We start from the raw sequence: 57671 nt of genomic DNA on the forward strand, positions 1-57671 counted from the left end.
CCTTGAATCCGGTTCCAACGGCGCCAACATAAACCCAGTCATGGCCACGTCTCGCCGCTAGCAGCAAACTGCCAATCCCGCCGCGCGCCACCGCCGACTGCTCGTAGCCGACAATCATGAAGCTCTCGCTTTGAACACACTTGATCTTCAGCCAGTCTCCGGTCCGGCCCGAGCGATAAGGGCTGTCACGATGTTTTGCGATGATGCCTTCCATGCCGAGGGAGCACGCGCTCGCCAATAATTCAGCGCCGTCCGCTTCTATTTCTTCGGACAGCTGGATTGCGCCGGTCGCGTCTTCCAGCAGGTCCCCCAGCAAGTGCCGGCGGACCGACAGCTCGGTACGAGTGAGATCGTGACCATCGAAATACATAAGATCGAAGGCGAAGAGTACGGCTTCTGTCGACGCCCGTTTGCCGCCTCGCCCACCGAGCGAGCGTTGCAGAGCGCCAAAATCGGAGCGGCCTTCGCCGTTCAGCACCACCGCTTCGCCATCAAGGATGGCTGTTGCAACTCCAAGGTCCCTGGCCGCTGCGGCGATAGCGGGAAACCGGTGCGTCCAGTCGTGGCCGCCCCGGGTAATGATACGCACACCCTTCGGCTCGATATGGACCGCGAGCCGATAGCCGTCCCACTTCATTTCATAGACCCACTCGGGGCCGGACGGCGGGGCCGTCTTCAGGAGCGCCAGACACGGCTCGACGCGATCTGGCATCGGGTCGAACGGCAGATTGGGCTGAGCCGGATCGCGCCTGCGGCGCGGCTGCGATTTTGCCGTCAGGCTGTCATTCTGCAGGAGCGGCTTGGCGGGGCGTTTCATTTACCCGCCCGGTTCTCGGCCGCAACCGACTTCTTCAGCGCGTCCATGATATTAATGACATTGCTGGGTGCCGACTTCGTCGGTGTGGATGTCCTGGGTTTTGCAGACTTTTTCAGCGCTTTCTTTTTGGCGGCAATGATGTCAAGCAACCGGTCCTGAACCGGATCGATGACCATCTTGGGGTCCCAGTGCTGCGTTTGCTTTTTGATCAGTTGCTGCACGAGACGCATCATCTCGCTATCGGCCGTTTCATCTTCTTCGATCCCGCCAAAGTAAGTATCCTCGTCACGGACTTCATCCCCATAGCGCAGCGTCCACAGAACGATACCCTTGCCGCGTGGCTCAAGCATGACGGCGCGCTCGCGGCGGGTAATTACCAGACGTGAAATCCCCACCATGTTCTGCGCTTCCATCGCATCCCTGATGACCGAGAATGCTTCCTGGCCGACGGCATCGTTGGGCGAAAGATAATAGGGCGTGTCGAGCCATATCCACTCAATGCTGTCGCGGGGCGTAAATGTCGAGATGTCGATGGTTTTTGTGCTGTCGAGCGCAACGTTCTCCAGTTCTTCGTCTTCGAGGATGATGTAATCGTTCTCGCCACGCTCATAGCCCTTGACCTCATCCTCCTCCCTCACCTCTTTTCCGGTAACGCTATCGACGTAGTGGCTGACGACCCGGTTTTCGGTATCGCGGTTGAGGGTGTGGAAGCGGACCTTCTCACTTTCGGACGTTGCCGGCATCATCTGCACGGGACAGGTGACGAGCGAGAGTTTCAGATAACCTTTCCAATAGGGACGGACAGCCATGATTTCCTCCGTCAGCCAGCGCGGCGGGTCTGTGACGAGACCGCATTTGATTTGGCAGCAGCACCCGGTTTCGAAGCTTTCTGACGGCCGGCACTCTTGTTGGCGTTAGAAGCGGCGCGTTTCTGGCTGGATTTGGTGCCCATGCCAGCACTCTCACGCAGCGCCTGCAAAAGGTCGTTTTGCCTGGGGACGGCTGCGGCCTTCTTCTTCGGCAGGGCCCTGCCCTCGATCTTGGCCTTCACCAGCTCGGCAACGGCGGCTTCATAACGGTCGTCGAACGTGCTGGCATCGAAGGTCCCCTTCTTTGTGCCGATAATGTGCTCGGCAAGCTCAAGCATCTCGCCTTCAATCTTCAGGTCCGGCAACTCCTCGAAGGCCTCCGCCGACGAGCGGACTTCATAGTCAAAGTTGAGCGTCGTGGCGATCAGGCCCTTCCCGTGTGGCCTGATCAGCACCGTACGCAGGCGTCGGAAGAGCACGGTGCGGGCGATCGCAGCAACCTTGGCTCTTTTCATGCCATCGCGCAACAGAACGAAAGCGTCCGTCCCCATCCTGTCGGGCGCCAGATAATACGGCTTGTCGAAATAGACGCTGTCGATCTCGCTGCAGGGGATGAAGGCGTCGATCTTCAGCGTCTTGTCGCTGTGAGGCACGGCGGCAGCCACCTCATCCGGCTCGAGAACGATGTACTGGCCGTTCTCGATCTCATAGCCCTTGACCTGGGCGTCCCGTTCCACAGGATCGCCGGTCTCGCTGTCGATGAATTCGCGTTTCACCCGGTTGCCGGTTCGGCGATTGAGGGTGTTGAAAGCGATCCGCTCCGATGATGATGCTGCAGTGTAGAGAGCCACAGGACACGCGACCTCTCCGAATTTGATAAAGCCCTTCCAGTTCGCTCGCGGGGCAACCATGACGCAAAACTCCTGCCACAACCAATGCGATTCAAGCGAATCAGCATGCATTTGTTCCGAGTCAAAACGAATCATTTTTCAAGGACTTAAGGCCACGATCACCACTCGTTATGCGAGTCTGCGCTAGACGCTTGATTCGGATGCATCTTTTTGCGGCGACGAACGTTTCCCGTCACGAAACCTAAAAGAGGAGGCCTGCCATGAGCAAGCGTGAACTGATTGATACCGGGACCGACAAGCGTTATGTCCGCCGCGATAAGGACGGCAGGTTTAAGGAAAGCGTCGACGTCTCGCGATCGCTTTCTGCCGACGCGCGCCACGATGCGAAGCATGATGCGAAACCGGGCCAGGGCGACCGGGGTGATCGCAAGCACTGACGAACCCGGTGAAGCTCGCCACTTACAACGTCAACGGCATCAACGGCCGGCTCGAAGTCCTGCTCCGCTGGCTCGATCAGGCAAAACCCGATGTCGTCTGCCTGCAGGAGTTGAAGGCACCGGACGAGAAGTTTCCGCGCCGCCAAATCGAGCGCGCAGGCTACGGCGCCATCTGGCATGGTCAGAAATCATGGAATGGCGTCGCAATTCTCGCCCGGGGTCAGGAACCTCTTGAGACGGGCCGGGGGCTTCCCGGAGACCCTGACGACAGCCACAGCCGGTATATCGAGGCAGCCATCGACGGCATGATCATCGGCTGCCTTTACCTGCCGAACGGCAACCCGGCACCCGGCCCGAAATTTGACTACAAGCTGCGCTGGTTTGAGCGGCTGCATTCCTACGCGGCTCAACTGCTTGAGCTGGACGTGCCATGCGCCCTTGTCGGAGACTTCAACGTCATGCCGACCGATCTCGATGTCTATAAGCCTGAGCGCTGGCGAGACGATGCCCTGTTTCGTCCCGAGGTTCGCGCAGCCTATGCCGACCTTATCGCCATGGGCTGGACGGACGCCATCAGGCTGCTGCATCCGGATGATCAAATCTATACCTTCTGGAAGTATTTCCGAAATGCGTTTGCTCGTAACGCGGGTCTGCGCATCGATCATTTTTTGCTGAGTTCGTCACTAGTCGAACGACTGCAGGCTTGTGGCGTCGATAAGTTTGCGCGTGCGTGGGAGCACACCAGTGATCACGCCCCCGCCTGGATTGAGCTGGACGACCGATAGAGAAAGAATCAGGATGCTTCGCACGCCTCCCTGCTGGCGGCGATTGGCGGACCAACATTTCGCATGAGCGCTGTCATCGCGGCCGGGCTGGAAAGATCTTGTCCATAGTCGAGCACGTGTCGACGCCTTTGGACTATCGTAACGCGCCCGAAAAGCCGGCGTCCATCTTGCTTGTAGAGAGGCAATCAAGTCGACGATTCAGGGGTCGCAACCGCTCTCAGATCTTAGCGGCTATCAAGGCTGCAAAAAGCCATGCGACTGTCTTCCTGAGGAGATCGGCCGATGACGGCGGCAGAACATTGGGCAGCCGCCTAACCTTCATCTTCGGCGCGCGTTCAAGTTGAAAAGACGCGAGCAGCATCAACGCGTTTTTGTCTCAACATACGGCACGTTCTTGCTTTGATACGCTCTTATACCCAGTTCTCGGTATGCCTGAACAAGTTCGACCGTGGCAGCTCTTGAGCGAGAACCCGCCATTGATATCTTGCCCGCATTAGAGCGGCAGCACGTGTATTGAGGAGTACGCGGCCGCTTTCTGGGGAGGATCTCATGAGATTTTTGTTGGCCGTTTCGCGCGCCATTGATGCAGCCAATTCCGCGATCGGCAAAGGTATTTCGTGGCTGCTTCTGGTGGCTATTTTCATCAGCGCCATCAATGCGGTCATGCGCAAGGCGTTCTCCATGAGCTCAAATGCATGGCTTGAATCGCAGTGGTACCTGTTTTCTGCCGTATTCCTGATCGCCGCCGCCTACACGCTCCTCAACAATGAGCATGTGAAGGTCGACCTCGTTTACGGGAATCTTCCGCGCAAAGGGCAGTTATGGGTCGATATTCTCGGCACCATCTTCTTTCTCATGCCCTTCTGCATCATCGCGGTCTATCTCTCCTGGCCAGTGTTCCTGCAGAAATTCGCTTCCGGTGAAGTTTCGAACAACACGGGCGGCCTCATCCAGTGGCCGGTCTGGGCGCTGATCCCGATCGGTTTCAGCCTCCTTGCCCTGCAGGGTGTTTCGGAGCTCATCAAGCGCGTCGCTATCCTGCGCGGCGTTATTCCTGATCCGGTTGCAGAGGCAGACGCCGAAGCGGCGATGCTCTGATCGAAGGAAAACAATAATGGCATTCATTGCGGAAAATCTCGCGCCAATCATGTTCGCGGCGCTCATCATCGTGCTGCTGCTCGGCTACCCGGTAGCCTTCGCCCTGGCTTTCGTCGGCTTCTTTTTTGGTTTCATCGGGATCGAACTCGGGCTGCTGCCGGCAACCCTGTTTCAGGCCATTCCCGATCGCATATTCGGCCAGATGTCGAACGAAACATTGCTTGCCATACCTTTCTTCACCTTCATGGGGCTGATCCTCGAAAAGAGCGGTATGGCGGAAGATCTGCTGGACACAATCGGCCAGCTGTTCGGACCCGTCCGCGGTGGCATTGCCTTCGCGGTGATTTTCGTAGGAGCGATTTTGGCGGCTACCACAGGCGTTGTTGCAGCCTCTGTCATCTCGATGGGTCTTATCTCGCTGCCGATCATGCTGCGTTATGGTTATGACCGCAAAATCGCCGCCGGCACGATCGCAGCGTCGGGCACGCTGGCGCAGATCATACCGCCAAGCCTCGTCCTGATCGTACTCGCCGACCAGCTCGGACGCTCGGTTGGTGACATGTACAAGGGCGCACTTGTTCCGGGCCTGATGCTCGTAGGGGCTTATACGCTCTTTATCATCATCACCTCGATCATCAGCCCGGCGAAGGTCCCGGCCCTGCCATTGGAAGCGCGGACTCTGCGTGGCGGCAAGCTGCTGCTGAAGGTCATCACCTCCCTGGTGCCACCTCTCGTGCTGATATTCCTTGTGCTGGGCACGATCTTCCTCGGCATCGCAACGCCTACGGAAGGCGGCGCGATGGGAGCGGTGGGCGCGCTTGCGCTTGCGCTCGCCAACCGCAAACTCAATTTCGGTCTCATACAGCAGTCGCTTTACGCCACCGCGAAGCTGTCGTCCTTCGTGCTGCTTATCCTGCTCGGCGCACGGGTCTTTTCGCTGACGTTTTACGGTGTGAACGGGCATGTCTGGGTCGAACATCTCATGACGTCGGTCCCGGGCGGAGAAATCGGCTTCCTGATTGTCGCGAACCTGCTGGTCTTTTTCCTGGCCTTCTTCCTCGACTATTTCGAGTTGGCCTTCATTATCATCCCGCTCCTGGCACCTGTCGCAGATGCTCTCGGCATCGACCTGATCTGGTTCGGCGTCATGCTGGCGGTCAATATGCAGACATCGTTCATGCATCCGCCCTTCGGTTTCTCGCTGTTCTTCCTGCGATCCGTGGCGCCGACACGCGCTTACAGGGATCGCATTACCGGGCAGACGATCCAGCCGGTGACGTCAACCCAGATTTACCTGGGTGCAATCCCCTATCTCTTTATTCAACTTGCCATGGTCGTCATCATCATCGCCTTCCCAGGCATCGTGATGCACTACAAGTCTGGCGCCAAACAGGTCGATCCATCTGCCGTCCATATCAATGTCCCGATGCCCAGCGCAGGCACGGACGCCGATCCTTTCGCGAATCCTTTCCTGGCGCCCGGCAACAGCGCGCCGAGCTTTGGAAAGCCCTCGACACCCTGAAATATGTCGGGCACCGAGGCGCCCGTCACAGCCTGCCGGCGCGCCAAACGCCGGAAACATCCAAAGAAGGAGGAGGTAATTCATGAAGGTCAACCCAGGTCGCCGGCAACTATTGTCGGGCGGCGTGCTGGCAGGGGCGGCTGCGGCCGTTTCCACACTGGCAACGCCGGCCATAGCCCAATCTTTGCCCAACATTCGTTGGCGTCTCACGTCAGGCTTCCCGAATAATCTGGATACGATCTACGGCGGTGCCGTAGTCATGTCCAACGCCCTGAAGGCGATAACGGGAGGCAAGTTCGAAATCCAGGTTTTCCAGGCAGGCGAGATCGTCCCCGGCGCTCAGGCGATCGACGCGGTAAGAGCGAATACCGTCGAAATCTCCCATACCTGCGGATATTATTTCACCGGCAAGGATCCGACGTTCGCCATCGGCTCGACCATTCCGTTCGGGTTGAACGCCCGCCAGCAAAATGCCTGGCTTTATCACGGCGGCGGAAACGAAGCTTACAACGAGTTCCTGTCCGACTATGGCGTCATCGGCATTCCCGGTGGTGCGACGGGTGCCCAGATGGGCGGCTGGTATCGCAAGGAAATCAAGGGTCTCGAGGATATCAAGGGCCTCAAGATGCGCATTGCCGGCGTTGCTGGACAGGTGCTAGCCAAGCTCGGTGCCGTGCCCCAGCAGCTTCCGGGCGGCGACATTTATCCCGCGCTGGAGCGTGGAACCATTGACGCTGCTGAGTGGGTTGGGCCCTACGACGACGAAAAGCTCGGCTTCTACCAGATCGCGCCCTATTATTATTACCCCGCGTTCTGGGAGGGTGGACTGACGATCCACTTCTTCGTCAACAAGGATCAATATGCGGCCCTGCCCGATGAATACAAGGCAGCGCTGGACACCGCTTGCAAAGCCGCCAATATCAACATGCAGGCGCTCTACGACGTCAAGAACAAGGACGCGATCCGCTCGCTGGTGTCCAAGGGCACGCAGCTTCGACCGCTGCCCCGGGATGTACTCGACGCCGCCTACAAGGCGACCTTCGAACTCTACGACGAATACACCCAGAAGCACCCGGCATGGGCCAAGATCTATCCTGGCTGGAAGAAGTTTCGAGATGAGAGCTTTGAGTGGTTCCGCGTTGCCGAATATACCTATGACAGCTACGGCTATGCGATGCAGACGACAGGCAAATAAGCCCGCATAAACGCGTATCGGGCCCCGGGATGGCGACATTTTCGGGGACCCGATTTTCAGCCTCGTCTTATTCTTTGATGAGGCCGTTATCTACCGCATATCGAATAAGGCCGGCGGTCGTCGCGATATCAAGCTTCCGCTTGATGTTCTTGCGATGGGTTTCCATCGTACGCTCGGAGATATCGAGCGCCAGAGCAGCATCGCGATTACTTTTCCCGCGTGCGATCAGAAGCAGAACGTCCTGCTCACGTGTCGTCAGCTCCTTCAGTCTCCCGGATGATCCCTCCATAAGAACATCGCGGACACCTGAGGAAAAATAGGTTCCGCCGGCGGCCACGGTTTCGATTGCCACCACAATTTCTTCGATCGCCACGTCTTTGAGGATATAACCGGCAGCACCATACATGACCGACGTCGATATATATTCCCGGCTGTCATGCATGGACAGCATCAGCACCCGAGAGGAAAGCTGCTTCTCCCTGAAGAGCTCAAGAGCATCGATGCCATTAATCTGTGGCATGTTAATATCCATCAGTACGACATGGGGTTGCGTGGCGACAGCCGTATCAATACCCGCCGTGGCAGAGGCCGCGGTCCCAACGACCTCAATATGCTCATACGTCTCAAGCACAGCCTTCAACCCGTCCAGAACCAGAGGGTGATTATCGACGAGAAGGACACGGATCGAATGACGATTCACTCTGCAGCCTCCTGCAGACGTTGGCCTCGATCCTTCATGGCGGTAATTGGCAGGACCGCGCGCAGAACAGTGCCTTTTGCGGAGCTTTCGACTTCAAGCCTGCCCCCGAAATGGGTCATGCGTTCCTGCATGTTTCTCAAGCCAAGGCCTTTGCTGGCCGGCATCTCCTTCTCTGTCCGGGCGGCTGGAAATCCGCGGCCATTATCGCTGACGACCATCTGCACCCTTTCATCCCGACTGGAGAACCTGATGGTCACCTGCGTTGCATCGGAATGGCGCTCGATATTGGTGAGCGCTTCCTGCGCAACACGATAAAGGGCGACGCGTGCTTCAGGAAGCAGCATGTGCTTGAAAGCCACGGACTCAAGCGTGGCCGCGATGCCGGTTCGTTCTGAAAAGCTTGAAATCAGTGCTTCCAGCGCCGCAGATAACCCCAGATCGTCGAGAACGCGGGGTCGCAAATCATGAGAGATACGACGGACCTCCTTGATCGCCTCGGTCAATGCCGACGCACCCTTGCCAATCGCTTCGACAGCGCCCGTGTTTTCCGGCGTCACCTTGCGCCGCGCAAGATCGATTGCGAACCGGACGCCGACCAGATTTTGAGAGATGCCGTCGTGCAACTCGCGAGCGATGCGCAGGCGCTCCTCTTCTTGAGTATCTATCACCCTCTGCATCAATGCTTTGAGACGCCCGTCTGCCAGTCTTTGCTGGCGCAGATTGAGCACCATACATGTGGCAAACACCAGCAGCACCGCAGGGACCGAAAACAATGCAACAATCAGGAAATTCCATGTGATGGAGTGACGTAGTTCTTCCTTGGCCGCCGCCGTCGCCGCGAAAACATCATCCAGATAGACCCCTGTGCCGATCATCCAGCGCCATTTGTCGAGGCCGGCGGCGAAAGAAAGCTTGTCAGCCATCTTGCGTGTGGAGGGTTTCTCCCATTTGTACTGGACGAGGCCACCCCCCTCCTTGGCTTTCTGAATCAGGTCGTAGATAACCCTGTTGCCGTCAGGATCATAGAGATCGAGCCAGTTATTGCCGGGGCGGAAATTCTGCCGCGGATGAACGACATTTATCCCATCATAGTCATAAACGAAGAAATAACCGTCCCTGCCATAATCGAGGTCTGTCAGAATACGCTTGACCTCTTCCTTGGCGGTTTCGTCATCCGGTCCCGCTTTATCGTAGACCGAACGGATCGCGGAAAGGGCGAGATTGGTGAGGTTGAGAAGTTCAGCCTCTTTTGCCGCAAGCATGTTTCGCTCGAAGGCATCGATACTGGTGCGTGCCAGCGTCATGGACTGCCAGGTGATGAGCGCCGTAATAACGATAATGGCAAGAACAAGGGGCCCTATTGCCAGTGCAAGGATCTGGTTCCTGAGTCTCATGCGGCCCCTCCGACACATTCGCTCCGACGCATCTTCACCTAACAACAGTTCGCGCTGCAAGTCGAGCATCCCCGGGCCCGTGACCAGGATGCCGTAACAAGCCTTTTTGACCGACGCTTAGTCTTTGGCTCGACCCGGAAGATCGGTTAGGCTCTGCGCCCATGGCAAAGCCGAAGAGCACCAGATCTGCGAACGGGGCCTCAGTTCCTGACGCTGGTTCACCGTTCCCAGTCTGATCCCAATCTGCTCTGCATCCTCGTGCTCTCCGGTCGTGTAGACGGGCGATCCGCAGTCGGCACAGAAGAACTGGAGGCGCCGGCGGCCATTGTCGGCGGTTTTTACGTAAAGTCTGGGCGTACCGGACGTGATCTCGAAGCGGTTGCGGTGTGTGCTGACGGTCACTCTATACGCGGAGCCGGTCAACCTCTGGCAGTCGGTACAGTGGCAGATTGCGACGTCCTGCGGGTCAATCTCGGCTTCATACGTGATCTTTCGGCATTGGCATGCGCCATCGATGTGCATGTGAGGCTCCTTTCATTGTTGCTATTGAAACGTCGAGGATGCCTCCCCAGTTCGACATTAAATCTGCCCCGCCCGCGCCGCGTCGTGGGCGTGGCCGTCCTTGCGCCTGCGTCGTTCGCGCATTTTCGCCTGCCGTCTCGCATCCCGCAATTCGTCCAGTGTCGGCTGCCACCAACCGCGGTTCCTATCAAACTGGATCGGCTCGTGTTGTGCCGGCCAGGTGTGAATCAGCTCTTCCAGTGTGGGCAATCGCCACAGTACCCACACATGTTCATCGCTGACGCCAGGATGGTGCTCTGCGACCTCTGCCGGATCGACAAGTTCTCCGGTAACTTCGGTGGCGACAACTACGCCATAGGCAGGCGTAGCCACCGGTCGTCCTAGGGGCGGCATTTCGTCACTTGCAACAGGAAGCCTTTTCTTCCTGCGTTCCGCCGCGCGCCGCTTTGTCCTGGCTTCTTCCTCCGTGCCTCTTCTGGCTTGGGCTCTCTTGCGTCTTTCCTCTGGTTCTGCCCGTTTTGCAGCATCTTCAATAGCTTCCCATCGCTGCTGTAGTTCCTCATAGAATGCAAAGGGCACTTCCCAAGCTTTGGCTTCACCGTTCCAGCGGGCGAAGGAAATCTGTCGTAGTTCGTCAACGACCTCACGGGAATAGGGCGTTCGGACGCGGAAACCGCCGTCGTGGACCTCCAGGTATGGGCTCAGTATAGGCTCAAACTCGAAGAGGTCGCGTCCCCTCTCCTCCTCGAAGGGAGCCTTGCGGTCGGCTTCCGACGCCAGCCACCGGTCAATCCGGCGCCGCGCGGTGCTGCCGGGAACCGTCCACGCCTGTAGGCGGTCACTCCATCGCGCCTTGGGAAAAGTCTCTCGGAACCGTGCGACAGTCATGCGGTCGAACGGAAACGACACCGTTTCCAAAACCGGGTTGTTAGGGTGATGCTCTTGTTCGTCGTCCATTTCAGAAAACGATCCGCCGCGGGCCCGGTTGCGTCCAGTGCACGAATTTTAAAAAACTAAACGCGCCGCTAACCCGTCCGCGAGACAATCCCCGACAGAAGCTGACCGACGAATGCCAGGGAACCCATGATGATGGTGATCGGTCTTGCAACGGCTGACTTCGCGCGCCGACTTGCCGTCAACAACACAGACGGCGGCGACACGAAGACATGGAGTGCATTCGTCCCCGGCACCCCGGCATCAGGGCCGAGAGCCGTGCGAAAGCTGTCGTTTTTGATGCTGCCGTTTTTGATAAGTAGTAGCGTCGCCAAGGGCGTTCGCGGACGAGACGTATCTTCGGCGGTCGCTGCGCCGGTTTCGCGGGCTCTCGTCAGGAAGCGCCAGCTCGGCCAGATCGTGCAATAGTCTGTCACGGCCTGGAATCTTGCTCTCATGTATTGGGCGGCCGAGGCAATGCAGGCAATAGTGAAAACATAAGTTTGGATAGATGACCGCAACGCGTTTTTAGACAGGCCGCGGCGACCAGCAATTTACGCGACAGGTTGTAGCCGTTTCAGCGTCACGGCCTCAACGGCAGATGATCCCCTTGAGGGTCGATCAACCCTTATCTCTGGACGTAGCGCGAGAATCATGTTGTATCTTTGGCGGGATTTAGTCGGCAAACCGAACTTTGCCCGCCAAGGGGACGATATGGCGATAGCGAATAAGATCGAAGCGGCGATTGTGCAGAAGGAAGATGCGGGCGGCAAGATAGCACGTCACGCAAGCCTTTTGTCGCAGCAATTGCAGGAACTGCGAACACGCATGTATCCGCCTAAGTCAGAAAAAAGCCTGCGCCCCTTCCTGACCAACGAAGTATCCAAACTGACGTCAATTCCTGATTCCACCCTGAAACTTCTCTCGAGTGAGGGGCGTGGTCCGATTCCCGGGCGGCTGGAAAACAATCATCGCGTCTACACCCTGGCCCAGATCAACGAATTGCGGGAGCTTTTCGCAAGCCAGAAGCCTGCAGATGCATTGAGATTCTTGCCCCGGCGCCGCGAGGGTGAACACCTTCAGGTGGTGGCAATCGCCAACTTCAAGGGCGGCAGTGCCAAGACCACGACCTGCGTCCACCTTGCGCACTATCTCGCCTTGCAGGGCTATCGTGTCCTTGCACTGGACCTCGATCCGCAGGCGTCACTCTCCGCTCTCTTCGGCGCCCAGCCTGAATTTGACGTAGGCGCCAATGAGACGATCTATGCGGCGTTGCGCTATGACGATGCAGAGCGTCGGCCGATCCGCGACATCATTCGCAAAACATATTTCGACGGCATCGACCTGATACCGGGCAACCTCGAGGTCATGGAATATGAGCACGAGACGCCCAGGGTTCTGGCGCAGAAATCCGGCTCAGGGGCAATTTTCTTCGAGCGCTTGAAACTGGCATTGGCCGAGGTGGATCAGGACTACGACGTCGTGATTCTCGATACCCCTCCTTCCCTTGGGTTCCTCACCCTCAGCGCGATCTACGCCGCCACCAGCATGATCATCACCGTCCATCCGGCAATGCTTGACGTGGCTTCGATGAGCCAGTTCCTGTTGATGATGGGAGACCTGATCAGCGTGCTGAACGAAAGCGGCGCACAACTCGATCAGGATTTCATTCGCTATCTGGTTACCCGCCACGATCCGAACGACGCGCCGCAGTCGCAGGTAGTCGCGATGATGCGTCATCTGTTTGGCACGGATGTCCTCCTGCCGACCTTGATCGAGAGCACGGCTGTGGAAGCAGCGGGGCTTGCGAAGCGCTCCATCTATGAACTCGAAATGGGCCAAATCGGTCGTGACACGCATAAACGTGCTCGCGAGGCGGTTGACGCCGTGAACGAAGCGATCGTGAAACTCATCAACACAAGTTGGGGGCGTACATGACGAGCAAGTCGCGCAAATCGATTGTGGCAAACTTCGGTTTGCTTTCTGCCGAGTTGGAAAACCGGCTCTCGACCGAGAACCCGACCCCCGCTCCCCAGCCCGTGCCAACTGCGCGAGTGGGCGCAGGCGTGATCGGTGCGGCGCATCGGGCGATCGACGACATCAAATCTGAACGCGACCGCCTGAAGGCTCTGGTCGAAGCCGGCGGAGGCACGATCCGCGAACTCGATCCCTTAAGTATCGACCCCTCGCCCTTTCCTGATCGTCTTCCTGACGATGATGCGGCCGATTTCGAGGCGTTCCGGAACTCGATACGGTCCGAAGGCCAGAAGGTTCCCATACAGGTCCGCAAATCACCTTCGTCTCCTGACCGCTATCAGGTGATCTACGGCCACCGCCGGCTCCAGGCAGCCAGAGACCTTGGAATTCCGGTCAAGGCGATCGAGGTCGAGATTTCCGACGTCGAACTTGCTATCGCACAGGGTATTGAAAATGCTGATCGCCAGGATCTGACCTGGATCGAGCGCGCCCTCTTCGCCCGCCGCATGGATGATGCTGGTGTAAAGCCTCGGGATATCAAGGCTGCGCTGTCTATCGATGACCCCGAGCTCGCTCGCATGCGGTCCGTCTACCGTGTCGTCCCGACCGAAATCATCGAAGCAATCGGGCGGGCGGGCAAGGTCGGTCGCCCGAGGTGGGCCGACTTTGCAAAGAACTATTCCGAAAGGCCGGATCTCCACGATGCATTGAGGAATGTTTTATCCGGCAGCGCCGAAAAGCGCCTGGGATCGGACCAGAAGTTTCTTGCAGCATTCAATGCTCTCAAACCTGAGGCCCCCCAGAAGGACACTGGAAAGTCCATTGCTGGACCCGCAGGCGAGCAACTGGGCAGGCTTGTTCGTACCGCGAACGAGGTTCGTATTTCAGCGCACACAGCGTCAGCGAAGGAATTCCTGAGCTTTATCGAATCGGAGTTGCCGACGCTGGCTGAGCGCTTCAGTCGTGAGAAGTCTAAGAACTGATCGAAGCCGCAAGCGGATTTCGACACGAATTCAGGAAGGAAAGCGCGCAAAAGAAAAAGGCCCCCGAAACGTTGCCGTCATGGAAGCCCTTCTCGTTGTGTGAGAGCTTGAGAATCGCATTTCCATGAATCCTAGTCAAGAGTCTTTGGCACCGTTTTGGTGAGCGTTTTTCTTTTGCCTTTTGAGAGGCGAGGACATGGAAGGTGGACAAGTAACGACGCCCTTTGGGCGGCGACAGGTTACCCTTGCGCTTGTGAGGCGGCAAATTGCCACGAGCAGGATCGAGGAAGGTAAATCGGCAAACAAGTGGAAGGTTTTTCGCGACGCATCTGAAGCTCGAGAGGTGCTTGGTCTGCAGGATCGCAGCCTCGCGGTTCTCGATGCGCTTTTGAGCTTCTATCCGGAGAACGAACTGCGCCAAGACGCGCAGCTCGTCGTCTTTCCCTCGAACATTCAGCTGTCAATTCGTGCCCATGGCATTGCAGGCGCGACCTTGCGCCGGCATCTTGCGGCCCTCGTTGATGCCGGCTTGATTATCCGCAAGGATAGCGCCAACGGGAAACGCTACGCGAGAAAAGGCGACGATGGCTCGATCGAGCATGCGTACGGATTCGACATATCACCTCTTCTTATGCGAGCTGAGGAGCTTGCGTGCCTCGCACAGCAGGTTGCTGCCGATCGGATCGCATTTAGACAGGCAAAGGAAAATCTGACGATCTGCCGGCGGGATATCCGCAAGCTGATCAGTGCAGCTGTTGAAGAAGGGGCAGCAGGCGATTGGGACGGAATAGAGGAGCGCTATATCGCGATCGTGGGAGAAATTCCGCGCAATCCCACCCTGGCTGAACTCGGCGATCTTGGTCTCAGGATGAGTAGTCTACGCGAGGATATCGTCAAGCTCCTGAATTTCGGAGACTTTTCATCAAAAATGAACGCCAATGATGCTCATATTGAGCGTCACATACAGAATTCAAATACCAACCCTCCTAATGAACTTGAACCTAGCTCTGGAAAAGAGCAGGGAGCAAAGCCGAGTGAGGACAGGCAGCCGCAGCATGTGCCGATCAAGGCTTTTCCAATCGGACTTGTGCTGCGGGCCTGCCCCGAAATTTCAAACTATGGGCCCGATGGTCAAATTCGGAACTGGCGTGAACTCATGACAGCCGCAGTGGTCGTCAGATCCATGCTTGGGGTCAGCCCGTCTGCATATCAGGAAGCCTGCGAGGCAATGGGCCCAGAGAACGCGGCGGTGACGATTGCCTGCATTTTGGAGCGCGGTGGTCACATTAATTCACCGGGCGGATATCTCAGAGATTTGACAAGCAAGGCTAAGCGAGGCGAATTTTCACTTGGTCCGGTCCTTATGGCTCTGCTGCGTGCCGGGGGCCACAACGTCAAAGCCACTGGGTAATGTTGGGGCAACATAAGTGCGGGTGGGAACAAATATTATTCGTCCAGGCAAGCTGAAGCCAAACGGACCGTGGATTCTAGGCGGAGCGCAGGTTACCGTGCCCCGATACGGGGCGGCGTTGGCTCGCGGATTGGTCGACCATGACCCAATGGCGCGGCTTATCCGGAGCCTTCTCCTCCCCTGCCCTCAAACAGGCGATCCGGCTCGCGGTCCGCGCCTTTCCACGAAAGCGTCGTCGAGAAAGCGCAAAGCGGTCACGCGGGACATCCTGCAAATGCTGCTCGCCACGTGCGCAAGTGACAGCTTGCGTGACATCGGGGGTCGCCTTTGCGTCAGGTTGTCGCCGGCGCAGCGAGATCGCAGGCCTCCGCCTGGAGCAACTGACTGAGGAAACACCGATCGAGGTGCCTGACAGCCCTCCCCTACCCTCTTTGGCAACTCATCTTGGGCGGAGCAAAACGACGACCGGAGAGGACGACGAAGTCGTCTATCTCACAGGCCGGCATGTCGAGGCATGGAATGCCGGGCTGACGGCCGCCAGGATCGACATGGGAAGCGTGTTTCGGGGCATCGGAAGGTGGGGAGCGGTCTCGCGCCGGGCGCTCGATCCGCAGTCGATCAACGCGATCCTTAAACATCGAGTGGAAATGGCGGGTTGGATCCCGGGGAGTTTTCTGCGCACGGTTTGCGGTCAGGATATTTGACGGAGGCCGCCGATCGCGGCATTCCGCTGCCTGAGGTAATGGATACAGTCGCGCCATCGATCAGTGCAACAGGCGTCCAGCTACTGCAACAACGCGACAAAGCGAAGCGGGCGTGCGGCCCGATTGTTGTAGGATCCGCTATCACTGTTAGAATTGCCAAGGCGAGATCAATTCAAGTCCTGTTGTTTCGAAATCTTTGAGGTTTCTGGTCGCCAACCGGCCACCATTGATCCGCGCTATCGCCGCGATCATGCCGTCCGGAGCCGACATCCTCCTCCCCTGCCGCGCAGCGTCTCCCATGATATCGCCATAGGCCAATGCTGCTTCTTCCGTGAAGGCAAACATCTTGTCCGAGAACCGGCGACGCCAGCTCACAAGTCCCTCTTCCAAGCGATCTGCTCGCTGATCCGGCCTGATCTTTCGAATACCAAAAGCGATCTCAGCAACTGCAACCGTGGGCAATGCCAATTCGGCATCGTGGCGAACCAGCCATGCTATGACCGCAGAATCGGGCGCTTTCTTAAAAGTCTCAGACATCACATTCGTGTCCAGAAAAATCAAAGCTCTACGCCTTTGTGAGCGCGTCTGTTTTCATTGATGATACTGTCGAAATCGATATCCGTACCCGACTGGGATGAAAGACGGCTATAGAATTTCGCAGCGGGTTCACGTCCCGCCTCTCGAGCCTCATAGGATTCGAGCGCGCGCTCGACGATTTCGGCAATCGTGCGATTTTCTCGGCGAGCGAGCTTATGGGCAAGGTCGCGCGCTTTGGAACTGCGGACAGATAGTTGCGGGGTAACCATTAAGTGCTCCTTCCTCTGGATCAAATTTAACTTGAAACAACATAGCCATCAAGATGGCATCTGCCATTTTGCTATCCGGTGTTTGTGATTTGGCGGCCTGTGTTTTCGTCCATCATGCAGCGCCGTCCCGCGTGGAGACCAACACGTACCCTCCCCCGGACGCCATACGCTAAGCAATTTCGCCGTAGACGGCCACCAAAACGCATTTCACGCTGGTTTCAACCAGACCGCCGTTCGACCTCGGATCTCGAGGGTCGCAGGTCCATGAGGTGCAGATGGACTCAGTGGCTGCTGAGCACTAAACGGCCAAGGGGATAATCTAATTTCAGGAACATCCTTCCAAGTTACAGAAGAGCGTTCGCTTCTTCTTCAACGGCAGAGATGAGAGCGATATATCGTGCCGGTCCTAAACTGATGCGGGCCACGCCGAACTCTCTTAATCTATGGACGTCCTGGCTGCTAGTTGTCATCACATCAACAGGCATTGTTGCCACGTCACAGACTCGGTGGATCAACGCATCATCTGTCAATCCAGGAACGAGAAAGCAGTCAACGCCGGCCGCTGCATATGCTTTCTCGCGGACAAGCGCCTCCTCGACTAAATCAGCGTGTGCGGTTCCCTGATCGGTTTTTAGGAAGACGCCTGTCCGGGTATTGATGAAGGCTGGAACAGCGGTAGAATCGGCTGAATGGCGAGCCGCGGGTATCCGAGCAGCCTGATCCTGAACACCATAGAGGCCGAGGCCATCACGATCTGGTCCTCAAAATTGAAGCCGACAATGCCGAGTTCTAGTAGCCTTCGTACATTCTGGCCGACAGTTTCAGGATCGGCAGCATAACCACCCTCAAAATCGACGGTGACTGGTAGCTTCATCGGTTTTGCGATTCTCATGACAACTGCAGGCATCTCCTCAAAGGGAAGCTGTTGGCCATCTGCTTCACCTTGGGCAGCAGCAACGGACCAGCTGCTGGTCGCAACAGCTTTTGAACCAGCGCGCGCCACGGCAATGGCACTTCCGGCATTCCAGACATTGTAGAGAAACAGCGGGTTCGACGCTTTATGTAAGCTTCGACAATGCTGGGCATTTTCGATTTGGGATGTCGTTCGATCAGCCGCTGCTTGCGCCAGAGGCCTCCGCCATACCCCGTCAAAGATCCGCCTGCTCCGATAACCCTGTGACATGGAATCGCGCGAATTGCGGTAGGGCGACCAATCTGACGTGCAATTTCGGAATAGGTTCGGGTTCCACAGCTGGTAATTCGCGCAATACGTCCCACACGCGTTGAGTGAAGGGGCTGGCGGACATCGCAAGTGGTGTTGAAAACCTGTCGCAACGCGCCGCAAAATACTCAGTGAGTTCTGACGTGGCCTGCTCCGAGAGGGGCATGCTGCCGATACCGATACCCTCTTTGGACACCTGCTGGAGCTTTTTGAGCTCTGCATCAGACCTTTTCGAGCCACGAATTCGAAAAAAAGTCGAAGATGGCTTTGACTACTCACGGCGATCATGTCGCCGAGCGGCGTTGGTATCCATGTTGCCCGTAGCAGCTTGTCCGATTGCAACTCCGATGGAGATTGGCCGAGTAGACGCGCGAAAGCGGCGCGAAACGCGCTGGCAGATTCAAAGCTGGCCTCGTGTTGAGCCGAAACAAGTTTCCCGCCAACGGCCAGCGTCTCGAATCCTTGGCGGAGCCGCCGTTGACGCGCCATTTCAAGGAACGTCATTCCGAATTGACGTCCGAAGCTCCGCCACGGTTGAGGGGCCATAACCGCGTTTGATGACATGGTTTTCAGACCAACGAAGGTCAGGCCGCATGTCGAGAGCATGCAGGAGGGCAGCAATCGTCGGATCAGCAAGTGCAGCTGCCTGAAGAGGATGGCAACGCTTGCAAGGGCGGTATTCGCCGATGGTGGGGTTGAACGTGCAGTTTTCGCGCAGGTCAGGTCAGACGACGAAAAACGCCGGGTGAAGCGACACACACGAAGACTTGACCACCGAAACGTTCATTTCGGGCCAGTAAAGCTGCGTAGAGTGTGTCAGGGTCCGGAAGATCAAATAAAAGACAACACGCCGCCGGCTTTCGGGCGTCTATTCATCTTTCCGCGGGGACCGGATCAAGTTCCGCGCTTCCGCCGCTCCAACAGCTTCAATCGGTTTGCGCAACGGGTCCCCTACCCTGCCACGCAGCTTCTCCAACATGATATTGCCATTGGCCAATGCCGCTTTTTCCATGAAGGCAAACATCTTGTTGGAGAACTAGCGACGCCACCTCACAAGTCCTTCTTCCATAATCTGCACGCTGATCCGGTCTGATCTTTTGTATATCAAAGCGATCACACCAACCGCCCTCGCTATTATAGGCATTCCCTGCCCTGCCGGCGCCCGAGGCGCTACTGCTGTGATTCTTTGCTCGACGCCTGTGGGATCTAGGAAACCGCGCCAGCGACCCCATTCACGGCAAGCCTGTTGAAGTTGGCCCCGACGCACCCCGTTAGGATAGTCCGGGTTATTTCCTCTTAGGTCGGACACGAAAACCTTGTCAGCTGACAAGGTTTTTGCCACCGAAGTAATGCAATATTCGCGGTCGCTCGGTTTTCTGATGGTGTACCCGGGACCTGACTAGCGCCGCAGAACCTTGTCAGCTGACAAGGTTCAAACCTAATCCGAGGTGCACCGGTCCGTGAAAAAGTGGTACTTCGACAAGCCTGGAGCAGACTGCCACTGCGAAACCTTGTCAGCTGGCAGCGCATTCTACTGAGGAAAACCAAAAAAATTTGAAGCCGCTCGGTTCTCTGACGGTGCACCACGGACACAACTAACGTCGTAAACCTTGTCAGCTGACAAGGTTTCCACCATCCGGGTTGAACTGGTTCGTGACCGCGCGGGACTTCGGCACTGCGCTTTACACTAGAGTGCTGGCTCTGGAGGTTGCGGACGGTCCACCAGGGAAGGGCCGGTTGCTTTCAACGTTGCTACTCGGACCTATTCCCGGACAAGATCAGAGCTAATTCAAATTTCAAGGCAAGCGCCGGAACTCGCGATATAGCAAAGCCGCTTTTTGCGGAGGAGGAGAGGGGCGGGGCTCGTTGCATCGGCAACAAGCATCCCCGTATTTAGGCCGTGCACTCATAAATTGAGTGGTGTAGGCTGTGCAAGTTGGCTAATCGTAATGCATGTTAAAGTTTGTCAAATTGCAACTCGGCCAGGGTTGGGTGGCCGATCCAAATGCCCCAGAGCCGCAGGTTTCAGTTGAGGCCTCCTCCGCCAACGTCCGCTTCCGCTCGTACAGGGTCGTGGACGACAAAAAGCCGACGGGTATTCGCAGGGCTTTGGCCCTGTTTTCGAAGCGCAGTTCGAAATTTGAAGAGACGTGGGGCACTTTGAGATTTGCAGGTTGGAGCCGCTGGCGCTGGGACAGCACCAACGATCATGAATGGTATAAGACAGACGGCCATGGCCGCTACAGCGGTGTTGCTCCTCGTTGGGGCGAGTTCTATGAGTTGATCGGTCCTGACCCCGACCGCGATGCCGTGTCTTGGGAAAAGATCGGAGCAGACACCGCCAGTACTCGGCATTTTCTATATTATTTCCGCGATGAAGCGCTCGAATTCATGGCCGAGGATTGGTCTTTTTTCCCAAGTTGATGGACTAGATCGGCTCTCCCACTTCAGTTTCGTGCCGTTCCTGTAGTCGTATCACCTGATTCAGATTCAGGGATGAGCCGTTATGATCTGACCAACTTTGAATGGCGCATGATTCCGCCACTCCTGCCTAACAAGCCGCGAGGCGTGCCTCGCGTCGATGACCGACGGGTGCTCAACGGCATTTTCTGGGTTCTACGATCAGGTGCCCGATGGCGTGATTTACCAGAAAGATATGGCCCGTACACAACGTGCTTTAATGGATTCAGGCGTTGGACCATTGCTGGGATCTGGGACAGGCTGATGGAGGCAATCACGCGCCCGTCTGATGACGGCGTCACGATGATCGATGGCACCTCGGTTCGCGTGCATCATTTAGCGGCAACGCTCAGGGTGACCATCACGATCGCTGCCTTGGCCGAAGTCGTGGTGTACTTACCACCAAAATCCATGCCGTGACTGATGGAAACGGGCTGCCGATCAAGATCACCATCACACCTGGTAATGCCCATGATCTGACCGCGGCGGACGAATTACTCGACAGTCTCCCCGTAGGTGCCATGCTTCTGGCAGACAAAGCTTACGACGCCGATTGGCTCCGCGGAAAGGTGAAAACAAAGCGGTCTTGGGCAAACATTCCGCCCAAATCCAACCCGAACATATCGCTCGTCTTCAGCCCTTGGCTGTACAAAAAGAGGAACCTCATCGAGCGCTTCTTCAGCAAACTGAAATGTTACCGACGGATTGCGACGCGCTATGACAAGCTAGGCATGAACTTTCTCGCCATGACCAAGCTGGCGTGTATTCGTCTTACTCTTCGCCATAATGAGTCCACGGCCTAGTAAAGCGCGTCAAAGCACCACCCAGAAGATCGAGCTGCGCGATGGCCGCAGAACGGGCTTCAGTGTTGTTGAATTCTTCCGTTTCCGTCGCTTGCGAATAGGATGTTGGAGGTCTTCACGCCCGCAAGTGGGTCCTGATCCTCAGCCGGCCACTGGCGATGAGCCTCACGTCGCCCGCGCCGCGTCGTGAGAACCTGCAGTGTAGTCTCCATGGAGAAACTCCTTGTCCCTCGTCCATGGAACGTCGATCACAGATCAGGCGAGTGTAGGCAACGTGGGGGCAGAACACCGGTTACGGTAAATCTCGACGTGACCAAAGCCTGTCGAGCGTGTGGTCCGGCACTTCTACCCCGTCGACGGGTTGCATTCCAAGATAGGCAATGCGGCAAGCCAATGCTTCCCCGGATTGTTTGAGGTCGATCGAAGCGTAGCCAAGCAGCAGAAACTCGCCAGTGCGCCGTCCAGCAGGGCGATTGCGATGGATCAAACACCGCAGAATTTGGAATGCGTTTGGCAGACGATGAACTTCGTCACGGATGACCAGCTTGTTATAATGCCTTGCAAGATAGAGTTCTGGTTCCGCCAGTTTGGCCCGATCCGCCTCCGACTCCAGATCGAGATAAGTCGAGGGCCGGCTTTCGCCAATATTTCTTGCCGATGTCGTTTTACCGACCTGACGACGTCCCAACAGCGCCCCGCAGGGCTTTCGTTGAATATGCGTCGGAGTTCGGCTTCAATTCTTCGTTTAATCAGCCATGCGTTCATGGAGTTGTGTTCCGTGATTGGAAGGAGGAAAATCAATTATGTTAGGAGTCTGGTTGCCCGACCGCTTCTCCGCGTAGCATTGTTATAATAGCTCGAAGCCTGCTGCACCGATCGATGGCGCGACTGTTCCATTGCTTCGGGGAGAGGGATGCCGCGATTGGCGGCTTCCGTCAGATACCCTGACCGCAACCCGTGCGCCGAAAACTCCCTTGGTTCCAACCCTGCCATTTTGGCTCGGTGCTTGAGAATGGCATTGATCGACTGCGGGTCCAGCGCCCGCTTCGAAATAGCATTCCACCTGCCAATCCCCCGAAACACGCTGCCTTTTTCAATGCCTGCGACTGCCATCCAGGCACTAAGCGCCTCCACCGGCTGGCCCGTCAGGTAGACGATCTCATCTTGTTCGCCGGTGGTTGTTTTCGTCCGGCCGAGATGGATGGCGAGAGAGGGGAGGGGAGGGCTGTCGGGCACTTCGATCGGAGCCTCGACAGTCAGTTGCTCGACGTGCAATGAGGCAATCTCGCTGCGTCGGCGACCACCCGAGGCAAAGGCGACCATCAGTATCGCCCGATCGCGAACGTCGCGCAGGCTGTCACTTGCGCACGTGGCTAGCAGCATTTGCAGGATGTCCCCTGTGACCGCTTTTGCGCTTTTTCGACGGCGCTTTCGGGGAACAGCACGAACTGCCAACCGGATCGCCTGTTTGAGGGCAGGGGAGGCGAAAGCGCCATCAAGACCGCGCCATTTGGTGAGTGTCGACCAACTAGCCAGCCTGCGGCGCACCGTATCAGGCGCGTGCGGACCGATGGATTTCAGAAAACCCTGGCGCCTGAGATTCTCGTCGACACCGGCGGGCATGCCGTGGTTTGGGTCGCCTGCGCGCTTTTCCGGATCCCACAGATGATGGGCGACGAATTTGAGCAATAGGGCTTCAGGTGCTGGCCATGGTAGCGATTGTCCGGTTGAAGCCAGCCCCCAGGCCTCGAGATAAGTGAGATCGGATGTCAGTGCGCGCAGCGTATTGTCGCCCATGCCCTGGTTGACGAGGTGACGCAGCGTCTCGACGTCTTCATCGGTCAACAGTTCGGCGAGTTCGTCGCGGCGTTCCAGCGGCAACACCGATGCGATGGTGTCGAGTTCTTCGGCGCGGCGCTCGACGGCGGTCAGCGAGGTTTTTGGCACGGGCGCTCCAAAAGAATGCGGGTTCTGGCGGCCGTCAGGACCCGGATTTGCTACGATTTTCGGTTGTCGGCTGTCCAAATCGAGCGGATTCTAACTCGCTGATTCAAAAGAACAAGGCATTCTCCCAATTCGCCGGACTCACCCAAATTGGGCGGACTCAGGAGCAGCACGAGCCCGTCTGTTGTGTTGGGCCACAGCACGCCGAGGCCTTCTGATTTTCTTCGGCGAGCCACCGATCGCGCGGCTTACAGCTCGCTGGCCGCGGTACCAGGTCTACATGTACCGCACCGCTGTGCAGGGCAGGGGTCGCCGCACAGTAAAGCTGCATCGGCCGGACGCCGTCACTGACTTCGAAGGTCAGCTTGGCCGATCCATCGAGCCGCAGATGCTCCGATACCTTGCGGATGATGGCGGCGAATTTTCCGGCCGGCATATGCGAGCGGTCGTCTTCGTGTATGTCCCACAGCTGTACGAAGATTTCGGACCATTCTTCGTGCTCGGCGCCACAGTCGAGTGCTGCAAACTGGCCGGCCTTGACTTCGGTTACATGGTAGCCCGGTTTCACCGGGTGGCCGTCATAGGAAAAGATCAGGGGGAGATCTCGCACGCCATCAATGGTGTCGAGCAGGCGACCCAGGCTGATGTCGGTTTCAAGAAGGGGCTTGTCGAAGGCGTTCATTTCGGCTACTCCTGTTTCAATAGTTCAAGGATTGTAGAAATATGGAAGAACGTCAAGCCCTCATGTCATTCGCGGCCCTGTCGCAGGAGACCCGCCTGCACATCGTGCGCATGCTGGTGGTCGCAGGACCCGACGGCATGGCTGCGGGAGCCATCGCCGATAAGGCGGAAGTATCGCCGTCGAACGTCTCCTTCCATCTCAAGGAGCTGGAGCGCGCCGGGCTCATCAATCAGCAACGAGAATCCCGCTCGATCATCTACACCGCCAACTATGACGGTCTCGGCGCCCTTGTCCGCTTCCTCTTGGAAGACTGCTGTGCGGGTCATCCAGAGATCTGCGCGCCAGCGACAGAGGTCGCCGCGTGTTGTGCGCCAGCGGTTGGAGTTGGGGCATGAGCGACATTTCCCTTAAACCGGTCCCTGGCGCGGACGCAGCCCTGCAGTCGGCCCTTGAGGCCGCCCATCTTCCCACGGATGACCTCACGGAGGCGGGGAGGGCGTTCTACCAGGCGGAGCATCAAGGCCGGCTGGTTGGTTTCGGGGGACTGGAGCTGTATGGTGACTGCGCGCTGCTGAGATCCCTCGTCGTGGTGGCTGACCAGCGCGACCGGGGCGTCGGTCGGGCCATCGCACGGAAGCTCCTCGACCAGGCGCACCGCGACGGCGCAAGTGCGGTCTATCTGCTGACCGATACGGCCGCTCCGTTTTTCCAGAACCTAGGATTTACCCCGATCGATCGTGCGGCTGCCCCGCCCGCCATTCTGCACACGCGCCAAGCCGCCAGCCTATGCCCCGCCTCGGCCGCTCTTATGGTCGCGCACCTTCCGGAATAAGCCATGTCTACATTTGAACGCTATCTGACTGTGTGGGTGTTCGCCTGCATCATCGTCGGGATTGCCCTCGGCCACCTCATGCCCGGCGTATTCCAGGCGATCGGCGCAGCCGAAGTCGCCAAGGTCAACCTGCCGGTGGCAGTGCTGATCTGGCTGATGATTATCCCGATGCTGCTCAAGATCGATTTCGCGTCCCTCGGGCAGGTCGGCCGCCACTGGCGCGGGATCGGCGTGACCCTGTTTATCAATTGGGCAGTAAAACCTTTTTCGATGGCGCTGCTTGGCTGGCTGTTCATCGGCTATCTGTTCCGGCCCTACCTGCCGGCCGGCCAGATTGAGTTCTACATCGCCGGCCTGATCATTTTGGCCGCCGCGCCCTGCACCGCCATGGTGTTCGTCTGGTCGAACCTGGCCAAAGGCGAGCCACATTTCACGCTGAGTCAGGTCGCGCTGAACGACCTCATCATGGTGGTGGCCTTCGCGCCGATCGTCGGCCTGCTGCTCGGCCTCTCGGCCATCACCGTACCTTGGGACACCCTGATCCTGTCGGTCGTGCTCTACATCGTCCTGCCGGTGATCGCGGCCCAGCTGCTGCGCCGGACGACCGATATCACCCGCCTCGGCGCCAAGCTCCAGCCAGTGTCTTTGCTGGCGCTGCTCGCCACCCTGGTGCTGCTGTTCGGCTTTCAGGGCGAACAGATCCTGGCGCAGCCGAGCGTGATCGCGCTACTCGCCGTGCCGATCCTGATCCAGGTCTATTTCAACTCCGGCCTGGCCTACCTTCTCAATCGCATGAGTGGGGAGCAACACTGCGTCGCCGGCCCCTCGGCCCTCATCGGTGCATCCAACTTCTTTGAGCTGGCGGTGGCAGCGGCCATCAGCCTGTTCGGCTTCAATTCCGGAGCGGCCCTGGCGACCGTCGTGGGCGTGCTGATCGAAGTGCCGGTCATGCTGTCAGTGGTTTGGATCGTCAACCGCAGCAAGGGCTGGTACGAGCGCGGCGCCGCCGTCCGCTCCTCCGTTTCCACCATCGAAAGCGCCTGACAACATGGACGTCACAATCTATCACAACCCCGCCTGCGGAACGTCGCGCAACACACTTGAAATGATCCGCAACGCCGGCATTGAGCCGACGGTAATCGAGTACCTGAAGGATCCACCAAGCCGCGAGCAGCTGGTGCAGATGATCGCCGATGCAGGGCTCACCGTGCGCCAGGCCATCCGCGAAAAGGGCACGCCCTACGCTGAACTCGGTCTCGACAACCCGGATCTCACGGATGATCAGCTGCTCGACGCCATGCTCAAGGATCCGATCCTGATCAACCGCCCGTTTGTGGTGACACCACTCGGCACGCGCCTGTCGCGGCCGTCTGAAGCCGTCCTCGACATCTTGCCGGACACCCATAAGGGCGCCTTCACCAAGGAAGACGGCGAACAGGTCCTTGATGCGGAGGGCAAGCGCATTGGCTGATTTTCCTGCCGCGGAGTTAGCGCACCTGCGCCAGCCGGACTTGGGCGCGCTGCGTCCGCCGTCCTCGGCCCACAAGCCTCGGATCCTGATCCTCTACGGCTCGTTGCGCCCGGTCTCGTACAGCCGGCTCCTTGCCCAGGAATCCGCGCGCCTACTTGAACACTTCGGCTGCGAGGTCCGGATCTTCAATCCCGAAGGCCTGCCGCTTCCCGATGCGGAGCCGGTGAGCCATCCAAAGGTGCAGGAGCTGCGTGAGCTGTCAGCCTGGTCGGAAGGCCAGGTCTGGGTCAGTCCGGAACGCCACGGCTCCATGACCGGCATCATGAAGGCGCAGATCGACTGGATCCCGCTTTCGGTCGGTTCTGTGCGGCCGACGCAGGGTAAGACACTGGCGGTGATGCAGGTTTCTGGCGGCTCGCAGTCGTTCAACGCCGTCAACCAGCTTCGTGTGCTCGGCCGCTGGATGCGGATGGTCACCATCCCGAACCAGTCGTCGGTCGCAAAGGCTTTCCAGGAATTCGACACTGACGGCCGCATGAAGCCCTCGTCCTATTATGATCGCGTCGTCGACGTCTGCGAGGAACTCGTCAAGTTCACGCTCCTGACCCGCGATGCGTCTGCTTACCTCACCGATCGCTACAGCGAGAGAAAGGAAGAAGCGGAAAAGCTGGAACAGCGCGTGAGCTTGAAATCCATATGACCACTCGCACCCCGATCGCCGCCGTCCTGATCCTTGGTCTGACCCAGATCATCGGCTACGGCACCCTCTATTACAGCTTCAGCATTCTCGCGCCTGATATGGCCAAGGACCTGGCGTGGTCCACCGAATGGGTCTTCGGCGCGCTTTCGGCTGCCTTGCTCATCGGCGGCATCACGGCGCCATGGCTGGGCAGCCTGATTGACCGGATTGGAGCGGGTAGGGTGATGACCGTTGGGTCGGCTGTGGCGGCACTGGCGCTGATCGCCTGTGCCTTTGCACCGGGCAAGGTAAGCTATGTCCTGGCCCTCATTGCCATCGAGACCGCTGCCAACCTGGTGCAGTATGGCGCTGCGTTTGCGCTGCTGGTGCAACTGCAGCCGGCCGCGGCGTCGCGCAGCATAACCTATCTGACTCTCATCGCAGGTTTTGCCTCGACGATCTTCTGGCCGATCACTACGGCGCTGCACGCGCAGTTTAGCTGGCAGACTGTCTATCTGATTTTCGCCGGCCTGAACCTGGCCATATGCCTGCCGCTGCACGGCTGGCTTTCGCACGACGCTACCGCGCGTCGGTCGGCGACCAAATTGGTGCCGCAGCGAGTCGAAGGCATACTGCCACCTGAACAACGTAGCCTCGGGTTCGCGTTGATGGTCACGGCGTTTTCGCTGCTATCGCTCTCCAGCTCTGCTGTGCTGGTGCATATGGTGCCGCTGCTGTCCGGTCTCGGCCTGGGCACCTCCGCAGCATTGATCGGAACGCTCTTCGGTCCGTCCCAAGTTGCGAGCCGTCTGATCAACATGGTGTTCGGCAAGAACCTGCCGGCACTGCAATTGGCGATCGTTGCGGCAGTCCTCATCCCCGGCGGCGTATTGATCCTGCAGTTCACGGCGCCCTCTATCTCGGGCTCGATGGTCTTCGCGGTTGTCTTCGGGATGGGCAATGGCCTGCTGAGCATCGTTGCCGGCACGCTGCCTCTCTACCTGTTCGGCAGTGACGGCTATGGCAAGCTGCAGGGGAAGACGATGGCCTCCAAGCTAGTCCTCTCGGCCTTGGCGCCCTTCGTCATGGCATTTGCGATGGCGAACATCGGCATTTTCCTATCGCTCACGGTCGCAGCAATGCTTGGTGCACTCGCGATCGTCACGTTCGGGGTCATCGTCACGATGCAACGCGCATATCGTCCTTCACCAATCTCAGGATGAAGTTCCGCGGGTCCTCTCGACGATGCGCCGCGGAACCGCTCAAAAGCGATCTCGCGGTTAGTACGTGAGCTGCTCAGTGCCTCAGAAGCCCAAACCGAAACGCCTCATCCATGAGAGCCTTGACGGATGAGGGCTGCCATTTCCGGCCGCCGCGAACCGGGCGCTCTCCCATCTGGTCCAACTGACCTGCGATATCCCGCAGCGTCAAAGATGGATCTGCGATTGCAATCGCCGCCACAAGCTTCATATGGCGATCGTCTACTGGTCTGCGGGGAGAACGGGCCAACAATTCGGAGTCCGCGAGCTTCTCTCTCACCAAGCGATGGACGGCGCGGCGCAGACGCTCGACGGTCCAGTCGTGGCCCTTCCGATTGAGGATCCGTACAACGTTGTCCCAGCTATGCTGCGGCCGAAGCTGCTTTACCGTCGGAAGCCAGGTTTGGGCGGACGTGATTAGTTCGTCGAGGTAGACCCGGTTTTTGGCGGCTGCGGCAGCACGGATCGCTTCTGGTCGTCGCTCGCGAAGACCCGGATTGCCTGCTAGGCGGCCACGTGCCTTGGCCGCCCTCATCCCCGACTTCGTCCGCTCGGCTATCAGCGCTCGCTCAAGCTGGGCGACAGCACCAAGGACCTGAAGTGAGAACATGCCCTGTGGCGTCGAAGTGTCGATCGGATCGCGCAGCGATCGGAAGTGAACGCCTCGTTCCTCAAGGTTCTCGATGACATCGAGCAGATGACTGACCGAACGTGCCAGCCGGTCCAGCCGCACGACTACGAGGACGTCGCCGGAAGACAGCTCCTTCAGCACCCTGGCGAGAACCGGTCGGGCACGAGAGGCGCCAGAACCATGCTCCTGGTGAATACGGTCACAGCCGGCTGCCCGGAGTTCGTCGATCTGGGCATCGTGGATCTGGTCGTCGGTAGAAACGCGTGCATAGCCGATAAGCCGACGGGGCAAAGCAGGCGCGATATTCTTCGCAGATTTTGCCATAGATTTTTCCACGATTCCGCTGCGTTTGTTCAGATAAGGAACGCACGAATAATGGTTCCTTTGCAAGCGTGTTTTACAGGCTAAACGAGAGTCCGTACAGCGCGATTTACGGGCCGGGGCGCATCTACGTCCATCGAGCGCAGCAAACGCACGCCAGCGGCGTTCTGTGGCGGAAATGCCGGAAAACAAGGCTCCAGGCGGCATCAGCCTCGATGATCATCTAAGGAATAGAGAAGGACGCCCGAAATCCGTCGTGAAAGTGTGGCGGCGCTTGCTTCGGCCGGATGGAAGGGGACGCTGCGTCGCAGCGCGCCGTCCGCCGAACTGGGGCGAAAAACGCCCGAAATCGCCGGAAATGTGGGGAATCCGCCGAATTCGGACGGCCGACAAAGTGAATTTGGGGGCTTTGTCGATCTACCATCGATAATTGATTTTTATCGATGGTTAGAACACCAACCGGCAATCATACCATGTGGCGAACTCCAATATTCGAATAGCGTTCCTTTAAAAGATCGTTTACCATAATATCAATGGCTTACGATTTTTCCGAAACCAGCATATCAGCCCTGATGCGCCCAGCTTTCGACGCTGGCGTCGCGCTCACCCGTCTCGACGAGCGGATTGCCCGCTCACCGGTCGGCGCCGGCTTCCTCGCACGGTCGCAATACGCAGATGCGTGTGCCTCCCTCTGGATCGACGGCGAACTTGTTCATCTCGGAGAACTCGTCCTCCACGACGCTCTTCGCGATACCCGCACCCCGACCCACGAACTCACCATCGCCCGCGATGTGCTGCGCACTCGCCGACGCATCGCAGGGCAGGCGCCCGACTGGGCTCTTTCTCCAGACGGTATCCGGTCCTTGCGACAGACCCAGGCGTGGCCTGGACCATCAGACGGTTCTGAAAACACCGCGGACGACGGCATGGTCGAGCCCGTAAAAATGGTCGAGCGGGAAGGGGAGGGGGACGATGATGATGCGGAAAATCTGCCCGGCGTTGACTATGCCGCCATCGACGCGCTGCTCGCCCGAACCGAGGCAGCGATTGAGGACGCCAAGAAGCCCGGCCGGGCTCTGGCTGAAACCCGCGAACGAGATCCTCTCGTCTACGATCTCGACTGGGACGAGGATGCCCGGCTCGACGAATGGCGCAACGTGTTGCGGCAGGCACAAGACTTGCCGGCGGTGCTGCAGGCGATCGTCGCACTCGATGCCTGGAACGAGCTTTCCGTCCTGCAGCATGCCCCGTGGCTCGGTCGGCTGTTTGCCGCCTCGATCCTGCGAGAAGCCGGTATCACCACCGGTATCCATCTCGCCGCCATCAATCTCGGCCTGAAAACCATTCCGGTCGATCGGCGCAGGCATCGTGATCGCGAAACCCGGCTGCTCGCCATCGCCCACGGATTTTTGGCGGTCGCCGAGATCGGCATGAAGGAGCATGACCGGCTGGTTTTGGCACGGACGCTGATGGAGCGGAAGCTGGAAGGGCGCCGCGCCTCCTCGAATTTGCCGGAACTCGTTGAACTGGTGATGGCAAAGCCATTGGTGTCGGCAAAAATGGTGGCAAAAACGCTCGAGGTCACGCCGCAGGCGGCGCGGCGGATCGTTTTGGAACTCGGGCTTCGTGAGATGACGGGGAGGGGGAGGTTTCGGGCGTGGGGAGTTATTTAGTCATTAGCAAACTTCTGCGCAAAATTTATGAACTGGTCATGCGGCAATTTGTAAGCCGCTAGTCAAAATGATGTTGCAACAACAGGCTATACTTCATGGATTGGTACGTACGTGCGGAGCATCTGAATGAGCCTTCCAGGCAAGGCGGAGATGTCGCTGAACGAGGATTTGAGTTTCAGCGGTCATATGCGGTCTTGAAGCTGGTAGAGATGCTGATCGGCGAAGGCGGGCTCTGTTCTGTCCGTTATGAGGGGGCTCAAGATGTTGATCTAATGCTCGGAGACGGGACGCAATCGTACGTACAGATCAAAGACTTCAGAAAGACCGATCTCGATTGGCCCAGAATGAAGAAGATCTTGGCCGGATTTGTTCGCGATGAGTTCGATGCAACAGTGATGAATGGGCTAAAAGCCGTGGAGACCGGCCTGCGCTATCAGTTGATCGGGGTCGGGTTGATCACCAACCAGCAAGTCTTCCAGATATTGCGTAAGTCTTTCATCGCGAAACTGAGCCGTGAAATAGTCTGTGAACAGATCAATTGCGATCCGTCACAACAGAGTTTGTATCAGGAGGCAGCGAAGAGAGCTCTCAGCAAGCTCAGCATCGATCTGGCGCCAAGGCATTTGCCAGAGCGGACTTACAGGCTGATGACAGAAGCTCACCTGATCAGATTTGGTGTTTTGCCGGCGAAGCTGGATACAGCTATCTCCACATTGACGAATGCTCTTACACGCAGAGAGCCGGTTTTTCCCCATCAAGTTGCAGACTGGCTATCTCCCTATCTCCCCGAGAGCCACCCTGGAGCGGCCAAAAGTGCGATACGGTTGGCGCCGATAAGCGATCTTAAAACTGACGCGGGCACCGAAAATTTCTTCTCCAGTCAGACGGAGGTATGGGCCGCAATATCTGCAGGTTTAGACGTCAGGCGCGATTCGTACCACGACTTGTCGGAAGTTGTGCTTAGTCCGGCGTCTCAGAAGGTGTTTCTGACCGGGCCAAGCGGGTCGGGAAAGAGCACACTCGCCCGGCGAGTCCTTTGGGACCTGCAGCGTGCCGGGAAAATTCTCGCTTTGGAGTTCATGGGGACCGAAGGCATAGATCAGGCTTGGAGCAGCGTTCTAGACCTGGCGAGAGCTCAAAAAATCAATGAGCGAACTGTTGTTGTGCTGGTGGACGATATCTTTAACCACCGTTCTCTTGTTGAACTTGCTGCGACACTCGAACCTAAGGATAATTTGAAGGTCCTAGCTACCGCTTGGCGGGTCGACAGGCCTGAGAGATTTAAAGATGGTTTCCGGTCAGTTGGTCTGGCTCATATCCGAAAGCACGAAGCCCAAAGTGCCGCCGAGGCCCTTCACGTTTCACTCGATAGGATCAAGCCAAAGGAGTTGGAACGGCTGCTCCAAGAGGGACAGTTTTTAGTACTGAACCTTGCTTTGCTAGGGAATGGAACGAGCGAGGCGTTCGGGCGGAGGTTGGTCGAGCGAATTACTGATGCCGCCCCTGAAAAGCTAGCAGGATATCTCGACCTCTGCGCCGCAGGTGTGAGTGACGCTTCTATCCCACGGAGCCTTATGGCCGCGCGAGGGCGGGAGTTCGATCGCCTGGATGAGGAGAAGAATTTTAAGGGGCTGGTTTTTGCCGTCGGCGAGGGTGAAGAGCAGCTCAGGTCTGGCCACAGGCTTCTCGCAGAGGCCGTCTTAAAGGCGAGCGGAGTATCAAGAATCCGGCGATTGCTCGAGATCGCGGAGGTTGGCGACTTCTCCATCGATCGGGAGCGGCGCTTCGCAATCAGAATGCTTGATATCGCTATAAATCCTGAGAACTCGAAACATGCACCAACGTATATAAATGTCATTCGAAGGTTGTGTTTGAAAGTCGCTGAAAACGGTGATTACGTTGATTGCAAACGTGTCGCTGCCATCATGGGCACGTTGGGTGACGCTGATTTATCATTGAAGCTTGCAGACTACGCTACCGCGGAAAGAGTAAACACCGGCCGGGACGCCGCAACCTTCCGTGCGGACTCAATCGCAAACAAAACACTACCGTCCGCGTTCCCTACTCTACTGGAGTTCTATGAGAGAGATACTACGGGCTGGGGATACAAAAATTTCGTGCTGGCTAGCAAGCATCTCGAGAGTGATCAGAAGGTCCATCTCCTTAGGCAAGCGTTCAATAAAGCGACGAAGTATCCGCACCGGACCGAAGACCTTCGAGTGTGCCTAGAATCCGTGCTTTGGATTAAGCCAAGGCCCATCTGGCTTGATAGAGCTTTTATCGACGCACTTGTCGGAGCGGATCATGACGAGTCCGTAGCACTTGCAGCTTGCAAATTGGCGATTGGGAAAATGCTGGGAAATGATGCGGTCAACGCAGCTGTGGTGTACTCGCTGCCGGTGGTGAAGGAATACAGATTGGGCTACTCCTTGCCTGGACAAATCGTAAAAGCATCTGAGCAAGCTAGTTCCAAGGTCAGAATCCAAGTGTTCACCTACCTAGCCGAATTGCTGTCAGATGGCAAAGTTGAAGAGAGCGCCGAAACACGGTTCCTTAAGATGTTAGTGCACGCAGCGCCTGATCGAAAGCTCGCGGAGCTCGGGGAATTGCTTTCAATTCCTCGACTTCTCGACGATCATATCGAGGCGGCATTGGCACATTATTATCATCGCGTTGGGAAGACCTCTTTCTCTGAGTGAATACCAGGGCAAGCGTCGCTTTACATTCGATAATGGAAATGCGCTCAGTTCCGATGGTGGTTGAGGTAATGGACGCGACTTGCCTGCATCATAACGGAATCGCCTCGGCAATTAACAGCAGGTGGGGCTGAAATATCGAGCTCGTGGGGTAGTGATTCCTGGTGGTGCAGTTGCTGAGCTTCACGCGGCTACGCGTGCAAAGGGACCCGACATGCATACGAAAATGAGCAGAAAAAGCTTCGTCTCTCATCTCGCAAAACAAAGTAACTCAACTTACGTTCTGTAATTGGTAGAAGATTCGAGCGGCGGGAGAGGTTATGGAGTTTGTCTCAGGCGATACGGTTCAGTTAAAATCGGGTGGGCCGATCATGACTGTAGAGCAGATCGGCGAGCATTGGTCGATTGAAGGCAGTGCTGTCTGGTGCGTGTGGTTTGAGAAGGTCGGCAACAAGCAGGTTGCCTCGCGCGAGACGTTCGCTGCTGTTGCGCTGGACAAAGTTGAACGACCCGGTGTCGCGTCGTTTCAGGTGACGCGGGGCTAAAACAATGATCCGGGGGGCATTCATCGGCATCGATCGGCATGCGGATCCCTTTATCGGTGATCTGACGGGAGCCGCACGCGATGCCACCGCTTTGTGGGCGGTGCTGTCGGATAGTATCGCCGATCTAAACGCGCCCCTCATCACGAGTGAAGCGGCGACGCTGGTTGCGATGCGCGATGTGCTCGACGCGACGCTTGGCGCTGCGGACGAAGATGATGTAGTGATCCTCGGGTTCGCCGGACACGGCACGCAGGACCACCGTTTGGTTCTGCATGATACGAGCGTAGCCGATCTACCGAACACGACGCTCGGCATGGACGAGCTGGCTGAGCGTTTTCGAGAAACCAGAGCGCGTGCGGTCATTCTCTTGCTGGATTGCTGCTTCAGTGGCGGTGCTCCGGCGCGCGTGATCGACGCCGGCCTTGTCCCTCGCGATGCTGTTTCTTTCCCGCTCGTCGACGTGGCGGGGCAGGGACGTATCCTGTTCGCCGCATCTGCCGCCGATCAAGAGGCGCTCGAGGATCCCCAATCACGGCACGGGCTCTTCACCAAGGCCGTCATTGACGTTTTGCTGGAGGCAGGTGGCCCTCTCGGCGTGCTTGAGCTTGTCGACCGCGTTACTCGCCTCGTCACAGCGAACGCTGGGCGATTTGGCTACATCCAATCACCGACCATGTTCGGCCAGACCGAAGGCGATCTCGTCCTGCCTCCCGGCCAGATCGGTGCCCGCTATCGCGGAGCCTTTCCGGAACGCGTCAATTTTCAGACCACCGGCGATATTCGCGAGTTGGCGGCAGCGGGTATTCCGCAAGAAGCCGTCGATGCATGGCACGAGCGTTTTCCTCAGGGGCTCAACGAACTTCAGATTGAAGCAGTCAACGAACAGGGGGTGCTGGACGGCAACTCGCTCATGGTCGTCGCGCCGACCAGCGCCGGAAAGACTTTCATCGGAGAGTTGGCGGCGCTCAAGGCCATCGCGGATGGCCGCAAAGCAGTGTTCCTGCTGCCCTACAAGGCGCTCGTGAACGAGAAGTTCGAAGACTTCTCTGCCCTCTACGGGGATCGCCTGGGACTCCGCATTGCTCGTTGCTCCGGCGATTGGCAGGATCAGGTCGGTACCGTCCTGCGCGGCAAATACGACATCGCGTTCTTCACCTACGAGAAGTTCCTCAGCATGTCGGTCGCCTCCGCGCACATGCTTAATCAGATCGGCCTGGTCGTGCTCGACGAGGCGCAGTTCATTACTGAGCCAGGTCGCGGCATGGTGGTCGAACTGTTGCTCACGAACCTTGTGAGCGCACGCCAACGTGGCGTTGCTCCGCAGCTCATCACATTGAGTGCGGTTATCGGTCACGCCAACCATTTCGACCGCTGGCTCGGTTGCGGCCTTCTGCAGACTGATCATCGGCCGGTCCCACTCGTGGAAGGCGTGCTTGACCGAACTGGTGCATTGACTCGCTTGGGGCTGAACGGTCCTGAGACCGTTCAGCTTCTCGATCGCTTTGCGGTCCGCCAGCGTGGCCAAAATCAATCGTCGCAAGACGTGATCGTACCGCTGGTGCGCCATCTCGTTGATGCCGGCGAGAAGGTCATCGTCTTCCGCAACGCGCGTGGTCCGGCGAGCGGCTGCGCAAACTATCTTTCTGCCGAACTTGGGCTACCGGCGGCGCAAGACGTGATCGAGGCGCTGCCCGAAGGCGACCTTTCCCAAATGTCCGAGAGCCTTCGACGTGCGCTCGCGGGCGGCATCGCATTCCACAACGGTGATCTCACCCGAGATGAGCGTGTTGCTGTGGAGCGCGGCTTCCGCCGGCCGGACGGCCAGATCAGAGTGCTCGTCGCGACCAGCACGGTTGCCGCGGGCGTAAACACGCCTGCATCTACAGTCATCATCGCTGAGACGGATTTCCCCGGCCGGGAACGGCAGCCATACACGGTGGCCCAATACAAGAACATGGCAGGACGTGCCGGTCGCTTGGGGTTCGAGGTTGAGGGAAAGGCTATCCTGCTCGCCGATACTCCCATGGAGCGCAATCAACTCTTCCGGCAATACGTGCAGGGTCAACCAGAGGTCATCCGCTCGTCGTTCAACCCTGAACAGCCGGGCACTTGGGTAATCCGTTTGTTAACGCAGGTGAGGGAAGTTCCGCGTGGAGCGGTCGTCGACCTGATCGCAAATACCTACGGTGGTTATCTCGCTGCCCTTCAAAATCCGACATGGCGTGATCGTATGGTCCCCACGCTGGAGCGGCTTTTGGACCGCATGATCGCCGATGGCCTGATCGAGGTAGACGGCGACAATCTCCGTCTGACCATGCTTGGACGAGCCTGCGGCGAGTCGCCTCTAACGCTCGAGTCGGCGATGCGTCTGGTTGAGCTATTGCGTCGCGTGGATCCGGCCGACGCTACGCTGGAAGCCCTTCTTGTGCTCGTCGAATGCTTGCCGGAGCGCGACGATGATTACACGCCACAGACCCGCAATGGTGAGCCGCGCTGGCAGCAGGCAGCACTTGGCCGCTTCGGACATGGCGTGGGCCGCGCATTGCAGCATCGCGCTGAAAGCGATGTTGCATTTTATGCCCGATGCAAACGCGCGCTTATTGTGAGCGACTGGATTGCTGGCGAACCGACCAACGATATCGAGGCTCGCTATTCGTCCAATGCCTTCGTCAGGGTAGGGCACGGCGACATTCGCGGCTACGCGGATGGGTCCCGCTTCCTATTGGAGTCTGCGCTGCGCATAGCCGCGATTTTACTGGAGCGGGCCGAGGATCAGGAGGCGGCCCTTCTATTGCTCACGCGGCTTGATCTCGGCCTTCCAGCCGAAGCGTTGCCGCTGAGCGCGTTAGGCTTTCCGCTGACACGAGGGGAAATTCTTGCACTATTTCGAGCCGGTCATTTGAACCGAGAGGCCGTCGCCGCCTTAACCGCTGACGCTGTCTCAGCAATCATTGGCCGCCGTGGACATGAGCTGCATGAGGCGATGCAGCCCGTCCTACTGGAAGGAACCTAAGTGGCTTCGACTTTTATGAGCACATGTCTGAATCTGAAGAGTGCTAGCGAGAAAAGGCCGGCACGATGAAGCAGTTGGGAGGAGCCGTTGGTGCGACGGGAATTGCAGGACCGAGCGGCGCGGGTGAAATGATAGTACACTCGCTTCGAAAAAGACGGCTCAATGGAGAGCTTTATCAGCGCGACCCGAAGGTAGAATCGCTCATCGCCGTACTGGCGGCCTTGCCGCGTGACGAGTTGATTGCCAAGGCTGCAGTCACGAAGCGCTCCGACCCAGCCTATGTCCCAAGCGAATGTCTCGTCTATTTCATCCGTGCGAGCCGTCGCGACAACAATGAAGCGTGGTTCGAACGTCTTTACCGGATCCTGATCGAACGGGTACTGCGCAGCCTGCCTCGCGCGGAAAGCTCCGACGGCAAGACCGCGTCGCTGACCCGTGGGGCCGTCCGCGACAAGGTGTTCAGTCGGTTTGTCGAGCTTCTTTCGACAGATCGCACTACTTACGTCGACAAGCTCGATTATTTCGAAATACGCTTCGACGGCGCGGTCGCCAGCCTGCGGCGTGATGCACAGGAACAGGCTTGGCGCGACGAGAACCGCTCTCGACCCCTCGAATATGATGAGGAGAGTGGAGAGCTGTCGCCAGAGGTGGAGGCTGCGGCAGGGGCTTACGATCCTTTCGCTGCTTCGGATTTTGACAATGCGGCTTACCGGTTGCGCCTTGATGCAGCGATTGAGGCTTTACCACCAGAACAAAGCAGGATCATTCACATGCTGAGACAAGGCTTCCCTATCGACTCGAAGGAGGCGGACGTCATGACCGTCGCCAAGGCCTTGGGCCGCTCCGAAAAGACCATCCGAACCTACCGTGATAAGGCCTTCGCCGCCCTGCGAACGGCCATGGCCGACGGAGACGAGCAATGAGTCCCGCCGGCGAAAGTCCATCCCGGGAGTCGGTCCTCGACGCGTTTGCCGTTGAGAGCGAGGCTGGCCGGCCGACATTGGAGCGCTATCTGCGGCTTTACCCCGAATACGCTCGAGAACTCATCGACCTCTCCCGCGAACTTAGCCGCCAATCTTACGAAGACGACGCTCCTCTTTCTGCTGCCGATCAGGCGTTGGTTGATGCCGCTTGGTCGCAGCATGCGAAGGCTGTGCCGGCGGCGGTGGATCCTTTCGCGGCGCTGACGGTTGATGACTGGCGCACGATCGCACAGGTTTTGGACGTGCCCCGACAGGTCGTGACTGCGTTGCGCGAACGGCGGGTGTCGCTCGTCAGTATCCCGCGGCGCTTCCTGGCGATGTTGGCTGATGCGATGCGCAGCTCTGTCTCGGAGTTGGAGTCATTTTGGGCGCCCGCCCCGCTGCTCGTCGCGCGCAGCTACAAGTCCGATAATAAGCCGACGGTCGGCGAGCAGGTTACCTTCGAGCAGGTGCTGATCGATGCCGGCGTTCCAGCCGAGAAGCGCGCCAGCTTGATGTCGGAGGCAGACTGACATGGATGGCGTGGAGCTCGCCAGGCAAGTCGCCGCCGAGCTTCACGCTCGCCTCGTTGCGTCCGGCGCCGATCCTTGGTCGCCTTATGACTTTGCTGTCGCTGAAGCCAAGCGGCGCGGGATCGACGTCGAGCCGACGGCGGTGGGGGCGGCTGTCCTCAACGGTGGTCGAGCGACTTTTGTCGCCGCCGACGATCTGATCCTCCACGAAAATATCGGATCGCGGTTTGAGCAGGCCTTCCTCATTGCTCACGAACTTGGCCATGTCGAGCTCGGCGACGATCCTGATGGTGAAGCCGCGCCTACAATTGATCCGGTGCGCACTGCGGAGCCATCGCCGGTCGGGATCGATCGGGTGATTGACTATGGGCGCAGGCAACGTCGCGAGGTCCAAATGGATCTTTTCGCACGCGAACTGCTGCTCCCACGCAACGTCGCGCGAACGCTTCATCTCGATGAAGGGCTTTCCGCTTCTGAGATTGCTGTAAAACTCGGCGCGCCATTTGAGGTCGTAGCGCAGCAGTTGTTCGATGCATTGCTGTTGCCGCCGGTCCCGCCAACATCGGTAGAAACGCATGTCGAACGGCCGCTGAATTCGCTGCAAGCTGCGGCGGCAGCACATCGAGGGGAAGCCTATCTGCTCGAAGCGGGTCCCGGCACCGGCAAGACCCAGACGCTGATTGCGCGTGTCGAAGGCCTTCTGGAGGAGAATATCGATCCAAGGCGTATCTTGCTGTTGACCTTCTCGAACAAAGCGGCGGGTGAGATGGCAGAGCGGATTGCACGGAAGCAGCCCGAGTCAGCGGCCGCGATGTGGATAGGCACGTTCCATGCCTTCGGCCTCGATGTCATCCGTCGCTTCCATGCGGAGCTTGGGCTGCCAAAAGACCCGCGGATGATGGATCGAACCGAAGCGGTTGAACTCCTCGAGGAGGAGTTCCCGCGGCTGAGGCTCGCATATTACCGTAACCTTTACGATCCGACCCAGATCATTGCCGACATGTTGGCCGCCGTCTCACGGGCGAAGGACGAAGTGGTCAACGCCGAGGCCTACGCCGAGCTCGCCGCCGCCATGTTGGCGAGAGCAGCTGATGCAGAGGCGCGTGAAGCCGCAGAACGTGCCGGCGAAGTGGCCCGTGTCTACTCGGCCTATGAACAGCGCAAGCGCAACGCGCATTGTATTGATTTCGGCGACCTCGTCGCTCTACCAGTGCAATTGCTCGAAAGAGACGCAGCCATCTGCGCGGCACTACAGGCGCGGTATGATCATATCCTTGTGGATGAGTATCAGGACGTGAACCGTAGCAGCGTGCGTTTGCTGAGAGCGCTGCGGCCAGATGGCCGAAATCTTTGGATGGTCGGGGACGCCAAGCAGTCGATTTACCGTTTTCGCGGCGCCTCATCCTTCAATATGGCCCGGTTCGGCGAGGAAGACTTTTCTGGCGGTAAACGTGGCCGATTGAAGCGCAATTATCGCTCAGTGCCGGAGGTTGTCGCCAGCTTCTCCAGCTTTGCAATCAAGATGCGCGCGGGTGATGCGGAGAGTGGCCTTGAGGCGGAGCGCGACGCTAACGGTCACAGGCCCGAGTTACGGACGGTGCAACGCGCCGAACAGCAGCCGGTCGCTTTGGCCGATGCAATCGAGAAGCTCCGGTGCGAGGGCTACGCCTATCGCGACCAGGCAGTCCTATGTACCGGCAACGAGAAGCTGTCGACGATTGGGCAGGACCTAGAACGGCTCGGCGTGCCCGTCCTGTTTCTGGGCAGTCTGTTCGAGCGGAGTGAGGTCAAAGATCTCCTGGCTTTCCTCTCGATCCTTGTCGATCGACGAGCCATGGGTTTGGTGCGCATCGCCTGTTGGCCCGACTTCACGATGTCCTTTGCAGATGTGGCTGCTATCTTCGACCACCTCCGGGCGTCCGAGCAAGCGCCAGCCGAATGGCTTCAACATGGGAATGCGATCCCTGGTGTCAGCGATGCTGGCCGCCAGGTGCTTACCAAACTCGCGGCCGTGCTCGGCGGGTTTGAACAAACGTCTTCGCCGTGGACTGTGCTTGCGACGCTTCTGCTCGATCGCACCCACATCGCAGCGCGCCTTTGTGCATCCGAGCAGCTTGCTGATAGAACGCGCGGCATCGCGATTTGGCAGTTCCTCAACTTCCTGCGAGTTCAGCCCGCGGGCCATGGAATGCCGATCCCGCGCGTGCTCGATCGTGTCCGCAGGCTCGTGCGGCTCGGCGACGACCGTGACCTGCGTCAACTTCCGGCTGCCGCTCAGCATCTCGACGCCGTGCGGTTGATGACCATCCATGGCGCCAAGGGCTTGGAATTCGGTGGTGTCCACATTCCGGGGCTCAACAGCGATACTATCCCGCGCACGCCGCCGGCGCCGCCCTGTCCGGCGCCCGACGGAATGATCGCGGGGACAGACGGTAGTGCGCTGGAGGCATTTCGCGCAGGTCAGGTCGAGGAGCAAGAGTGCCTATTCTACGTGGCGCAGTCGCGCGCCCGCGACCGCCTGATTCTTTATGCTCCGACTGAAAAGAGCAACGGCCACAACCGACCGCTGTCGCCATTCCTCGACCGTCTCGGAGACACCTTGATGCGCCGCTCGGTCGTGCCGGCGCGGTCGCTTCCCATAGCGGCGGAAGCTCAGGATATCAATTTGGTCGTCGACGGCGGGTTGCGGTTCGGGGCAATGCAGATCGCTCTTTATGAATCCTGCCCGCGCCGCTTCTTCTATACGCACGTCCTGCAGGTTGGCGGTCGCCGGACCGCGACCGCGTTCATGCACCTGCACGAGGCTGTTCGTGTAGTAGTCGGAGCTGTGATCGCGTCTGATACCCTCATGACTGAACGCGACCTAGAAGATCACACTGACGCGGCGCTTGCCGATCGGGGTCTGGGCGACCACGGCTATCGCGCGGAATTTCGCGATCTGGCCCTGGAAATGTTGCGTTTCTTCTTAGCGAACCGCGTCGACGCGGCTGTCGAGACCCCTGTTGCGCTCAGCCTCAATTTCGGCGGTGAGGAGATCGTGGTGCGGCCGGATGAGGTGCTGGTGCGGCCGAGCGGAGTTCGAGCTGTCCGGCACATCCGTACAGGCCATATGCGATCGGCCGAGAGCGAGGATGTCGGAGCGGCCGCGCTGATGCTAGCGGTCCAGCAGGCCATGCCCGGCGCTGTCGCGGAGCTTGTTCACCTTTCCGACGGTGAGGCGCATGCCATCGCGTTGTCGGATCGGAAGCTGAAGGGTCGCAAGGACAAGCTCGTAGAGTTTCTTGGCGACATCCGGGCAGGACGGTTTCCGGCCGAGGTTTCGTCGCGCACCTGCCCGAACTGCCCGGCCTTTTTCATTTGCGGCCCGACACCCGATGGCCCCTTGAAAAAAAAGTGCGCCTGATCTTACCGGTCGGTCGACCTCGCTCCGATTGGACCCTTAGAGCCGCGGCGTCGCCTCGGCCGAACCTAAGGACCCAATCTTATGAACACCGAAGAACTTCTTGATTATGACGATCTCGGCGATGCCCTGCGCGAAGGCCGGGCGTTGCGTTCGGCGCGGGGGTATCGCTTTCTCCTCGCGCAGGGCGATCTCAACTTCCAGTCTTGCGTGGTAGGCGATCCCGTGCCGCTCGGCCGTCAGCTGCTGGAAGCAGCGGCACTCAACCCGCGGGACGGTTACAGTCTCGTCGCGATCCTGCCCTCGGGCGATTTCGAGGACGTGAGGCTCAACGAGCCATTCGATCTGCGTGAGCGCGGCGCCGAGCGGTTTATCGCCTTCCAGACCGACCGCGATTTCAAGCTGACCCTCAACGACAACGAGCTGCGCTGGGGTAAGCCGGTTATCAGCGGCATAATCCTCCATAATCTCGCCAAGCCGAGCGAAGGCGAGAGGGTTTTCCTCGAAGTCCCCGGTGGCGAAGACCGGTTGGTCGAGTACGGTGACCTGATCGATCTGACCCAGCTCGGCATCGAGCGGTTCATCACCGCGCGTTTGACCTTCGAGATCATCGTCAATTCGCGGCCGCGCACGGTGAACGCCCGCACGGTCACGTTCGAACAGATCGTCCAGCTTGCCTTCCCAGGCCAGCACCAACCCAACGTCGTCTTCTCAATGACTTACCGGCACGCGGCATCGACGCCGCACGCTGGTGAGCTCGGGGCTGGCGGCTCTGTCGATGTCAAGAAGAAAGGCACGGTGTTCAATGTCACGCGCACTGTTCAGTCGTAATTCCGATCTCAAGCGGCTGCTGGACGAAGGCTACTTCGTCCAGCAGCAGGGCGGGTATCTCGTCATGCGCGAGGTGCCTTATGTCGATGCGCGCCAGGAGGTGCGCATTGGTACCCTCATCTCCAGCCTCACGCTCGCCGGAGATCAGACGCGCACGCCCGACACTCATGTCGTCCACTGGGACGGCGACTTCCCCTGCCACGCTGATGGCTCGCGTATCCAGGCTATCTCGCATGCGGCCGGCTCATTCGATCTCGGCCACGGCCTGAAAGCGACGCACAGCTTTTCCAGCAAGCCGGATAGCGGGTACACCGACTACCATCATAAGATGACTAGCTACGCGAACATCATTGCGGGTCCGGCCGCAGTGCTGAAACCCGGCACGACGGCTCGCACTTTCCGCGAGCCGGAACAGGAGGAAGACAGCGTCTTCAACTACATTGAGACCGCGTCCGATCGTGTCGGAATAGGCCTCCTTTCCGAGCGACTCATCAACGAGCGGGTTGCCATCATCGGGGGCGGGGGCACCGGCGGCTACATTCTGGACTTCGTCGCCAAGACGCCGGTCCGTGAAATCCGGCTCTTCGATAGTGACGAGTTCCTGACCCACAACGCGTTTCGCGCGCCGAGTGCTCCGAGCTTGGAAGAACTGCGAGAGGCGCCGAAGAAGGTTGAATACTTCAAGGGCATCTATAGCCGGATGCACCGGAACATTGTGGCGCACGACGTCGCGTTGGGCGCCGACAACCTCCACCTCCTTGATGGAGTCACCTTTGCATTCCTGTCCCTCGATGCGGGTGAAGAGAAGCGGTTGATCGTGGAGAAACTCGAGGCGATCGGTGCCGCGTTCGTCGATGTCGGCATGGGTCTTGAGCTCGACGATGGTTCGCTTGGCGGCATTCTGCGGGTGACCGCCAGTACGCCGGAGAAGCGAGATCACGCTCGGCAGCGCATTTCTTTCATTGGCGGCGGCGCTAAGGACATCTACGCGTCCAACATTCAGGTCGCGGATCTCAACGCCCTGAATGCTATCCTCGCAGTCGTGAAATGGAAGAAGATACGCGGGTTCTATCGCGATCTCGAGCGCGAGTATCACTGCACCTACACCACGGATGGCAACATGTTGATCAACGGGGACCTTGAGTAATGCGGTACAAGCGACTTGATCATCGTTTTGTCGAACACATCCCCGAGGGCCTAGAGCCAGGAGTTCTCTATGTTTCGATGGAGTACGCGACATCAGCTCATAGCTGCTGCTGTGGTTGCGGCGAGGAGGTAGTCACACCCTTCACGCCGACGGACTGGAAGATGGCGTTCGATGGCGAGACCATCTCGCTTCGGCCTTCGATTGGCAATTGGACCTTGGAGTGCCGGTCACACTATGTGATCGATCGCGGCAAGGTGATCGAAGCAGCACCTTGGAGTGACGAGCAGGTTGAAGCCGAGCGTCGTCGTGATCGAGCTGCCAAAGCGGATTTCTACGGGCAGGCACCAAAGGCCGAAGCTTCTGTTCAGGCCGTTTCTGTGAAGCCGGCGCCAGGCTTCTGGCGCAGGTTCTGGAATTGGATATCTGGCAGCTGATAGCGTTGACCCCGACCACATAACGTCGTCGGGGTCAGCCTTTCTGTGCTGGCTTTGATTCACGTGGCGGTGCAACCTCTCTGAGACTGTGCCGCGCTAGCGCCATATCCAGAATGTCCGATTTGCCCCCATGCGTTGTGGCAGCGCTAATCTTGAGCGTTTGTTCGGCGCGACTTGAGCCAAGATAGATATTTGAGATAAATCGACGCCGTATGCCGTCCCCAGCGTCTATAGGCGCCTCCGCAGCATCAACGTGAATGAGAAACACCGTTTCAAATTGAAGCCCTGCGACATACTCGGGCATGCTTAAAATGAAGCGCTTTCCGGCATGTCGTAGCTCGGACGACGGTTCTCGGCTAGTGATGGCTATATGGCGATCTTTATACTGCCCGCTTGCAGCGCGAACATAAATGTCAAACTGCTCAGCACTAGCGCAAAGCACCGCAACACGCCGCCCTCCTCCGTCAGTGGAGCGAGCCAATTTTTCGGCCTCTTTGAACACGCTGCTGAACAGATCCTTGTCGCTCTTGAATACCGTAAGCTCTGGAACGGAACCATCAGCTAGGGCCGCCTTTCCTGAGTAAGCATCCCAATCTCCCGGGATATCCATTGCGGGAAAAGTCGCGTCGAGGTCAGCGAGAAACTCTGCAATCTGCGGCGTGTAGCGGAAGACCTGCTCTAGTTTCACAAGATCTGCGTTTTGTAGTCCGGTTGACGCTCCAAACAGGTTATGCCCGGGCTCAATATACTGCGCGAAGGTGTCACGTGGGCTCTGCTTCATGTCGTAGGCCATGAAAATTGGAGGACGGCGCGGCTTACCATCTTCTTCCACGTTGGTCCGGATCAATTTGTGAAGGGTCTGGCGCTCGATGGATGTAAAAAGGTGCAACTCGTCAACGAAGATCGCGTCGTAACCCTCGCGACTACGGATGCGATCCCAACGGTTTGAGTCAAGGAAGGAATTGAAATCGCCGATCATTTGATCGACGCTGAGCGTGTTCATTTCGCCTAAAAGTCTGCGGTATCGCCGATGGACTTCGAGAATGAACCGTCGGTCGATCTCAAGCTGTAAGCTCATGAGCCACGCAGGACGGGACGTCGTTCCTTTTGCGTAGCGCTCCCCTTTCTCCTCACTCGCACGGATGCCCTCTGCGTCGAGCACGCTTGCAAACTCGTTCATAATTTCGCCCACTAGGCGCTTATCTCCGCCGTCTGTACACGCTTGCCAGCGATCATGAAGATCGGCTGTCAGATCCTCAAACTGCAACGACGCGATCTTTGAGCGTTGCAGTTCGAGGAGAACCCCTTCGATGAGTTCTGCTTGCAACCGACGGCCTTCACGACCGTCAAGTGAAAGAGGCTCCAGAGCGTCAAGCTCAAAGTTCAAGTTCTTATGCGCGAGGTCGTAAAGCGTACGCAGTTCGAGTTTCGCAAACTTGCCGGAGCCGTGAAGTAGTCCCGTTGTGTCAAGGCTCTCCGCGATGGCACCAACAAGATCCACTGACGCAAAGCTGTGAGTTATGAAGCCAAGTTTAATAGGCTCCTTTCGGTCCTCGCTGTTTGCCGCATCCCGCAAAAATTTGATTACGAGCGACAATGTTTTGCCGGTACCGGCTGCGCCTCGAAGTCGTACAGGGCCATCGTGCGGCTTGTCTACAAACAAGCGTTGGTCAGCTGTCAGTTTGGATTTGTACCATTGACCGAGCGTCGCACCTTGGACAAAACCCTGCGGGAGCCGTTGGCTCAGAGTAATACCGGCGCGTGTTTCCTCAAGGGCGTCCTCCTTGGGCGTCAATATCGCGTCGGTGAGCAAAGTCCTCGCCTCATCGTAAATCACCAGATCATGATTGAGCCGCTCGAAGTTTATGATTTCATCGGTCCGCTCGAAGGCGAAAAGGTCATTCGATCCACGTGGGTGGGCATCGAAGTGAAGTCTCGTGCGCCAGTTCCTATCGCGAGAAGTGCCTTGGATGGAAAAAAGGCTTCCTTCGTGATGTTTGCGCCAACCCGTCGGAATAACAACGCTGTTTGAAAATATGGATCGAGCGACTGTAATTATCCGTTCGAGATCACTCGACCTGTTCGCGGTATCATTGAAAATGCCCGTTCGCCGATTGAGATCCACGACTACGATCGGCGCGTTCTCGTCTTCCAGATCTTCTTCGATGATATAAATTACATCTCCGACCGCGACACGCTTCAGACCGGCGGCCTGCGTGGGAAGCCCGAAATTATCGAACCAGTCTGAGGAAATGGAGAACCGGGAAAGTCGAAACAGGGCCGAGGGCGTGAGCGTCAAACTCTTCATTCTGTCACCTGCGATAGTTTCGAAGCGAGCATCTCGACTGCCACGTCGCTGAGCGCCGTGATTTCGTCGGGAAGCCCAATACGTGAAAATTGTTGAGCGAATAGCTGCGCCACCTTGAACTGGTAAAGAGGGGTCAGTCTCGCGAAACGGACGGCGGTGGCCGATTTTCCGTCACTGAAAGCGCGTTGGTTTGCGGTCGAAGTGAAGCATAGTTCTTCGGGCAACGTATAGATCCGCCGCATCCTGATCACGAAACCCACGTCGTCATGGTCGACTACGTCGCTGATGAAGAAATGACCGTCCCCCATCGCTTTCTTCGCGGCCGTGAGCTGTTTGCGCGCCGTTGCGGCCGGATCTTTATCCAGGCGGCAAAGTTGTGAGAAGCGATCGAGGGGGGCGCATTCAATATCTGTGCAGATGCGCAACTTGTTCAGGAGGTCAGTAATCCCGCTTCGTTGTGACGGTTTCACTCCGGAGCGCGACATGATCTTCGCTAGTATCGTTTCGTTCGATGCTGATCGTAACCATGCATGCAGATCCGGTGCCTCTTGGTCATCGGCGCCGAGTGCATCTAGAACCTTCTTTGTGCAGGTATCAGCCACTTCGCTCAGAAAAAGCTCGCCCCAGAAGGCATCTAGATACTCGCCAAAGGTGTAGATTGGGAGGTAAGCGATTACTCCGTCAATCTTCTTATTCTGAAGATCACAGTCCGCGTTGATGACGAGCCCGAGAGCGGGCGATTGACCGGCGGCGGTGGGATACTCAAGCCTTATTATATCGCCTTGACGTCGAGGATCAGACGCCGTCACTTTTTCGGTCTCTCTCGACAACGATTCGTTCCTTGAAACGATTTTGAATCAATAGGTAGGTTGTTCCCAAAGGAATCTATATCGGCCGGTTGGATTCCAAAAAAGCGGAAAATCCTTTCGGCATATTTTAAAACCACAGGAGGGTGAGGATGAAGGCCCGATGTCGGACTAACGACTGCAAAATCATGGGATTTAGCCCAAGTTCTTGCTCAGATTGGAAAATCTCACGTAGTTTGGAAACATAATAGCGGGGTCGCGGGTTCTGACCCCTTCAAGAGCGACTAAACCGCCCCAAGCTGCTCAAGTGCCTGTCCACTTTCAAAGCTGTTTATTTCTCCTAACCAGCTTTCGATTAATCTAGAAATCTTCGGCAATCCATCCAACCTCAGGAAGGGGGTTGTGGACGACGGAGGCGACTGGGTGAGCAAGCCCTCCAAAGCTGTCATCATCCGCCGTGGATCAGCCGCTTCTTCCGGTCGAAGCATCTTGACGAGCCCGAGATCACTAGCTCGTGTCGCCCTGATCAACTGTTCTTCACGTGGATGCGTACGAGGGACGATCAGCGCTGGCTTATCGAAGGACAAGATCTCGCAGTAGGTGTTATATCCTCCCATCGCGATGACTGAATTCGCGCCAGCCAGAAGGTTTTCCATCGTGTTGTCAAATTCGACGATCTCGACAAACGGCATATGTCGCGCGGTTGCTGAGAAATGGAGGGCCTGTTCCGCCTGCATATATGGTCCAAGGACAATAAGCGTTTTCTTCCTAAATCCCGGGTTAGCTTGGTAGGCAGTAAGAACGCTGGTCACAAGCCCCGCCCCGTCGGCTCCACCGCCTGGTGTAACAAGTATGTAGTCGCCTCTGAGAACAGGTCGTGCTTCCGCAGATCGGTGGAGGAACCCGACGTAGTTCATTTTTGATCGCACGACAGCTGGCACAACGAGGCCCGAGAGCGGATCATAAAAGTCCTTTGGACCATAAACCCAGATATCGTCGTAGTAGTGCTCAATCTTATCAATTGTGTTACTGCACTGCCATTCGCGCGCGAGGAGATAAGGCGCATCCAATACATCGCGGAGGCCAAGGACCAACTTAGTCTTCCGCGCTTTGAGGAAGGCGAGGGTATCCTCGACCTCGCCTTTGAGCCCCATTGGCTCTTTGTCGACGATGAATATGTGCGGCGCGAACGACTCGGCCGCCCGTTGTATAACCGACTTCCTTCGCACCAGAGTTTCTTCGAGGCTAATTTCTTTATTCAGCGAGCGATAGCTACCGTCTGGCAGTTTGGTAACGCTGGGGAGTTTTATTATGCCTACACGGGATTTGTACTCGAATGATTCCGCCACAGGAGCGCCCGACACGATACGGACTTCCAGATCCGCAAATTGATCAACCAGGAAATGTGCGATCGTCTGGCACCGTCGCAAGTGGCCAAGACCGAACGTGTCGTGGCTGTACATGAGGATTCGAAACTTTCCGAGACGACGCGTCATGCAGATCTTTCATCCTTACTGAAGGCAAGACATCGTCTCACAATACCGGGCACGATTTCGGCCGCAGGGGGAGTTCAGACACTTTGCCAGGAATTTGCGGAGCTCGAAGCTACGTTCGATTTTTAAAAACTCCGAGATTGATGAGCTGAACGCGACGATTTGCCGACGCATCTGCTTTACTTCCTTCAATTGGCAGGTGCTCGCCGACACCGATGGCGTATAGCCTGTCTGGATTGACTGCAAATGTCGTTGCCAAGACCTCTTTGATCGCGTCCGCACGGCGCGCACTCAGATCGAGATTGTGTGCTTCGTCACCGGTGGCACTTGCATGCCCCACGACCATAAAGTTGTAGCTCCACAGATTTGGATGATGCAACGCATCCGCCAGCATCCCGAGGGTTCGGTACGATGCCGGCTGGATCGACACAGAGTCATTCTCGAAATTGATCTCCACCACCATTTGCGGAAGCTTAGCGATACGCTTCCAGTTGGGTAACGCCGACATTGGTTTGTCTCCACCAGCAATGGCTTCCTGGCGAAGAATTTCAAGATCGATCGCCGGAGCGGCACTCGTCAGCTTCCCAAGGCCTTTTACAATACGGTCTTGGGAGACGTCCTGTGAGAGGGCAAGCCCGGCGCTGCCGACTGCGAAAGCGAATGCAAAAACCACTTTTGTTACGATTGATCGCATGACGTTATCTCCATCCAGCATCGGTGATGACTTGGTAGCATTCCGGGCTGACGCGTTGTTCTTTCTTCACAAGGCAAGAAAGAATGAAGCCGTCTCCCTTGATCCCCGAGCAACGCGACGCAATGTCTCGCTGACATGTCCGTTCGTAGGACGTCTGGGCCTTTTCTCGCTTTGCAATTGACTGAAAGACCTCGGCAAATGAAGCTTTGCACCTGGGGGAAACCTTCGCGCTGTTCTGTTCAAGACAACCCAGTATCCGGCCGTTTCCCAAGTTCAGGCCTTTGCATAGCTTTTGAATATCGGCCCCACAGGCTTCCGCAAGCTTCGACGTCGCCTCAGCATAACTGAGGGTCTGGGCAACGGCGGGAAAACCTGTTGCCACCAGACACGTGAAAGCAATATTGGTGAGCATCCGTCTCGTTTGCATCCCGTGCTCCTTTCCGAAAAAACAACATCCGAACGGTGCCACGACGGAAAAACATTCGGGACGTATTTTACGGTAGTAGACGTTGTCTCATCTGTGAGGCTTTGCGTGTCAGAGCTTAGTGTATGAGTTGTTGAGGTTTCAGGTCGGCGTCAATAGTCACAGAGGGAGGCGCTTTTTTACCGCGCCGCTCCATGATCGTCGCTGGCGCCGCGACTGTTCCAGCGGCAACTGCCCCAATGCTTGTTACTGTTCCGCCGACGACAGCCGTTATGCCCTGGCCCAGCGTGACGTTCGAATCGGTAAGGGTCTGCCCCTTCATTAAGCGTTGGCCAATGAGCTGCACGATCTGCGGGCTCTCGGCGAACTTTCCGTGCTTGAGACCGTCTTTGGTGTCGACCTTGGTGAGATCGATCGCCGTGATCCCCGCCTTTTCCAAGCGAGAGCGATAAGGCTCCTCTGCTGGGTTGATAGCGCCGAGGCGTGACACCCGACCGGTTATGAAGCTTGAGGCCGCGAGCGCTTTGTCGTCACCCGACACAAAAATTGTGAAGCGCGGTCGCGGTTCGCCCATTTCAACGAATTGTTTGGCAAATACCTGAATATCGATATCGGGCGAGGCCAAAATCACGTTTTTGATTTTGGGATCGACACGGCCGTCCCTTATCCCCATTTGCCGAAGCGATTCCATCGCAAGCCAAGCGCCCATGGAGTGGGCCATTATGGTGATATCCTCAACACCAGGATCACCCGACAAGGTTCGCAGTGCCTGCTCCAGTCCTGTGCGCGAGTAATTGGTACTTTCCTTGTCGTAGAGATAACCCGTGATCTCCGCGCGCGAGGGCCAAGTAAACAGCATTGGCGTCGCGTGCATTTTGCTGTCGTGAACAATTTGCGCCAGGCGAAAAACAGCGTCCCCATAGGTGTTGTTAAAGCCATGGATAAAGACCAGAGCATGTTGCCGGCTGGATTGTTGTTTGAACCAGGTCCGACCGTCAGCAACTGTCTCCAGTGGTCTCACATCTGTAACAGCAAAGTCCGTGGCGGGGTTGGGTGGCACTTTTTTTGGCCACTGAACGGTGCCTTCCTCACGCTCGTGTGGGATAGAAACCGTGATAGCCGTTAGATGCGGTTTAGCGCCACGTTCTCCATCGAACAGGGTGGCAGCCGATCCCGAAGGTTGACGTGTCGTAGCAACAAGCATCGAAACCTTGTCGGCATACTTGCCCGGCGCGGTATCAATCGGTGACAGAACTCCTTCGGGATGTCCGCAGTTGGTTAGAAAAACAAGCAAGCAAATTGTGAGGCATTTCCGCATGTCGTCGTCCGCCGTTAATTAACAGCTGAAACTAACATGCTCCAGGGCCCTCCCCCCGTAACATCCTGTATGATCTACCGTAAAACCCAGTTACGTGCAGTCTTAGTTCGAAGCGGCTTTAGACGCTAACGGTACCCCTGCGGCCCGCAGACCGGAAAGAATTTTCTCTTGGTCTTGAGGCCGTGCAAGTCTGGTGGAAATCTCCCGCTCTACGTTTGGTATCAACGCTGGTGCATTCTTGTTCAACCATTGAATCTCAAGCTGCGCTTGGCTAGTTTTACCAGAAGCACCCAAAATTGCGGCCAAAACCATTCGATGCATAGGATTGTAAGCAAGGTCAGACATTCGAGACCAGAGTTCAGCTGCCTGCAGGTCATCACGCATAAAAGCGCACAACGCCATTCCAACCTCATAATAACCGCCCGGTCCAGCACCTTGGCTGACCGCTTTGCTCACAAGGTCACACCCGGTCTCCCACTTGCCACCCATCGAGAGCCGCAATCCGTACTCCCCGGCTACCTCAGTATCGTTGGGGTTCAGAGCGTATGATGCGGCGCCCGCTTCCAATGCGGTCGGAATGTCATTTGTGAAAAAGGACGCCAGCATGAGTGCTTGTAAAACCCGCGCATTCTGGGGATCAATTTGCGAAGCGCGTCGCGCGAGTTGCAACGCCGTATCAAGACCGTCTTTGGGCGGAGCCGAACCCAATTTATAGGAAAAGCGAACCTGATCGAGTTTTGTCAGCGATAGCATTGCGAGCGAGGTCGCATCGTCCGGGAATTTGGCGGTAAGCGATGTCAGACAGTTTTGTGCAGTCGCCAGTGAATCACCAGTCATCAACCTACGATAACTGTAATAGGCCTGCGCGCAATCGTAAGCCTCCCATCCTCCGGTCACGCCCGCATCGGAGGAAAATAAAACGCCAAAAGGTTGTGCAACGGCTATGGCGACCTTTTCGGCGACTGCAGCCTCTCCCTCGAATGCTGTTTGCACACTTAAATCGGTATCATACGTGCTTGCCCAAATGACGGCATTGTCTGACTGTCGAATAAGACGAACGTTTGAGCGAACTTTTACCCCCTGTTTACGCAGGCTACCCTCGAGTAGGTATCGTGCACTCTGTGACTTCGAATTGGGCGCGCCGGGGACCGCATCAATCACGACGATCTCGTCAAATTTAACGAGCCGGGCAATGACCTCATCACTTGTGCCCTGCGCTATCCGGGCGAGATCTTTGTCGTCGATCTCATGGTCGAACGTACCGACAGCAATTGAAGCACGACCATCACCTGTGGCAGACGGCTCCGTTCCCAAATGCCAGAAACTGCCGAGCGCGGCGACGGCCGCTATCGCGAAGGGAATAGCGACCATCGCTCGAACGCTCACCCTGGATTTGCCGCTTTCCTTCGAGTTTTCGTGTTCGCGCACGACACGAGCGAATCCCACGTCATCGGAACCAGCTTCAATTGAAGAGGGGTCAGCGTCCGGCACGACGCCCCGCTCAAAAGTCGGGACGTATCCTCCCTTTGGGATGGAAATGATCACAGGTTCTTTGGGACCCGCCATCAAGTAATAGCGCTCGAGCTCGCGTCTGATCCGCCCGGCCTCAATACGAACGGCCGGATCGCTTTGAGCATCGAAATTGCGGCGCCCAAAGACAACGTCTGCGATCGTGTACGCCTTCAGATAAATAGAACGCCCTTCAAGTGTTTCGGTGACGACAAAGCGAAGGAATCGTCGTGCACGTTCGGGCAGGTTCACGCGATCACAGCTCAGTATTCGTTCCAACTGAACGTAAACCTCGTCCGCCGACGGTTCGGTTGTAACACCCTCACTCGACCGTGCATTCGCCATCGCCCGCCCCCCTGGCACTCACTCGGCATCAACACTTAATCACTGGTTCGTGTATATAAGCATGGGCTCATCTACATGCCAACGATTGATTGTACGCCCGCACGCCTACACTCGCAATCATGTTTACTCCCGGCATGGCAGCGTATCGTTGCGTAAAAAATCCGTGGAAGCACAGCTTCCACGGACCAGTATTTACGAGCACATCTGAGTATTGATCAGGCTAGTGTCCCGATAGCACAAGAGTTTGCACTGGCAGGAAAAGTGCCTGCATACGCAGGATCATCGCGTGAACAAGCCCCACAGCATCCACCGCATGAAGGAACAGCCATCGCCCAAAGCCAATGTCCGGGCTCGAAAGGACGTCATGGTTGTTGGTGTAGGCATTTGCGATGCAACTGCTGCCGGGAGGCACTTTGTCGAGACCGCCCTCATAGAGTGGCTGAAGGAATACTGTGAGTGTGCCTGGCTTGCTTAATTGCTGAACGTCTACAAGTTGATCAGTAGGACGCAGTTGCCCCGCAGCAATAACATCCTGTACATCCGTGACGACCAGAGGAATGATAGTGAACGGCTGGCCAATACACGTTGCCTCCGCAATCATCCCAGGCTTCATAACTTGCGCTTCAATCTGGCCGAAACCCGCGACCAGATTTCCGCGCCCTGCTTCTGTGGGAACGAGGATGCCCGCAGGGCGAAGCATCGTGTTGACGACATCTCCGACCCGCAATGTGAATTGTTGAACAGTTCCCGATACACCAGCACGCACAAGCGTTTTGTCCAATTCGACCTGAGCCTCGGCAAGTGCGGCCTCCGCACTTTTCTTCTGAGCCGGCAGCAGCTCGTCAAGTTGAGTTGAAAGCGTCTGTTTTTTGGCGATTGCTGCGCCAACAGTCCCTTTCCGCGATTCAACGGTGTTGGCTAGTCTTTGAACCTCGCGTCGAGCAACCGCATCCTTTGTCAGCAGTTGAGCTTTCATTTCATATTCGTCGACCGCGACCTGCAGGTTACCTTGTGCTTCCTGGATTTGTGAATCGGCCGTCGTAAGTTCGGTTTGGGCAACATTAATCTGTGCATCTATTTCTTCTACCTGACGCCTTGCCGTTTCAACGGCGGCTTTTTGTTTGGCATCGTCCAGACGGAAAAGGGGAGCTCCCGCCGCAACCTTCTCATTGATGCCCACGTAGACCTCGTCCACACGTCCTGATGTTTCTGGCAAAATCGTTACTGTACGAAAAACGGCTGTGACGCTTTTGGTCGACGGGTGGAAGTAGAATATCAACGTGATGAGCGACAGGGTGAGTAACAAGCACGCAGAAATGCCCCAACGAAGCTCGTACCACATGGTATAAAGGGTTATCTCACGCCCGATGCGTTTATCTTGAACATAGCGGCGATAAAGGTAATCAGGAAAAATCGTCAGGATGGAACAGAGCAAAAGTTCGAGCATATTCAGGCTCCCTCTGACACGTTGACGGCTTTCGGATCGTCGTGGTGCGCGTTTGATGCAACGTCTTTGGAGGTCTCATCGAGTTCCATGTGAACTTCGCGTCCGGACATTTTTCCCAGTGACTCCGCTATCGAATAGAGCGGCGTGGAAAAGTCTGGGATTTGCACGAAGGCCAGCAGTAGTCCCGCGATCCAGAACAGATGATTGTGTGTAAACAGTGAGATCAGAGCGAGAACTGCCACGACCTCCATTTGCACTTTGCTGGTGCGATGCGCCAAACGTTCGGGCACAGCGTGAAGCTGAAAATACAGATTGCCAACGATCAGAACGGCCAGGATCACAAAAATCACGACGCCGACAAAGAGATAATCTGTCTGGCCTGGTTCGGTGATGAATGCCGGTATGTGATCGATCGCTGATGGGTGCGTGCCTTGCGCCATCGCTATGTTCCTTTTCAGAGTAACTCACCAATCAAAACAGGTGTTCTCGAAAGTGCTCGAGCCCAGCGCCGAAATCAGCAGAGCAACAAAAACGTTTCTGCGACTTCGTTGTCAGGATACCCGGCATGCGCGCGTTCGTGCTCGTAGCATCGTGTAGTTTACGGAGGATACCGTTTGCGCTTTTGGGTTTCGTCACCTTTGGATTCGCGGTACTGCTTCCCGGTTGCTCTGGTCATAAACGGGAATAAGCTCTTACGGGGTCCGCGTGTGGAATAGACGCAGCCTTCTCCTCTTCACCTCAACAAATGGACCGGCAACATCAGTTGCCCGCGCAACGTGACTGCTACGGCCTCGTGTTTGGTAGGATCGCGTATATTACGCCCCTCAGTTCGGGCACAGGGTTATATCTTCTGCGGGCTGCCGCGCCGCTCATTTGTATTGGTCGGCGTCGAGACAGAGCATTCCGAGATATGACCACCGTCATTTCCAGCAAATATTGTCTCTTCAGCCCGCACGTTCTTCTGTGAAACAGAATGAGGTAGAGCGGTGATGAAATCTAAAACCCTGACTGTTGTGGCCGGAGTGTCCGTCTTTTCGATTGTCGCGACTTTTTTGGGCCCGCCCGCGTTTTCCCAGGTTCCAACACCCGTGCCGAACCCAACCGCAGCGCCTGAGCGGGCTCCCGCGCAAAATCCGCTCTTGTCGGAAGACGATCTGGAGGTCATGGTCGCGAGGATTGCGCTTTATCCAGACGAACTCGTCGCGGCTATTTCTGCAGCTTCACTGAACCCGCTGCAACTTGTCGAAGCCGACCGTTTTTTGCAGGCAAAACAAAAAAACAAGGAGCTCAAGCCTAAGGATGATTGGGATGGAAGCGTGATCTCGCTCCTGAATTACCCCGACATCGTCAAAATGATGAGCGATGACCTGACGTGGACCCAAGCCCTTGCCAATGCTCTGACCTACCAGCAGAAAGATGTGCTGGTCGCAATACAGCAGCTGCGAGATGAGGCGATGTCCAAAAACCTCATCAAGACAGACGATAAAATCACGGTGGTCGTGGAGAATGAGAATGTCATCATTCGCCCTACCGATCCGGAAAAAATCTATATTCCCCAGTACCAGCCACAAATGCTTTACGAGCCGGGTTATGTGGCACAGCCGGTCTCCTATTCCAGCGCTTACTACGACAATTACTATTATCCAGGCGCGGCATTTTTTGCGGGCGCCGTGACGGGTATCGCCTTTGCTGCCATCGTCAACTGGGATGATTGGGGAGTTTGGGGCGGACGATGGAGGGGTGATATCGACATTGATTGCAACAATTGTTTTAACGACCGTGACTTCAACGGCAAACTGAAGTGGAACGATGTTGACTGGACGAAGGTGGACCGTAGCAAACTCAGCATCGGGAAAGATCAATTCACAAATCTCGATCGTACCGCGATACGGTCCGGACTCGTTTCAGACAATCGCAACGCGCTTAGAAACCAGGCTCAGGACCGCAAGCCGGGCGGCGAGCTTTCCAGCAGGCAGAATATCTCGCGCCCCGACGATGTCCGCCGAACGACAGCGGATGGTCTAAAACAGTCTTCTCGCCCCAGTGCGGGCAAAGCAGGTGAAAATCGGCCAGCGGCCGGCCGGGGAAACCAGCCTGCCAAGCGCCCTTCTGCCGAAACGCGTCGTCCGGCTCAATCCGCCCCCGCGGTGAAGAGAAAACCGAGTGCGCCTAAAATGGCTGCGCGACCGGACAATCGCGCCAAACAGCCGAACGCACTTGGCAATGTCCAGTCTGGTCGCCGCGAGGCGGTCGCTTCCAAGCGTGGGGGCCACAGCATGGGAGGCGGTCAGCGCGGGGCTCCTCGTGCAATGGCCTCTGGTGGCGGGCGCCCTTTCCATCACGGTGGCGGTCGCGGCGGCCGTCGATAAAATTGAGAACAGATAGGAGCAAGATTATGAGAGAGACGATTAAATTCGTATCGCGCTTGGCGCTCGTTTGCACCGCTGTTGCCTTTGCATCTCCCGTAACGAGCCAAGTCCAGACAGATCTCATGGAGTTCAAGGGTGACACACCCCAATCTTTCGCTGACCCGTCTGCGGCGGTAAAGGAGTTTGCCGACCTTTTAAAGGCTCGCAATATTGAAGGCGTTGCAGCCCTGCTCGGTCTCAAAGTCGCCGCGCTGCGAGACAGCACAGAAGCCATGGTTAGCTTTGACGTCATCCGGGAAGGCGCGGCTAAGCAATTACGGCTTCAGGACGTCAACGAGTACAAGGTCATTACGGTGGGAGAAATACTTTGGCCGCTACCTTTCCCATTGGCCAAACAGACTGACGGCAAGTGGTCATTCGACACCGAGGTTGGGCTGCAAGAGATCGTCAATCGACGTATCGGTGAAAACGAACTC

Annotated in this window: 53 protein-coding genes and 2 pseudogenes (2 of these 55 running past the window's edge); 30 read left to right on the forward strand and 25 right to left on the reverse strand. The window is 57.3% G+C overall.

All coding sequences use genetic code 11. The features are described from left to right. The 3 genes in view from ligD to ku (BLU28_RS22355) are tightly spaced (at most 11 nt apart) and all read right to left on the reverse strand, a layout consistent with a single transcriptional unit that may run on beyond the window. Positions 1-817, reverse strand: partial view of a non-homologous end-joining DNA ligase gene (gene ligD / locus BLU28_RS22345; protein ID WP_077987694.1) — the 5' portion only. 215 nt of this gene lie to the left of the window's left edge; 817 of the gene's 1032 nt are visible here — the first part of the coding sequence; the start codon lies at positions 815-817; its stop codon lies off the left edge, out of view. Then, positions 814-1626, reverse strand: a complete 813-nt coding sequence (ku, locus tag BLU28_RS22350; RefSeq protein ID WP_003585424.1) for a non-homologous end joining protein Ku — start codon at positions 1624-1626, stop codon at positions 814-816. The genes ligD and ku (BLU28_RS22350) overlap by 4 nt, the downstream gene beginning before the upstream one ends. A gap of 11 nt (positions 1627-1637) precedes the next feature. Next, positions 1638-2537 (reverse strand): non-homologous end joining protein Ku, encoded by a 900-nt coding sequence (gene ku / locus BLU28_RS22355; RefSeq protein WP_077987749.1) that lies wholly within the window; start codon positions 2535-2537, stop codon positions 1638-1640. Positions 2538-2737: 200 nt separating this feature from the next. Here ku (BLU28_RS22355) and BLU28_RS22360 point away from each other — a divergent pair, with 200 nt between their 5' ends. The 5 genes from BLU28_RS22360 to BLU28_RS22380 all read left to right on the forward strand — a co-directional run bounded on the left by BLU28_RS22360 (position 2738) and on the right by BLU28_RS22380 (position 7514). Beyond that, entirely contained in the window at positions 2738-2914 is a 177-nt protein-coding gene (locus BLU28_RS22360; protein ID WP_077987695.1) for a hypothetical protein, read from the forward strand. Between the two features lie 8 nt (positions 2915-2922). Further along, entirely contained in the window at positions 2923-3699 is a 777-nt protein-coding gene (gene xth / locus BLU28_RS22365) for an exodeoxyribonuclease III (RefSeq protein WP_077987696.1), read from the forward strand. Between the two features lie 549 nt (positions 3700-4248). Next, complete coding sequence (locus BLU28_RS22370) at positions 4249-4797, forward strand: TRAP transporter small permease subunit (protein ID WP_077987697.1); 549 nt, start codon at positions 4249-4251, stop codon at positions 4795-4797. A gap of 13 nt (positions 4798-4810) precedes the next feature. Further along, complete coding sequence (locus BLU28_RS22375) at positions 4811-6319, forward strand: TRAP transporter large permease (RefSeq protein WP_174151515.1); 1509 nt, start codon at positions 4811-4813, stop codon at positions 6317-6319. 82 nt (positions 6320-6401) lie between these two features. Then, entirely contained in the window at positions 6402-7514 is a 1113-nt protein-coding gene (locus BLU28_RS22380) for a TRAP transporter substrate-binding protein (protein ID WP_077987698.1), read from the forward strand. A gap of 67 nt (positions 7515-7581) precedes the next feature. Here BLU28_RS22380 and mctR read toward each other — a convergent pair whose 3' ends face one another. The 4 genes from mctR to BLU28_RS22400 all read right to left on the reverse strand — a co-directional run bounded on the left by mctR (position 7582) and on the right by BLU28_RS22400 (position 11087). After that, the gene (mctR, locus tag BLU28_RS22385; protein WP_077987699.1) at positions 7582-8214 is read right to left on the reverse strand and encodes a two-component system response regulator MctR; all 633 of its coding nucleotides are present in this window, start codon (positions 8212-8214) and stop codon (positions 7582-7584) included. After that, positions 8211-9608 carry a two-component system sensor histidine kinase MctS gene (mctS, locus tag BLU28_RS22390; RefSeq protein ID WP_006699343.1) on the reverse strand — a complete coding sequence of 466 codons (1398 nt, stop codon included), beginning with the start codon at positions 9606-9608 and terminating at the stop codon, positions 8211-8213. The genes mctR and mctS overlap by 4 nt, the downstream gene beginning before the upstream one ends. Positions 9609-9725: 117 nt before the next feature. Next, positions 9726-10130, reverse strand: a complete 405-nt coding sequence (locus BLU28_RS22395) for a GFA family protein (protein ID WP_006699342.1) — start codon at positions 10128-10130, stop codon at positions 9726-9728. Positions 10131-10187: 57 nt separating this feature from the next. Then, positions 10188-11087, reverse strand: coding sequence for a hypothetical protein (locus BLU28_RS22400; RefSeq protein WP_077987700.1), 900 nt, complete (start codon positions 11085-11087; stop codon positions 10188-10190). 129 nt (positions 11088-11216) lie between these two features. Here BLU28_RS22400 and BLU28_RS26405 point away from each other — a divergent pair, with 129 nt between their 5' ends. The 5 genes and pseudogenes from BLU28_RS26405 to BLU28_RS22425 form a co-directional block, all read left to right on the forward strand. After that, on the forward strand, positions 11217-11492 hold the full coding sequence (locus BLU28_RS26405; protein WP_175477723.1) for a hypothetical protein: 276 nt from the start codon (positions 11217-11219) through the stop codon (positions 11490-11492). Between the two features lie 225 nt (positions 11493-11717). Further along, entirely contained in the window at positions 11718-13001 is a 1284-nt protein-coding gene (gene repA, locus BLU28_RS22410; RefSeq protein WP_042936411.1) for a plasmid partitioning protein RepA, read from the forward strand. Further along, the gene (gene repB, locus BLU28_RS22415) at positions 12998-14023 is read left to right on the forward strand and encodes a plasmid partitioning protein RepB (RefSeq protein ID WP_077987703.1); all 1026 of its coding nucleotides are present in this window, start codon (positions 12998-13000) and stop codon (positions 14021-14023) included. The genes repA and repB overlap by 4 nt, the downstream gene beginning before the upstream one ends. A 196-nt stretch (positions 14024-14219) precedes the next feature. Beyond that, the gene (gene repC, locus BLU28_RS22420; RefSeq protein ID WP_077987704.1) at positions 14220-15434 is read left to right on the forward strand and encodes a plasmid replication protein RepC; all 1215 of its coding nucleotides are present in this window, start codon (positions 14220-14222) and stop codon (positions 15432-15434) included. Between the two features lie 101 nt (positions 15435-15535). Further along, positions 15536-16270: pseudogene (locus BLU28_RS22425) on the forward strand (tyrosine-type recombinase/integrase); the annotation flags it as partial. 15 nt (positions 16271-16285) lie between these two features. Here BLU28_RS22425 and BLU28_RS22430 read toward each other — a convergent pair. From BLU28_RS22430 to BLU28_RS22450, 5 genes and pseudogenes are all read right to left on the reverse strand, one after another. Next, on the reverse strand, positions 16286-16699 hold the full coding sequence (locus BLU28_RS22430) for a type II toxin-antitoxin system VapC family toxin (RefSeq protein ID WP_006699337.1): 414 nt from the start codon (positions 16697-16699) through the stop codon (positions 16286-16288). Beyond that, complete coding sequence (locus BLU28_RS22435) at positions 16696-16944, reverse strand: type II toxin-antitoxin system VapB family antitoxin (protein WP_006699336.1); 249 nt, start codon at positions 16942-16944, stop codon at positions 16696-16698. Before BLU28_RS22435 ends, BLU28_RS22430 begins: the two co-directional genes overlap by 4 nt. A 344-nt stretch (positions 16945-17288) precedes the next feature. Then, positions 17289-17651, reverse strand: a complete 363-nt coding sequence (locus BLU28_RS26900; protein ID WP_077987705.1) for an isocitrate lyase/phosphoenolpyruvate mutase family protein — start codon at positions 17649-17651, stop codon at positions 17289-17291. Beyond that, a complete protein-coding gene (locus BLU28_RS26655) occupies positions 17576-18127 on the reverse strand; it encodes an isocitrate lyase/phosphoenolpyruvate mutase family protein (protein ID WP_267889673.1) in 552 nt (183 codons plus the stop codon). The genes BLU28_RS26900 and BLU28_RS26655 overlap by 76 nt, the downstream gene beginning before the upstream one ends. Then, a pseudogene (locus tag BLU28_RS22450) lies at positions 18028-19038 on the reverse strand (bifunctional transcriptional activator/DNA repair enzyme AdaA); the annotation flags it as partial. The pseudogene BLU28_RS22450 and the gene BLU28_RS26655, both read right to left, overlap by 100 nt. A gap of 1081 nt (positions 19039-20119) precedes the next feature. Between BLU28_RS22450 and BLU28_RS22455 the strand changes: the two are divergent. Next, positions 20120-20590, forward strand: coding sequence for a hypothetical protein (locus BLU28_RS22455; protein WP_077987707.1), 471 nt, complete (start codon positions 20120-20122; stop codon positions 20588-20590). 72 nt (positions 20591-20662) lie between these two features. Continuing rightward, positions 20663-21429 (forward strand): IS5 family transposase gene (locus BLU28_RS22460; protein WP_092651388.1). Its coding sequence is split into 2 segments (ribosomal slippage): positions 20663-20981 and positions 20981-21429, totalling 768 coding nucleotides; the frame shifts between segments, so codons are not numbered across the junction. A 292-nt stretch (positions 21430-21721) separates the two neighbouring features. On the opposite strand, the gene BLU28_RS22465 is transcribed toward BLU28_RS22460, so the two are convergent. From BLU28_RS22465 to BLU28_RS22475, 3 genes are all read right to left on the reverse strand, one after another. Continuing rightward, a complete protein-coding gene (locus tag BLU28_RS22465; protein WP_234794431.1) occupies positions 21722-22117 on the reverse strand; it encodes an AAA family ATPase in 396 nt (131 codons plus the stop codon). A 113-nt stretch (positions 22118-22230) separates the two neighbouring features. Next, positions 22231-23376 (reverse strand): site-specific integrase, encoded by a 1146-nt coding sequence (locus BLU28_RS22470; protein ID WP_175477724.1) that lies wholly within the window; start codon positions 23374-23376, stop codon positions 22231-22233. A 157-nt stretch (positions 23377-23533) separates the two neighbouring features. Then, the gene (locus BLU28_RS22475; protein ID WP_077987708.1) at positions 23534-24055 is read right to left on the reverse strand and encodes a DUF6428 family protein; all 522 of its coding nucleotides are present in this window, start codon (positions 24053-24055) and stop codon (positions 23534-23536) included. A gap of 41 nt (positions 24056-24096) precedes the next feature. Here BLU28_RS22475 and BLU28_RS22480 point away from each other — a divergent pair, with 41 nt between their 5' ends. From BLU28_RS22480 to arsK, 6 genes are read left to right on the forward strand one after another with little or no spacing between them, the layout of a single operon-like run. Continuing rightward, entirely contained in the window at positions 24097-24450 is a 354-nt protein-coding gene (locus BLU28_RS22480) for an ArsR/SmtB family transcription factor (RefSeq protein ID WP_077987709.1), read from the forward strand. Further along, positions 24447-24887 carry an arsenic resistance N-acetyltransferase ArsN2 gene (gene arsN2 / locus BLU28_RS22485; protein WP_077987710.1) on the forward strand — a complete coding sequence of 147 codons (441 nt, stop codon included), beginning with the start codon at positions 24447-24449 and terminating at the stop codon, positions 24885-24887. The genes BLU28_RS22480 and arsN2 overlap by 4 nt, the downstream gene beginning before the upstream one ends. A gap of 3 nt (positions 24888-24890) precedes the next feature. Next, positions 24891-25931, forward strand: coding sequence for an ACR3 family arsenite efflux transporter (gene arsB / locus BLU28_RS22490; protein WP_077987711.1), 1041 nt, complete (start codon positions 24891-24893; stop codon positions 25929-25931). Between the two features lie 4 nt (positions 25932-25935). Then, positions 25936-26358, forward strand: coding sequence for an arsenate reductase (glutaredoxin) (arsC, locus tag BLU28_RS22495; protein ID WP_077987712.1), 423 nt, complete (start codon positions 25936-25938; stop codon positions 26356-26358). Continuing rightward, a complete protein-coding gene (arsH, locus tag BLU28_RS22500) occupies positions 26333-27058 on the forward strand; it encodes an arsenical resistance protein ArsH (protein ID WP_175477725.1) in 726 nt (241 codons plus the stop codon). Before arsC ends, arsH begins: the two co-directional genes overlap by 26 nt. Continuing rightward, positions 27055-28260, forward strand: coding sequence for an arsenite efflux MFS transporter ArsK (gene arsK / locus BLU28_RS22505; RefSeq protein WP_077987714.1), 1206 nt, complete (start codon positions 27055-27057; stop codon positions 28258-28260). The genes arsH and arsK overlap by 4 nt, the downstream gene beginning before the upstream one ends. A gap of 73 nt (positions 28261-28333) precedes the next feature. Here arsK and BLU28_RS22510 read toward each other — a convergent pair whose 3' ends face one another. Beyond that, positions 28334-29251 carry a recombinase family protein gene (locus BLU28_RS22510; protein ID WP_064264008.1) on the reverse strand — a complete coding sequence of 306 codons (918 nt, stop codon included), beginning with the start codon at positions 29249-29251 and terminating at the stop codon, positions 28334-28336. Positions 29252-29772: 521 nt separating this feature from the next. On the opposite strand from BLU28_RS22510, the gene BLU28_RS22515 reads away from it, so the two are divergent. From BLU28_RS22515 to BLU28_RS22560, 10 genes are all read left to right on the forward strand, one after another. After that, positions 29773-30921, forward strand: a complete 1149-nt coding sequence (locus BLU28_RS22515; RefSeq protein WP_077987715.1) for an RHE_PE00001 family protein — start codon at positions 29773-29775, stop codon at positions 30919-30921. Between the two features lie 95 nt (positions 30922-31016). Continuing rightward, the gene (locus BLU28_RS22520) at positions 31017-33620 is read left to right on the forward strand and encodes an ATP-binding protein (protein WP_077987716.1); all 2604 of its coding nucleotides are present in this window, start codon (positions 31017-31019) and stop codon (positions 33618-33620) included. Between the two features lie 317 nt (positions 33621-33937). After that, complete coding sequence (locus BLU28_RS22525) at positions 33938-34162, forward strand: YodC family protein (protein WP_077987717.1); 225 nt, start codon at positions 33938-33940, stop codon at positions 34160-34162. 4 nt (positions 34163-34166) lie between these two features. After that, positions 34167-37175, forward strand: coding sequence for a DEAD/DEAH box helicase (locus tag BLU28_RS22530; protein ID WP_077987718.1), 3009 nt, complete (start codon positions 34167-34169; stop codon positions 37173-37175). 128 nt (positions 37176-37303) lie between these two features. Then, entirely contained in the window at positions 37304-38098 is a 795-nt protein-coding gene (locus BLU28_RS22535) for an RNA polymerase sigma factor (RefSeq protein WP_234794432.1), read from the forward strand. Continuing rightward, entirely contained in the window at positions 38095-38670 is a 576-nt protein-coding gene (locus tag BLU28_RS22540) for a hypothetical protein (RefSeq protein ID WP_077987720.1), read from the forward strand. Before BLU28_RS22535 ends, BLU28_RS22540 begins: the two co-directional genes overlap by 4 nt. 1 nt (position 38671) lies before the next feature. Then, positions 38672-42073 carry a UvrD-helicase domain-containing protein gene (locus tag BLU28_RS22545; RefSeq protein WP_077987721.1) on the forward strand — a complete coding sequence of 1134 codons (3402 nt, stop codon included), beginning with the start codon at positions 38672-38674 and terminating at the stop codon, positions 42071-42073. 81 nt (positions 42074-42154) lie between these two features. Then, positions 42155-42901 (forward strand): multiubiquitin domain-containing protein, encoded by a 747-nt coding sequence (locus tag BLU28_RS22550; protein ID WP_077987722.1) that lies wholly within the window; start codon positions 42155-42157, stop codon positions 42899-42901. After that, entirely contained in the window at positions 42876-44048 is a 1173-nt protein-coding gene (locus tag BLU28_RS22555; RefSeq protein ID WP_077987723.1) for a ThiF family adenylyltransferase, read from the forward strand. Before BLU28_RS22550 ends, BLU28_RS22555 begins: the two co-directional genes overlap by 26 nt. Positions 44049-44125: 77 nt before the next feature. Next, positions 44126-44482, forward strand: coding sequence for a ubiquitination-like system serine protease family protein (locus BLU28_RS22560; RefSeq protein ID WP_411463009.1), 357 nt, complete (start codon positions 44126-44128; stop codon positions 44480-44482). Between the two features lie 34 nt (positions 44483-44516). Here BLU28_RS22560 and BLU28_RS22565 read toward each other — a convergent pair whose 3' ends face one another. The 9 genes from BLU28_RS22565 to BLU28_RS22605 all read right to left on the reverse strand — a co-directional run bounded on the left by BLU28_RS22565 (position 44517) and on the right by BLU28_RS22605 (position 55266). Next, a complete protein-coding gene (locus tag BLU28_RS22565) occupies positions 44517-46790 on the reverse strand; it encodes a DEAD/DEAH box helicase (RefSeq protein WP_077987725.1) in 2274 nt (757 codons plus the stop codon). Beyond that, complete coding sequence (locus BLU28_RS22570; protein ID WP_077987726.1) at positions 46787-47620, reverse strand: hypothetical protein; 834 nt, start codon at positions 47618-47620, stop codon at positions 46787-46789. Before BLU28_RS22570 ends, BLU28_RS22565 begins: the two co-directional genes overlap by 4 nt. 260 nt (positions 47621-47880) lie before the next feature. Beyond that, positions 47881-49092, reverse strand: coding sequence for a glycosyltransferase family protein (locus BLU28_RS22575; protein ID WP_077987727.1), 1212 nt, complete (start codon positions 49090-49092; stop codon positions 47881-47883). A 109-nt stretch (positions 49093-49201) separates the two neighbouring features. Beyond that, complete coding sequence (locus BLU28_RS22580) at positions 49202-49783, reverse strand: OmpA family protein (protein ID WP_077987728.1); 582 nt, start codon at positions 49781-49783, stop codon at positions 49202-49204. 4 nt (positions 49784-49787) lie between these two features. Continuing rightward, positions 49788-50195 (reverse strand): cysteine rich repeat-containing protein, encoded by a 408-nt coding sequence (locus BLU28_RS22585; RefSeq protein ID WP_411463019.1) that lies wholly within the window; start codon positions 50193-50195, stop codon positions 49788-49790. A gap of 130 nt (positions 50196-50325) precedes the next feature. Then, positions 50326-51525: an alpha/beta hydrolase gene (locus BLU28_RS22590; RefSeq protein WP_077987730.1), complete on the reverse strand. Its 1200-nt coding sequence runs from the start codon at positions 51523-51525 to the stop codon at positions 50326-50328. Between the two features lie 102 nt (positions 51526-51627). Next, positions 51628-53379 (reverse strand): hypothetical protein, encoded by a 1752-nt coding sequence (locus BLU28_RS22595; protein ID WP_175477726.1) that lies wholly within the window; start codon positions 53377-53379, stop codon positions 51628-51630. A gap of 220 nt (positions 53380-53599) precedes the next feature. Then, the gene (locus tag BLU28_RS22600; RefSeq protein ID WP_077987731.1) at positions 53600-54826 is read right to left on the reverse strand and encodes an HlyD family secretion protein; all 1227 of its coding nucleotides are present in this window, start codon (positions 54824-54826) and stop codon (positions 53600-53602) included. A 2-nt stretch (positions 54827-54828) separates the two neighbouring features. Next, the gene (locus tag BLU28_RS22605; RefSeq protein ID WP_077987732.1) at positions 54829-55266 is read right to left on the reverse strand and encodes a hypothetical protein; all 438 of its coding nucleotides are present in this window, start codon (positions 55264-55266) and stop codon (positions 54829-54831) included. A gap of 549 nt (positions 55267-55815) precedes the next feature. Between BLU28_RS22605 and BLU28_RS22610 the strand changes: the two genes are divergently transcribed. Beyond that, the gene (locus BLU28_RS22610) at positions 55816-57195 is read left to right on the forward strand and encodes a DUF3300 domain-containing protein (protein WP_077987733.1); all 1380 of its coding nucleotides are present in this window, start codon (positions 55816-55818) and stop codon (positions 57193-57195) included. A 26-nt stretch (positions 57196-57221) separates the two neighbouring features. Further along, positions 57222-57671: the 5' portion of a DUF2950 family protein gene (locus tag BLU28_RS22615; protein WP_077987734.1), read on the forward strand. 486 nt of this gene lie beyond the right edge of the window; only the first 450 of its 936 coding nucleotides appear in the window; the start codon lies at positions 57222-57224; the stop codon falls past the right edge of the window.

The organism is Agrobacterium pusense (assembly GCF_900102105.1).
Lineage (GTDB): Bacteria > Pseudomonadota > Alphaproteobacteria > Rhizobiales > Rhizobiaceae > Agrobacterium > Agrobacterium pusense.

Coding starts and splice junctions, on each gene's coding strand:
- BLU28_RS22400 (WP_077987700.1), bottom strand. CDS start 11,087: ATGGACGACGAACAAGAGCATCACCCTAACAACCCGGTTTTGGAAACG.
- BLU28_RS22395 (WP_006699342.1), bottom strand. CDS start 10,130: ATGCACATCGATGGCGCATGCCAATGCCGAAAGATCACGTATGAAGCC.
- mctS (WP_006699343.1), bottom strand. CDS start 9,608: ATGAGACTCAGGAACCAGATCCTTGCACTGGCAATAGGGCCCCTTGTT.
- BLU28_RS22575 (WP_077987727.1), bottom strand. CDS start 49,092: ATGACGCGTCGTCTCGGAAAGTTTCGAATCCTCATGTACAGCCACGAC.
- BLU28_RS22530 (WP_077987718.1), top strand. CDS start 34,167: ATGATCCGGGGGGCATTCATCGGCATCGATCGGCATGCGGATCCCTTT.
- BLU28_RS22360 (WP_077987695.1), top strand. CDS start 2,738: ATGAGCAAGCGTGAACTGATTGATACCGGGACCGACAAGCGTTATGTC.
- BLU28_RS22520 (WP_077987716.1), top strand. CDS start 31,017: ATGGATTGGTACGTACGTGCGGAGCATCTGAATGAGCCTTCCAGGCAA.
- BLU28_RS22435 (WP_006699336.1), bottom strand. CDS start 16,944: ATGGTTACCCCGCAACTATCTGTCCGCAGTTCCAAAGCGCGCGACCTT.
- arsH (WP_175477725.1), top strand. CDS start 26,333: ATGCGGAGGGCAAGCGCATTGGCTGATTTTCCTGCCGCGGAGTTAGCG.
- repB (WP_077987703.1), top strand. CDS start 12,998: ATGACGAGCAAGTCGCGCAAATCGATTGTGGCAAACTTCGGTTTGCTT.
- BLU28_RS22480 (WP_077987709.1), top strand. CDS start 24,097: ATGGAAGAACGTCAAGCCCTCATGTCATTCGCGGCCCTGTCGCAGGAG.
- repC (WP_077987704.1), top strand. CDS start 14,220: ATGGAAGGTGGACAAGTAACGACGCCCTTTGGGCGGCGACAGGTTACC.
- arsN2 (WP_077987710.1), top strand. CDS start 24,447: ATGAGCGACATTTCCCTTAAACCGGTCCCTGGCGCGGACGCAGCCCTG.
- BLU28_RS22585 (WP_411463019.1), bottom strand. CDS start 50,195: ATGCTCACCAATATTGCTTTCACGTGTCTGGTGGCAACAGGTTTTCCC.
- BLU28_RS22600 (WP_077987731.1), bottom strand. CDS start 54,826: ATGCTCGAACTTTTGCTCTGTTCCATCCTGACGATTTTTCCTGATTAC.
- BLU28_RS26405 (WP_175477723.1), top strand. CDS start 11,217: ATGATGGTGATCGGTCTTGCAACGGCTGACTTCGCGCGCCGACTTGCC.
- arsC (WP_077987712.1), top strand. CDS start 25,936: ATGGACGTCACAATCTATCACAACCCCGCCTGCGGAACGTCGCGCAAC.
- BLU28_RS26655 (WP_267889673.1), bottom strand. CDS start 18,127: ATGTCACAGGGTTATCGGAGCAGGCGGATCTTTGACGGGGTATGGCGG.
- BLU28_RS22560 (WP_411463009.1), top strand. CDS start 44,126: ATGGAGTACGCGACATCAGCTCATAGCTGCTGCTGTGGTTGCGGCGAG.
- BLU28_RS22455 (WP_077987707.1), top strand. CDS start 20,120: ATGTTAAAGTTTGTCAAATTGCAACTCGGCCAGGGTTGGGTGGCCGAT.
- BLU28_RS22525 (WP_077987717.1), top strand. CDS start 33,938: ATGGAGTTTGTCTCAGGCGATACGGTTCAGTTAAAATCGGGTGGGCCG.
- repA (WP_042936411.1), top strand. CDS start 11,718: ATGTTGTATCTTTGGCGGGATTTAGTCGGCAAACCGAACTTTGCCCGC.
- BLU28_RS22475 (WP_077987708.1), bottom strand. CDS start 24,055: ATGAACGCCTTCGACAAGCCCCTTCTTGAAACCGACATCAGCCTGGGT.
- BLU28_RS22370 (WP_077987697.1), top strand. CDS start 4,249: ATGAGATTTTTGTTGGCCGTTTCGCGCGCCATTGATGCAGCCAATTCC.
- BLU28_RS22595 (WP_175477726.1), bottom strand. CDS start 53,379: ATGGCGAATGCACGGTCGAGTGAGGGTGTTACAACCGAACCGTCGGCG.
- BLU28_RS22535 (WP_234794432.1), top strand. CDS start 37,304: ATGATAGTACACTCGCTTCGAAAAAGACGGCTCAATGGAGAGCTTTAT.
- arsB (WP_077987711.1), top strand. CDS start 24,891: ATGTCTACATTTGAACGCTATCTGACTGTGTGGGTGTTCGCCTGCATC.
- BLU28_RS22580 (WP_077987728.1), bottom strand. CDS start 49,783: ATGCGATCAATCGTAACAAAAGTGGTTTTTGCATTCGCTTTCGCAGTC.
- BLU28_RS22565 (WP_077987725.1), bottom strand. CDS start 46,790: ATGAAGAGTTTGACGCTCACGCCCTCGGCCCTGTTTCGACTTTCCCGG.
- BLU28_RS22605 (WP_077987732.1), bottom strand. CDS start 55,266: ATGGCGCAAGGCACGCACCCATCAGCGATCGATCACATACCGGCATTC.
- BLU28_RS22510 (WP_064264008.1), bottom strand. CDS start 29,251: ATGGCAAAATCTGCGAAGAATATCGCGCCTGCTTTGCCCCGTCGGCTT.
- BLU28_RS22610 (WP_077987733.1), top strand. CDS start 55,816: ATGAAATCTAAAACCCTGACTGTTGTGGCCGGAGTGTCCGTCTTTTCG.
- BLU28_RS22380 (WP_077987698.1), top strand. CDS start 6,402: ATGAAGGTCAACCCAGGTCGCCGGCAACTATTGTCGGGCGGCGTGCTG.
- ku (WP_003585424.1), bottom strand. CDS start 1,626: ATGGCTGTCCGTCCCTATTGGAAAGGTTATCTGAAACTCTCGCTCGTC.
- BLU28_RS22540 (WP_077987720.1), top strand. CDS start 38,095: ATGAGTCCCGCCGGCGAAAGTCCATCCCGGGAGTCGGTCCTCGACGCG.
- BLU28_RS22550 (WP_077987722.1), top strand. CDS start 42,155: ATGAACACCGAAGAACTTCTTGATTATGACGATCTCGGCGATGCCCTG.
- BLU28_RS22545 (WP_077987721.1), top strand. CDS start 38,672: ATGGATGGCGTGGAGCTCGCCAGGCAAGTCGCCGCCGAGCTTCACGCT.
- arsK (WP_077987714.1), top strand. CDS start 27,055: ATGACCACTCGCACCCCGATCGCCGCCGTCCTGATCCTTGGTCTGACC.
- BLU28_RS22555 (WP_077987723.1), top strand. CDS start 42,876: ATGTCACGCGCACTGTTCAGTCGTAATTCCGATCTCAAGCGGCTGCTG.
- ku (WP_077987749.1), bottom strand. CDS start 2,537: ATGGTTGCCCCGCGAGCGAACTGGAAGGGCTTTATCAAATTCGGAGAG.
- BLU28_RS22590 (WP_077987730.1), bottom strand. CDS start 51,525: ATGCGGAAATGCCTCACAATTTGCTTGCTTGTTTTTCTAACCAACTGC.